This window comes from Paragemmobacter kunshanensis (assembly GCF_011059185.1).
Classification (GTDB): Bacteria; Pseudomonadota; Alphaproteobacteria; order Rhodobacterales; family Rhodobacteraceae; genus Paragemmobacter; species Paragemmobacter kunshanensis.
Window position 1 is genome coordinate 1 of sequence record NZ_JAALFE010000016.1, and the last position, 54,748, is coordinate 54,748.

A 54,748-nucleotide genomic window follows, 5' to 3' on the forward strand; every position below is an offset into this window, starting at 1 on the left:
CTACGCCGAATTGGCCAGACGGGGCAGGCACAACGGCTCGAGCGCGAGACCGTCCTGCGTGATCTTGGCTATCTCAGGCAAGCTGCAGCATTGCCACACGCGCATGTGATTTGCGGAGAGGGTGGAACATTCATCCATCTTGGTTGGACCACCGTGTCGACCTTCGCGCCCATCGAGCGCTTTCCCTTGGCCGCTCTTGCGGTCGCACGTGGCACGCCGTTCATCGATATCCGACCCGTCACCGATGTCATCGCCTTCGCGAACCTGCCGCGGGTGGCGCGGGACGGATCGGTCGACCCTGACTCTTCGGGTCCCGGCAAGTCCGTGTCGCTGACCACCTACATCGACATGATCGAAGCCCTCGGTGCCAGGGTCGCCAACGATCCGCGCCCCTGTCGGTCAACCTAGTCACCACTCCCTCTCACCAAAACTCGAAAGGAGGCCAGCCATGGCCCGATCCCGCACGCCCAAATTCGATGCCTCCGAGGTCATCACAAACGAAATCATCCGTATCATCGAGCGCGGCGTCCTGCCGTGGCGCAAGCCCTGGACTGCAGGTGGCAGTTCTCGCCCCCTGCGCGTGGGCGGCGAACCCTACCAGGGAGTGAACAACTTTCTGCTAACGATGCGGACCGTGATGGCGGGCCACAGCTCTCCCTTCTGGATGACGTTGCTGCAAGCCAATGCCTTGGATGCAAAGGTTCGCAAGGGCGAAAAGTCCTCTGTCGTCGTTTACTACGGTCAAAGCCGGAGAGATGCCGGCGATGATCATGATCACAGCGACGGGGATGATCACTCCGAGGAAGCCCGTATCTTCCGCTTCCAGAAATCCTACCGCGTGTTCAATGCCTGCCAGATCGAGGGCTTGCCCGACAGCTTCTTCCCTGACCCGGAGCCCGTGCCCGAGCACCCGCCGTCCGAGCCTATCCCGCACATGCAGGCGTTTTTCGACGCCATCGACATCACGACGGTCTTCACGGGCACGGAGGCGTATTATTTGCCCCCCGTGGACAAGGTCTACATGCCATCCATCACGCGGTTCCAGGACCCGCGCAATTTCTACGGGGTCTGGGCCCATGAGCTCGCCCATGCCACGAAAGCCCCCCATCGACTGAACCGTGATTTCGGGTTCTCGAAGTTTGGCAACACGTCCTATGCGCGCGAGGAGATCGTCGCGGAATTGACCTCGGTGTTCCTGGGTCAGACGCTCGGCTTCACCGCGCATACGCTCGAGATGAATGCCGCCTATCTCCACAACTGGTTGCGCGTTCTTCGGTCGGACAAGGGCGCGATCTTCAAGCACGCCGCTGACGCGCAGCGCGCCTGTGATTATCTGATCGCCAGATCGGAGGTGGGCAGGGCAGGTCGCAGTGCCGAGGCCGCCTGACCGCACGGAGAACGGAGACACCCATGTCACGTAAGGAACCCAAAACGCTGCGGGTGGCCTGCTTCAACGACGGCCGCCGCAAGATCATCACCTTCAAGCGCGGTGCCTATTGGTGGAGCGCTGCCGAGGGCGCTTATCCGCTCTCGGCAGCGCTCGAGAGCATCAAGGAACAGGGTGGCTGGGTCGAAACCATCCCTAACCCGAATTACAGACCCAAGGGGCTGTTCGGGTAGGGCACCTTCTGCTTCGGCCCTTCCGCCAAGCAGAAAAGAAAAAGCAGGCTTTGGGAAGGGTGTTTCAACTTCTCAAAGGAGAGCCCTATGACCATCACTGCACAGCCCCAGACAGAATGCCCGGATCCGACCGTGATCGCGGCGCAGAACGACGCGTTTCGCAAGCTCGCATGCCTTGGAGTGCCGCCCGCGCAACCCATCCAGGGCCGCATGCATGTCACCCGCTCGCTTATGGAGGCCGGCGATGGCTTCATGGCCGAGGCGGTCAAGGCAACGGGTGAGTTTGCCACGTTCGAGCCTGAGAATGATCCCGAGGGCTGGCACGATTTCGGGGCGGTCGAGATCCGGGGAGAGACCGTGTTCTGGAAGATCGATCTCTATGAAGCAGACTCGGACTTCCGCTATTGGGCTGAGACCCCGGACAATCCTGCCACCACCATGCGCGTGCTGACCATCATGCTGGCGCGCGACTGGTAGGGCAGGGGACTCCTCACCCTGACATCTGAGACGATGAAGGCCCGCTGACCCCTCAAAGGGAAAGTGGGCCTTTTGTCGTGGTGATCCCTGAAGCCGGGGATTGGTCACGCGCGTGAGCGCGCGGGCCACACCTCACCCTCCTGGAAGGATATCCCATGACCATAAGCTTTGCTCCCCTTACCGTCGCTATCGGCGATCTGGTCCCGCATCCCGCCAATGTGCGCAGCAACGCGCCGGAAACCTATGACCCCGAAAACATCGCGCATCTGAAGGCCAGCATCGCCGTTCTGGGCCTCTTGCAGCCGATCCTGGTCCAGAAGTTCGGCGGCAAATACGCCGTGCTGGCCGGTGGCCGGCGGCATGCCGCGCTGAAGGAGCTGGTCGCTGACAAGGCCATCAAGGGCTTCACGGCGAAGACCAAGTTCATTGCATGGCGGTTTCAGGCTGTGACGAAGGTCTGTCTCGATAGCGAGACGCGTCGGCCTGTCGGCGACACGCAGCGCAGCGATGTGTGTTGCTCCGTGCATGATTGCTCGACCGAGACCTTCGTGGCTCATCCGGTTTGTGATCAGCCGCTGATAGAAGTCGTCCGTCTCCCCAACATAAAGAGGCTGCAGCAGGCCAAAGGCGCCGCTGCGAATAACCACATACACGCCAGAGGCACGGACAAAGACCGTGCCATGTAAAGGGTAGAGTTCGAAAGTGTATTGACGGCCGTTGAGGCCGTACAAGGTGACTGCAGCAGACATGCTCAATTTTTCCTTCTGAGCAGAGGTCGCCCTTGATGTCTCTTCTTGACCTCATCCGACAGGTGTTGTGAGATGATGGAGCACTGGGAGAAATCAGGACAACCGAGTTTCAACCAAGGTCCGAGGTTGGTTTGCAAGCCCTTCCTCGGACCACTTCATGTTGTGGCCGAATGGCTCACATCGTCAAACTGTCGTAAGCCGCACCTCGGTTCAACGCCATTTTTGGGGTGGCGCGGGCGATTTTTCGCTTGACGGTTTTCCTGCAACAGGGCGCAAGTGTTTGGAACTCAGGGATAAACCCTGGGATGGAGTTGTGGAAGTCCTCTGGGTTGCCAGCGTTTTCGGTGGGTTACGGATCGGCGTTCACGGTTGTCCAATCCCATGACCGCTGATTCGTACATTTCGGTTCTTCGGCGCACCGCGGACGAAAAAAATGCTGGCCGTCAGCCAAGCTGCCGGTGCAGAACGCATGTAGAACATCAGCTTCGAATCGTTCAAGCATGCCCCACTGGCCACAGACCATCCCGCCCGACCTCCGCCGTCGCCTGGAGAACATCATGGGCTATCGCCAGTTCGGCCCGCAGGATCTGTGGGGCGAGATCCGCGAGTGGCTGGAGCTGCATGGCATCGAGGTGCCGGCAGCGCTGCCGGAGGATGAGCGCCGTTAATCGCCCACCAGTGCATGTCTCGCGGCCACGGCCAAGAACGATGACCGGTTCATCCCGCGTGCCTTTGCGGTCTGGTCGATCGCGCGCAGCAGCTCGCGCTCCATGGTGATGTTGACCCGCTCCACCACTGAACCTGCGGCGATATAAGGGACGTGCATTAGAGATGCACCCGAAGCCAGCGCGGCAGCGACGTCTGCGCGCTTCCTGACCATGTCGAGCGGCGCGGGGTCGACGTCCGGCATATCCTCGAACCAAAGATCCAAGGCTTCGGCTGCCGCCGCTGGAATGCCGTCCCAGCTGTCGGCCGCGGCGAAGCATCCCGGAAGATCCGGGAAGGTCAGGCCGAAGGCGCTGTCACCATCCTGGTGCACAATGGCGGTGAAGTATTTCATGTCGAGTTCCGTTTGATTGGATGCCCGAAGGGGCGATGGACTGGATTGGTTGAACTGACTGACTGGGCTGTGGGCGGGGCTATAGCAGCCCCGCCTGTTCGTAGATGCTTCTGACTGTCCCCATCGGCAGGTCTTTCTTCGGGTGGGGTAGGATGACAGTCCTGTCGCCCTTCCGAAGCTTGAGGTGTGATCCTTTCTTGGAGATCTCCTCGAAACCTGCGTCTTTGAGTATCTTCAGGAGCTTCCGGGAATTCGTTTCAAGCTCCATCGCCCCTCCTTTCATGTGTATCCTTATACACATCACTTGAAGGCGCGTCAACTGAAAGTGTGTATCATTATACTCATTTAGATGCGCCAAACGGTTTACAGTCACCTCGCAACCCATTGAAATCATTCACCCTGAGAATTGCCCCGTTTACAGGGACAGGCCAGCAAAATCAAAGGTCAGGCTCTGCCTCATAATCGCAGGGTCGGGGGTTCGAGTCCCCCCCTCGCCACCACCGTCCCCCCCCAAGTGACCGGAACCGCCTGATCCGGACCGCGCTTTCCGTGGCAGGGGCCTGCCCTGCCTGCAGCGGCGGGTGGACATCCCGCGCCGCGCGATATCTTGTCTGCCGGACAATGCCGCAAGGAGATACGACATGACCACGCCGATGCTTTCCCTGAACGATGGGCGCAGCCTGCCGCAGATCGGCTTTGGCCTGTGGCAGGTGCCGGCGGATCAGACCGCGCGGGTGGTGGTCGATGGGGTGGCGGCGGGCTATCGGCTGATCGACGGGGCGGCGATCTATGGCAATGAAGAGGGTCTGGGCGAAGGCCTGCGCCGGATGGGCCTGCCGCGCGAGAAGGTCTTTGTCACCACCAAGGTCTGGAATGACAGGCAGGGCACCGACGAGACGCGCCGCGCGGTTGCGGAAAGCCTGGCCCGGATCGGGGTGGCGCAGGTCGATCTGATGCTGATCCACTGGCCCTGCCCGGCAGAGGGCAGGTTCCTTGACACCTGGAAGACGCTGATCGCGCTGCGGGATGAGGGGAAGGTCGCCTCGATCGGGGTGTCGAATTTCCGCGTGCCGGATCTGGAGCGGATCATCGGCGAAACCGGCGTCGTGCCGGTGCTGAACCAGATCGAACTGCATCCCCGCCTGCAGCAGGCCGAACTGCGCGCCTTCCATGCGCGCCACGGCATCGTCACGCAAAGCTGGACGCCGCTGGGGCAGGGGCGTTCCTTCGACGCGGGCCCGGTGCAGGCGGCGGCGGCCCGGCTGGGCCGCAGCCCGGCGCAGGTGATCCTGCGCTGGCATCTTGAACTGGGCTGCGCGGTGATCCCGCGCTCCACCCGGGCGGCGGGGCTGGCCGAGAATCTGGATATCCTCGATTTCTCGCTGACCGAGGCCGAGATGGCCGCCTTCGCCACGCTGGAGACGGGCGAAAGGACGGGGCCGGATCCGGCCAGCTTCAGCTGATCTTCGGGGGCTTCGGCCAGTATTGCCGCGCGGCGGCCAGCGCGAATTGCGCGGCCAGCCCGCCGGCAAGGATCAGGCTGTCGGCGAGGATATCCTCGCCCGTCACATGCTTTACCCCCTGCAGCCCGATGCAAAGCACCGATCCCAGCGCGAAGACGGGCAGCGCCTGACGCCCCAGCAGTTCGAAGGGCGCGGCGAGGGGATGGGCGCAGGCCCGCCGCACCGCCGGGAAGGAGGACAGGAAATAGGCCAGCGCCAGGATATGCAGCAGGCGCGGGCCGGTGACATAGGTCTTGTCGAAGGCCGTCAGGTTCCAGGGCAGGTTGAAGGTTTCGCGCAGCAGCCACAGGCTGTTGCCCGTCAGTTTCGACACGGCGGGGATCTGCACCGACAGCGCCGCATAAAGCAGGAAGAGCCCGGTCGCCACCTGCAGCCAGCGCCGCACCGGCACAAGGCGGCGCCCCTCTTTCAGCGCGACGCCGGTGACAAGGCCGGTGACGAAGATCACCTGCCAGGTCAGCGGGTTGAAGAACCACACCCCCGAGGTGGGATAGTTCGGCGGCCCCAGCCGCCAGATCCCCGCCACCAGCCAGAGCGCGACCGACCCCGCCAGCAGCCAGAGCGGCCAGCGCCAGGCGAGGAACAGCAGGATCGGCGCAAAGGCCAGCAGCACAAGGTAAAGCGGCAGGATGTTCACATAGCCGAACTGATGGGTCAGGATCACCAGCCCGATCAGCGTGCGCAAGGGATCCAGCCAGACCCATTTCATCTGGTTCTCGAACAGCGATTCCGCATTGCCCAGCCACAGCGCCACGGCCGCCGCCGCCGCCAATGCGGCGAAGGTGGCCAGGATATGAACCAGATACAGCGTCCAGACCCGCCGCCACACACGGGCGAGCCCGGTCCAGAGCCGCATCGACGCCTCGCGGAAATCGGCGGAATAGGCGAGGCCCGCCGCAATGCCCGACATCAGCACAAAGCCCTCGGCGGCATCCGAAAAGCCGAAATTCCGGCTGGTCGCCCCTTCATAGATGTTGCCCGGAACATGGTTGATGAAGATCATCACGAGGCAGAGGCCACGGAACACGTCAAGCCGCGGGTCGCGGGTTTTCAGGGGGGCAGCCGGGGCTGGGCTTGGGGCGGGCATGGGTCACCGATTGGCCGGGAGGTCCGGGCTGGGGGCTGGGCTGGCGCGGCTATTGCCTGCTTGGCGTCGCTTGCGCAAGGCCCGCCCGGGGCTGGCGGCGCGGAGGCGGCAGAAGGCCGCCCGCGCCGCAGGTCAGGCGGCGGCGTCGAAGGGGGCTGTCTCGCCCTCCCACCGCCGCAGGACGGCATCGTGCAGCCCCATGACGGGGGCGGGGCTGGCCTCGGTCGGGGTCAGGAACAGCCCGCCCCGGCTGGGCCGCGAGGACAGCGCGATGATCACCGGGGCCAGCACCATGGGCAGCGCCACCGGCATCAGCCAGGGCACAAGCTGCGGCGACAGCCATTGCGCGAAGGCCAGCACGGTGCCGCCACTGGTGACGATCCAGTGCGAGGCCGCCCAGGCATCGCGAAAGGACAGCGTGCCGTCGCCACGCGTCTGCGCGGGCCAGCCGCCATCGGCCCCGCGCAGCACCTGCAGCACCGAGCGGGTCTGGAACATCAGGAAAATCGGCGCGGTGATCGAGGAGAAGACAAGCTCTGCCATGGTTGATTGCAGTGCCCGGAAGCCGCCGCCAAAGCCGCGCGCGCGGCCGCGCAGGGCGGCATCGGCCAGGATCAGCAGTTTCGGCAGGAACAAAAGCCCGCCGATCCCGATGGCAAGGCCAAGCGCCTTGGAAACCTGGCTGACCGGGATCACCGGGAAGGGCCAGTATTCGATGGGGAAATAGTCGATCGGCGGGGCAAAGAGCGGGGCCGCGATCGAGGCGGCAAGGAAAGCCAGCCAGAAGACGGGCGAGATATAGGCAAGGATGCCCTGCAGAAAGACGAAGCGGCTCCAGCCTTTCAGGCCGGGGGCGAGGATCAGGCGCGCATGCTGCAGGTTGCCCTGGCACCAGCGGCGGTCGCGCTTGGCATGGTCGATGATGTTCTCGGGGGCTTCCTCATAGCTGCCCTGCAGATCGTCATCCACCCGCACCGTCCAGCCCGCGCGGGCCAGAAGCGCGGCTTCGACATAGTCATGGCTCAGGATATGGCCGCCAAAGGGCGGCGGGCCGGACAGTTCCGGCAGGCCGCAGCTTTCGGCAAAGGCGCGGACGCGGGTGATGGCGTTATGGCCCCAGAAGGGGCCGGTGCGCCCCTGCATCATGGCAAGGCCCCGCGCGAAGACGGGGGAATAGAAGCCGCCCGCGAATTGCATGATCCGGCCAAAGCGCGACCGGGCGCGGATCACCTTGGGCAGGGTCTGCAGCAGGCCCAGCTCCGGCGCGGCCTCCATCCGGCGGACCATTTCCACCATGGTCGCGCCTTCCATCAGGCTGTCGGCGTCCAGGATGATGGCATAGGTATAGGCCGCCCCTGCGCGCTTGATGAAATCCTCGATATTGCCGGCCTTGCGGCCTTTGTTGTTCGTGCGGCGGCGATAGAAGATGCGCCCCTCGCCATGTGTGTCGGCCAGCAGGCGCAGGAACCAGATGCGTTCGCGCGCCGCCACCTCGTCATTGCGGGTGTCGGACAGGATGGCGAAATGGAAGCGGTCGCCAAAGCCCGTGGCGCGCAGCGAGGCATCCATCGCGGCGATCCGGGCGAAGGTGGCGACCGGGTCTTCGTTATAGACCGGCACCAGCACCGCCGTCATGGCGCGGATGGGCCCCGGATCGCGCGGCACGGCGGGGGGCTTCGTGGTCAGCCCGGCAAGCGCGGTGAAGGCCCCCCAGGCCAGCCAGAAGGTCGAGGCGAAGATCAGCCCCGCGCGCAGCGGATCAAAGGCATCGAACCCGTCCGACGCGCCGAATTGCAGGAAGACGACAAAGGCCAGCGCCGCCGCAAGAAGGGCCGCCGCAAGGGCGAGGGTGCGCGTCACATACACCCGGTTGCCAGGGGCGAAGGGGCCCCCCATGGCATCAGTGCCCGGCTTTCCGCAGCCGCGCGGCACGGGGGCGCAGCAGCGCCAGAAGCCCGCCCTGCCCGGGCGCGGATTCAAGCTGCTGCAGGGGCATGGCCAGCGGCGCATCGGGCAATCTGCCCAGATCCTCGGCCAGGCGGTCGAGATCGAATTGGTCCGGCTGCGCGAGATCCATCATTTCGCGTTGATCCACTGATAGAGCCAGGTTTCCGTCAGTCTGCGGTCAAACCCGGCGAGATGCGCCGAAAGTTCGACCACGGCTTCGTCTTCGGCCGAAATGTCGATCACCAGCCGCCAGATATCGGTGCCTGCGATCTTTTCCAGCACGGACCCCGTCAACTCGCCATTGGCGATGGTGACCACGGGTTCGATTTCGGTTTCGCCATCCAGCGGGCCGATCAGCCCACCCCGGAAATCCACGACGAACTTGCGCGTGCCCTGCTGCGCCTCGACCCCGGCAAAGCCGCCATGTCCCGAACGGGTCTCGAACACATAGGCCAGCGGTTCGTCCGTGTCATGCGCAAGGTCGCCCCAATGCAGCCGATAGGCGAATTCCCGAGCATCGCCCGCCTTCACCGGCGCCTCTGGCACCCAATAGGCGACGATATTGTCGTTCGCCTCAAGATCCGAGGGGATCTCGACCAGGCGCACATTGCCCCGGCCCCAGTCGCCCAGCGGCTCCACATCCAGCGAGGGGCGGCGCTCATAGCGCGCGCCGGTATCCTGATAGCTGTCGAAGGCCCGGTCGCGCTGGTGCAGGCCGAAGCGGCGCGGCGCGGTTTCGGTGAAATAGCTGCCGGTCAGGCGCGGCGGGTTGTTCAGCGGCCGCCAGATGATATCGCCATCGGCGCGCAGGATGCGCAGGCCGTCGCTGTCATGCACATTGGGGCGGTAGTCATCGAATTCGGCGCGGTTCTTTTCCGAAAACAGGAACATCGAGGTCAGCGGGGCCACGCCCAGCTCGGCCACGTCCTGCCGGAAGAACAGGCGCGCGGTCACATCCATCAGCGTCTCGCTGCCCGGGGTGATGACAAAGCGGTAGGCCCCCGTCACGCTGGCGCTTTCCAGCGTGGCATGCACGGTGATGCTGTCGCCGCCCGCCGGATCGCGTTCCATGTAGAAGCGCGAGAAGCGGGGGAATTCCTCGCCCTGGGCGGTGGCGGTGTTCAGCGCAAGGCCGCGCGCCGAAAGGCCATAGGCCGATCCGCGCCCCAGCGCCCGGAAATATGATGCGCCGACGAAGGCCACCAGTTCATCCCATTTGTCGGGGCGGTTCAGCGGATGGTTCAGCCGGAACCCCGCCACGCCCGGCAATTCGGCATGTTCGGGCACGCGGGTGGCCAGATCGTTCAGATATTCGAAATCGTCGGTGGAAAAGAGCATCTCCGTCGCCGTGCCGCCGGCCACTTCGAACAGGCGGACGGGTTCGGGGAACAGCCAGCCCATATGGAACGCGGCCAGGCGGAAACGGGTCTTTTCGCCGGTCCAGCGGGCGCTGTCGTCGCGAAAGCGGATCAGGCGGTAATCGTCATAGTTCAGCTCGCCCAGAAAGCCTTCGGGGGCGGGGGCGGTGACATGCGGTTGCTGGGCCAGCAGGCGCATCTCTTCGGTCAGGATGTCGAACGAGAATTGCTGCGCCGCCGCAACCGGCTGGGCCGGGGTTTCGGGGGCGGTGACCGTTTCCTGGGCAAAGCCGGCAACCGGCAGGGCCAGCAGCGAAACCGGCAGGACCGCGCCCGCCACGGAGAGAAGTTCCCGGCGCGACAGCCTGGATGTCTTGGGGCCTGCGATCGTCATAGAGGTATAGAACCCAACGGTTTTTTCCCGCGCCATGCTCGGCGCGACTCAGCGCGGCATATAGGGGCGAGTGAAGGACAACTGCAAGGCGCGTTCAACCGGCTGTGAAGCGGGAAGCGTTAATTTGCCGAAGCGTGGCGCGCGAGTTGCACAAATTTTGGGATCAGGCCCATGCTGCGCCTGCGAAATGATGCGCAACCGGATCCCGGCGCCCCCCCCGCCGCTGCGGTTGCGCCATCCCGCCGCCCGGCCCTGCCGCGCCCTGCGGCACCCATGCCACAGAGCGGCCGCGATCCGTCGGGAAAGGGATGTCAGGCATTCTTTTGAATGCATTTCCTGAGATCAGTGGTCGGGGTATTGGAAACGACAGGCTTTTCAGCAAGACAGGCAGGCAACCGGGCCAGATGCTGGGCGGAAGGACACAGAAACGTAACGGCCCGGAAGGGCTGTTTGCCGCGCTGGCCGAGCCGCGCCTGGCCTTTTTCGAACAGTCCCTGACCCAGGCCCCGCTGCGCGGGGTGATCGTCTTCGTGCTGGCCATGCTGGGGCTGAGCGTCTTTCTGGTGCTGGCCGAGATACGGGCCGTCGACAATGGATCGACGGTCGATCTTCTGCCCAGCGAGACGGTCTTTCCCATCCTGATGGGCATGGCGGTCTTTCCGCTGCGGATGATCCTTGTGCCGCTGGGCACCTATGCGCTGTGCTTTGCACTGGCCTTCCTGCTGCGCTGGTGGCTGGAGCCCGCCTATCTGCCCGAAGGGGTGCCGGTGCCGGGCTTCCTGCTGGCGGCGATGGCGCTGAATGCGGTGCCTGCGGTGCTGGCGGGGCTGGCCGGGCGGCTGGCCATCGCGCTTTGCGCGCATCGCCTGCGCTATCGCGACGCGGCGCTGTCGCTGACCATGACGCTGGCCTATCTGCTCTTGGGTGGGGGCATGGTCATCGCGGTGACGGCGCTGCTTTACGATCCGGCCTGGATCCCCGGCGCGACCGGCGGGCTTGACGCGGCGGGGGCGGGCCTGTTCCGCGTGGCGCGCATCGCGCTTTGCGGCGCGGTGCTGACGCTGGTGATGCTGGACCGGCCCAACCGGCGCAACCTGACCGTGGCCTTCGCCGTGCTGCCCGCCTTTCTGCTGCTGGGGGTGCTGCGCCACAATGATATCTGGCTGCATCCGACGCTGGATGTGGAACTTCTGGCGCTGGCGGTGGTGCTGCTGGCCCCGGTCTATGCCGCGATCCTGACCAATGTGATCGGCGTGATCGCCTATGTCGCCATCACCGGCGAATTCCTGGTGCAGTTCCCCATCTCCTCGCCCGAGGTGCTGCGCCTGGAACTGGTGTCGATCCTGCTGCTGGCGCTGCTTTACCTGCTGCTGCTGCAGCGCCATCAGGCCACCATGCGCGCCCGCGAGACGCGGCAGACCATCTCGCGCCTGATGCGGGTGCAGTCGCTGGCCAATATCGGCTATTTCGTGCTGGATACCCAGACCGGCGAGGTGCGGGTCGATGACGTGGCGGCGGGCATCCTGGGCACCGCGCCGCGCTTTGCGATCGCGACGATCCTGCAGCGCGTCCCCCCCGCCGACCGCGCCGGGATCGAGGTGGCGCTGGCCGAACGGATGCTGACGACGCGGACGCTGTCCTTCCTTCTGGGCGAAGGCCCCGACTGGCAGGAAGAGGGCGCGCGAAAATACCTGACGGTGCATGCCTGGTACGAATCGCGCGCCGGGGGGCGGGTTCTGGCCTATGGCGCCGTGATCGACCTGACGGCAGATCACGCAAGGGAAGAGGCGCTGGGCCAGGCCCTGTCGCGCCTGTCCGATCAGCAGGACCGGCAGACGCGGATGTTCTCGATCGTGTCGCATGAGTTGCGGACGCCGGCCTCGGTCATCTCGATGCTGATCGAGGAACTGGAGGGCGGCGCGAAATGGGCCGAGATGGGCCCCCGCCTGCGCGCGGTCAGCGAACAGTTGCTGTCGGTTCTGGCCGACATGCGCCAGGCCGTCCGCCCGCAGGAAAACCTGCCCGTTACCCTGACCTCGTTCCTGCCCAAGGATCTGGCGGAAACGGTGCGCAACACCTTCCTTCTGATGGCCGAGGCGAAGGGGATCGAGATCGACCTGAACCTTTCCCCCGAGGCGGCGCTGCCGCGCCGGTCGGATCGGGTGCGGCTGATGCAGGCGCTGTCGAACCTGGTGAAGAATGCCATCCTGCATTCCGGCTGCCAGCGGATCACCCTGTCCTATGCCGAAGAGGACGGGGCGGAACAGCGCTTTGGCCTGTGGCAGATCGCCGATGACGGGCAGGGCGTGCCGCCCGCGCTGCGGGCCGATCTCTTCAGCCCCTTCCGCCGGGGCGAGGGGCCGCGCAGCACGCAGGTGGATGGGTCGGGCCTTGGGCTTTATGTCACCAAATCCTCGATCGAACTGCTGGGCGGCACGGTGGGCCATCAGCCGGGGCCTGCGGGCGGATCGGTCTTCCTGCTGCGCCTGCCGATGCTGGCGGCCGAACCCGTGGCCCTGCCCGGACCTGCGGCGGAACCCGCCGCCGCCCGCCCGGCCCGCGACTGGCGCAGCCATCGCGTGCTTCTGGTCGAGGACAGCGACCTGATCGGCGAATTGCTGGTGGCCCGGCTGAAACGCGTCTTCGGCGCGGTGGATTGGGCGCGCACCGGCATCGAGGCGCTGGCGCGATACGAGGCCGAGCGCCCCGATGTCGTGCTGACCGATCTCTTCATGCCCGAAATGGGCGGGGATGACCTGACCGCCGCGCTGCGCGCCAAGGGGGCGGATTGCCCGATCATCGGCATGACGGCCGCCGCCATCGGCGATGAACGCACCCGCTTCGAAGAGGCGGGCACCGATCGCGTGCTGACGAAACCCGTCTCGACCGGCCAATTCCTCGATGTGCTGGACGAGCTGGACCGCCAGCGCGACCGCCCCGCCGCCGAATGATCAGCCGCGCCTTGCGGCTTCGGCCTCTGCCTCGTGGCGCAGGATCTGCATCAACTCGGCCAGGCCCTTGCGGCTGCGTTCGTCCATCAGGCGGCCCTCGGCATCAAAGGCGCTGCGGGACTGGGCGATCAGCACTTCGGGGCCGGTGATCAGCCGGGGCCGGAACGGCGTCAGGCACAGCCGCAGCGAATATTGCGACCTTTCTCCCCCGGCGCGGCCATCGGCGGCCGACAGGATCGCCACCGGCTTCTCGCGCCAGGCCGCCCCCGGCACGCGCGACACCCAGTCGAGCGCGTTCTTCAGCACGCCGGGCAGGGCCTTGTTGTATTCCGGGGTGGAAATCACGATGGCATCGGCGGCCCTGATCTGGCCATGCAGCGCCAGAACACCGGGGGGGAAGCCCTCGGCGATCTCCAGATCCTCGTCGAACAGCGGCAGGCGCAGATCGGCCTCGGTCTGCACTGCCTCGCCAAAGGCACGGCGCGCCTCGGCCAAGAGCAGGCGGTTGGTGGAAGCCTGGCGCAGCGCGCCGGGAATGCCGAGAAGGGTAAGCATGTCGATGGGGCCTTTCCACGCGGTCTGGCAGGCAACCTAAGCGGGCGGGGGGCGAGTGCAAGGGGGCAGGGGCGCAGGCCCGGCCCGGTCAGCCTTCGGATGTGCGGTCATGGCGGGGCAGGCCGTCATGGATATCGGCCCAGGCCACCGCTTCGGCCATATGGACATGCGCCTCGGGGTGGAAGGCGGCAGGATCGTCCAGCGTGCCCGCATGCAGGTGGATCTCGCCCGGAAACCGGTCGGCCCGATAGGCCAGCGGCGTGCCGCAGGCGGGGCAGAAGACCCGCTCCACCCCCGGCGAGGAGCGGTAGATCGCAGGCTTGCCCGAAAGCCAGGCAAAGGCCGCCTCGCTCACCCCAAGGAACGAGGCGAAGGCCGATCCCGTCGCGCGGCGGCAACTGTCGCAATGGCAATGCATCTGCCACAGGGCCGGTTCGCCCGCGCGATAGGTGATGCTGCCGCAAAGGCAGCGGCCGGTGATCGCTGTCTGCATTCCGCCAGCCTAGCCCGGCGCAGGCGGGCGGGAAAGGGGCGGCTTTTGTCCACAGAAGATTTGGCCAGAAATCACTTTACAGGGTTCCCCTTCTGTAACACCATATTTAGTATGGGTGCAGAGAGGCAGACGCAGTGATTTGCCTGATGCGCAGCTTCTAGTGGATGACCAATCTGCAGAAGCTTCATGGTGGGGCAGGGCATGTCGCTTGTAGAAGATTTCCTTTCCTCGGACGACCAGCACCCGATCGACATCGTCGAAACCCTGGCCGAATGGCATGACTGGGAATTCGACCGCGTCACCGATGACCAGATCGCCATGGCGGTCGAAGGGCAGTGGCGCACCTACAGCCTGACGCTGGCCTGGTCGGCGCAGGACGAAACGCTCCGCCTGATCTGCACATTCGAGATGGAGCCGCCAGAAGGCCGCATCGGCGCGCTTTACGATGTGCTGAACCGCTGCAACGACATGGTCTGGACCGGCGCCTTCACCTGGTGGGAAGAGCAGAAGCTGATGGTCTGGCGCTATGGCCTCTTGCTGTCGGGCGGGCAATATGTGACCGCCGATCAGATCGACCGCCTGATCGCGGCGGCGGTTGCGGCGGCGGAACGCTTCTATCCGGCCTTCCAGCTTGTCTCTTGGGGGGGCAAGGCCCCGGCCGAGGCGATGAATGTCGCCATTGCCGAGGCTTACGGTCGCGCCTAACCTGCCCCCCGGTTGAAGCGGGGAGAGATGATGGCGCTGGAACGCGTGGCTCGGGACGGGCTGGTTCTTCTGGGATGTGGCAAGATGGGAACGGCCCTGCTGACGGGCTGGCTGGGCGCGGGCGTGCCTGCGCGGTCGGTCTGGGTGATCGAGCCGAACCCTTCGGATTGGCTGAAGGCATCCTCTGTGCATCTGAACGAAGGGGTTCCCCCTGCGCCCGCCGTGGCCCTGCTGGCCGTGAAGCCGCAGATGATGGGCGCGGCATTGCCTGCCCTGCAGGCGCTGGGCAACGGGGCGACGCTTTTCGTCTCCATCGCGGCGGGCACCACCATCGCCGCCTTCGAGGCGGCCCTGGGTGACCGCACCCCCATCGTGCGCACCATGCCCAACACGCCCGCCATGGTGAACCGGGGTATCACCGCGCTCTGCCGCAATGGCCATGTGGGCGATGAGGGCATGGCGCTGGCCGTCGCCCTGATGGCGGCGGTGGGCGAGACGGTGATCCTGGACGGCGAGCATCAGATTGATGCCGTGACGGCGGTGTCGGGGTCGGGCCCCGCCTATGTCTTCCACCTGATCGAGGCGCTGGCAGCAGCGGGCGAGGCCGAGGGGCTGTCGCCCGAGGTGGCGATGCAACTGGCCCGTGCCACGGTCTGCGGCGCGGGGGAACTGGCGCATCGCTCGGCAGAGAGCGCGGCGCAGCTGCGCGTCAACGTCACCTCGCCCGGCGGCACGACGGCGGCGGCGCTGGCCGTGCTGATGCCGGAACTGCCGGGGCTGATGGCGCGCGCGGTGAAGGCCGCGGCGGATCGCGGGCGGGAGCTGGGCAAGTGACGATCACCTATGACGACTTCCAGAAGGTCGATATCCGCGTGGGCCGCGTGGTGCGGGCCGAACCCTATCCCGAGGCGCGCAAGCCCGCGATCAAGCTCTGGGTCGATTTCGGGCCGGAGATTGGCGAGAAACGCTCTTCCGCCCAGCTGACGCGGAACTATACCCCAGAGGGGCTGCTGGGCCGTCTGGTGATGGGGGTGGTGAATTTCCCGCCCCGCCAGATCGGCAAGGTCATGTCCGAGGTGCTGGTGCTGGGCGTTCCGGATGCCGAGGGGGAGGTTGTCCTTCTGGCCCCGGATCAGGATGTGCCGCTTGGGGGGAGGATGTTCTGATGAAGCTTCTGATCACGCGCCGGATGCCCGCGCGGGTGCTGGCCGCCGCAGAGGCGCGCTTCGACGTCACCTCGCGCGAGGAAGAGGCGCGGGTGCTGACAGCCGATGAACTGCGCGCTGCGCTGCGCGACTATGACGTGGTCATGCCCACGCTGGGGGATCGTTTCCAGGCGGATGTCTTTGCCGATGTGCCTGCGCCCCGCTGCCGCCTGCTTGCCAATTTCGGGGTGGGCTACAACCATATCGACGTCGAGGCCGCCCGGGCCGCAGGCGTGGCCGTCAGCAACACGCCCGGCGCGGTGACGGATGCCACGGCGGATATCGCGCTGTCGCTGATCCTGATGACGGCGCGGCGGCTGGGCGAGGGGGAGCGTATCCTGCGCGCCGGCCAATGGGTCGGCTGGGGGCCGACGCAGATGCTGGGCACCCATGTCAGCGGCAAATCGGTGGGGATCATCGGCATGGGCCGCATCGGCAAGGCCATCGCCCGGCGCTGTCAGGCGGGCTTCGGGATGGAGGTGGTGTTCCACAACCGATCCCCGGTGGCGGATGCAGGCGTTCCCGCGCGGCAGGTGGCGATGGCTGAAGCGATGGCACAGGATTTCGTCGTCGTCGCCGTGCCGGGTGGCAAGGCCACCCATCACCTGATCGATGCGGCGGCCTTTGCCGCGATGAAACCCTCGGGCATCTTCATCAACATCGCGCGCGGCGATGTGGTGGACGAGGCCGCGCTGATCGCGGCCCTGTCCGGGGGCCGCATCGCGGGGGCGGGGCTCGATGTCTATGAATTCGAACCGCAGGTTCCGCCCGCGCTGATGGCGATGGAGAATGTCACGCTCCTGCCCCATCTGGGGACGGCGGCGCTGGAGGTGCGCGAGAACATGGGGATGATGGCGGTCGGGAACCTGATCGCCCATCTGGAGGGGCGCGACCTTCCCAACCGGGTGAACTGATGGTGGGGGGCGATTTCTGCACACAGAAATCGCAACGGAAAATGCACACATTTTCCGGCGCGGAATTTGTGTGCAAATTCCGCCTGCGCGGGGGGCAGCCGTGATCCTGTCGCGCGGGCGGGGCTACCTCTTCCTTCATATCCCCAAGACCGGGGGCACGGCGCTGACGCTGGCGCTGGAGGCGCGGGCCATGAAGGACGACATCCTGATCGGCGACACGCCCAAGGCCCGCGCGCGGCGGGGGCGGCTGAAGGGGCTGCCCGCGAAGGGGCGGCTCTGGAAACATTCCACCCTGGCCGATCTCGACGGGCTGCTTTCGCCGGATGATCTTGATGCCCTTTTCATCCTGACCCTCGTGCGCAACCCATGGGACCGGATGGTCAGCTATTACCACTGGCTGCGCGGGCAATCCTTTGCCCATCCCGCCGTGGCCCTGGCCAAGGCGCAGGGCTTCAGCGCCTTTCTCAACCATCCCGACACGCAGGCCGCCTTTGCCGCCTGGCCCTATGGGGCCCATGTCACCGATGCGCGGGGGCAGGAGCGCGCCACCCTTTTCGCCCGGCTGGAACATCTGGACAAGGACCTGATCCCCTTCGAGACGCATCTGGGCTTTCGACTGACGCCCCTGCCGCGCGCCAATGACAGCGCCCGCGCCCGCGACTGGCGGCCCTATTACAGCGATGCCGATGCCGCCCTGCTGGGCAGGCTCTGCGCCCGCGATGTCGCGCGCTTCGGCTATGGCTTCGATCCGGGCTGACCGTTCGCGATTTCGACACAATCCATCAAGCGAATGCCCGGCTTTTGCCCTTTCGGCGACAAAGCCCCCCGTCATCCTGCCCCGGTATCATTGCTTGCGAGAGGGCAGGTCCGTGGGTTCATCTGTTGCGCATCATGACGGGGCGGGGGTTCCGGCCATCCTGGTGGATGGGCTGGCCGCCACGCAGAAACTCGCCACGTCCGATGGCTGGGTCGAGGTCGGCGATCTGGAGCCGGGCGATCCGGTGCTGACCTTCGAACAGGGCGAAATGCCGGTGGCCCGGGTCACGCGATCGGCGCAGGTGGCCTGGGTGCCGCCCGCCTTCTGGCCGGTGCTGCTGCCCGAAGGGGCCATGGCCAATCCCCATCCGGTGGAACTTCTGCCCGCGCAGATGGTGATGCTGGAAAGCGAACTGGCCGAAGACCTGTATGGAGAGCCCTTTGTCATGGTGCCCGCCCTTTCCCTTCTGGGCTGGAACGGCATCGCCCGCCGCGCCCCGCGCGAGGTGGAAATCGTGCATCTGCAATTCGAGGGCCCGCAGGTCGTCTTTGCCGGGCCGAGCCTGCTTCTGGGCTGCGCGGGGCTGGGCGCGCGGGCGGCCAATCTGTTCCGCTGCGACGGGATGATGACGCTGGGCCTGAAAGAGGCCCGCCATCTGGTGGCGGGCCTGATCGCCGAAGGCGAACGGGCGTCGGCCCATCTGGCCCGTCAGGCCGCCTTTTCGCCCGAGGCCCGCCCGTAGAAGGACGTCCCCTGCGCGGCCATGTCGCGCAGCAGGGCAGGCGCGGCAAAGCGCGGCCCCTGCGTGGCGACAAGGCTGTCGCAGATCTCCACCGCCCGGGCCGCCCCGATGATATCCAGCCAGCCGAAGGGCCCGCCCGACCAGGGCGCAAAGCCCCAGCCCAGGATCGCGCCGACATCGCCTTCGCGGATATCGGTCAGCACGCCCTCTTCCAGCGCGCGCACCGCCTCCAGCACCTGGGCCATCAGCAGGCGATGCTGCACCGTGGTCAGATCAGGCTGGCTGTCGGCCACGGGGTAATCCGTGGCCAACCCCTCCCACAGCCCCTCGCGCTTGCCGCTTGCATCATAGGCATAGAAGCCGGCATTGGCCTTCTTGCCCATGCGCCCCTGATCGGCCATCCGGAACAGCACCGCATCCACCGCGCCATCGGGATAGGCATCGCCCATGGCGGCGCGCGTGGCCTTGGCGATCTTCACGCCCAGATCAATCGAGGTTTCATCGACCAGTTGCAGCGGCCCCAGCGGCATGCCCACCAGTTTCGCGGCATTCTCCACCAGCGCAGGCTCCACCCCTTCGGCGACCATGCGGATGCCTTCGTTGATATAGGGGATGATGCAGCGATTGGCGTAGAAGAAGCGCGCATCGTTCACCACGATGGGCGTCTTGCGGATCTGGCGCACATAATCCAGCGCCTTGGCCACCGCCACATCGCCGGTTTCCTTGCCGCGGATGATCTCCACCAGCATCATCTTGTCCACCGGCGAGAAGAAATGGATGCCGATGAAATTGGCCGGGCGGGAGCTGGCCTTGGCAAGGCCAGAGATCGGCAGGGTCGAGGTGTTGGTGGCAAAGACGCAACCCTCGCCCACCGCCGCCTCGACGCGGGCCGTCACCTCGGCCTTCACCTTCGGGTCTTCGAACACGGCTTCCACGATCAGGTCGCAGCCCTGAAGCGCGGCGTAATCGGTGGTGGCATGGATGCGGGCCAGCACTTCGGCCTTTTTCTCGGGCGTCACCTTGCGGCGCTGGATGCCCTTGTCGAGCAAGCCTTCGGAATAAGCCTTGCCCTTGTCGGCGGCCTCTTGCGCGGCGTCGATCAGCACCACCTCGATCCCGGCATTGGCGCTGACATAGGCGATCCCCGCCCCCATCATGCCCGCGCCGATCACGCCCAGCTTGCGCACGGTCTGATCATCGACCTTGGGCCGGTTCGCGCCCTTTTCCAGCGCCTCCTTGTTGATGAACAAGGACCGGATCATCGCGGTCGATGACGGGTTCATCAGCACCGATGTGAAATGCCGCGCCTCGATCTTCAATGCGGTATCGAAGGGGACCAGCGCCCCTTCATAGACCGCGGCCAGGAGGGCCCGCGCGGCGGGATAGACGCCCATGGTCTTGCCCATCACCATGGCATTGGCGCCGACAAAGGTCATGAACCCCGCCGGATGATAGGGCGCACCGCCGGGCATCTTGTAGCCCTTGTCATCCCAGGGCTTCACCAGATCGGCATCCTTGGCCGACAGCACCCATTCCTTCGCGCGGGAGAGCAGGTCTTCGGGGGCCACCACCTCATCCACCAGCCCTGCGGCCTTGGCGGATTTCGGGTCGGAGAGCTTGCCTTCCAGCAGGAAGGGCGCGGCCATCATCGCGCCCATCTTGCGCACAAGGCGGGTGGTGCCGCCTGCACCGGGGAAAATGCCGACCATGATTTCGGGCAGGCCGATCTTGGCCTTGGGATTGTCGGCGGCGATGATCCGGTGGCAGGAGAGGGGGAGTTCATAGCCGATCCCCAGCGCCGTGCCGGGCAGGGCGGCGACGATGGGCTTGCCGCCCTTCTTCGTCTTGGGGTCCATGCCCGCGCGTTCGATCTTGCGCAGGACGTGGTGCATCTGCATGACGCCGTCAAAGATCGCCTGCGCGCCGCCCGCCCGCATCCGGGCGATGACGTTCAGATCCATCCCGCCCGCGAAATCCTTCTTGCCCGAGGTAAGGATGACGCCTTTGACGGCGGCGTCGGCGAGTGCCCTGTCGATCAGGCTGTCGAGAAGGGCGAAGGCTTCGGTCGACATCACGTTCATCGACTTTGCCTTCACATCCCAGGTGATGGTGGCAACGCCGTCCGCGTCCAGGGCATAGGTGAAATCGGTCATGGGGTCTCTCCGTAAGAGGTGCCGTCGCGGTGCAGGTAGCGGCGCGCCGCGCCGTCCTTTTCCGTGATCAGGTCATGGTCTGTGTAATGGATGCGGTCTGTCTGGCGGCGCGTGCCGATGACGAGATAGCGGGCGGGGGCATCGCTGCGGTTGTCGAGGCGGTGGCCCACGGGATGGCCTGCGGGCCAGCAGGCCACATCGCCCGCGCGCAGGGGGGTTTCGGTCTCTTCGACCAGCACCACCTCGCCCGACAGCATGAGGATCATCTCATCCTCGGCCTCGTGCCAGTGGCGATGGCCGGAACGGGATCCGGGCGGCAATTCCTCGATGAAGGCACCGAACTGGGTGATCCCGCCGGGATCGGACAGAAGCCGCGCCCGATAGGGGCCGGGCCCGGGGCCCAGGATGGGATGGGTCGGGTTCTCTTCGAACCAGTCGGGCAGGGCAAGCCTCGGCATCAGCGCACCCCCTCCCCGACCCTCCCCCGCCCGCGGGGGAGGGAGAAGGGATAGCAGGATGCCGGGGATACCCCCTCCCCCGCCTGCGGGGGAGGGTCGGGGAGGGGGTCTTGCCTCATGCCCCGTCCTCCGGCCTGTAGGGCGTGCCGTCCCTGCGGGTGAAGGTCGCGCTGCCGTCTTCCACCACCACCTTCAGATCCACATCCGAATAGGTCGCCACTTCGCGCGGGGCCTTCGTCCCCACGACAAGGAACCGCGCCGGGGCGCCGCTGCGGTTGATGAAATGATGCCCGTCCGGCACATTGGCCGGAAAGGCCGCGCAATCGCCCGCGCGCATCACCTCTTCCCCCGCATCCGTCACCATCACGCATTCGCCCTCTGTCACCATGACGAATTCATCCTCCGCCATGTGCCAATGCCGGAGCGAGGACATCGCCCCCGGCTCCAGCGTCACGAGGTTCACCCCGAACTGCGTCAGCCCCCCCGCCTGGCCCAGCCGCAGCGAGGATCGCCCCGCCATCCTCTCGGCATAGGGCGCGGGATAGATCGACCCGGTCCGGACCGGGAGAGAGGCAAGGTCCAGCTTCGGCATCACACCCTCTCGATGATGGTGGCCGCCCCCATGCCCGACGCGATGCAGAGCGTGGCAAGGCCCGTGCCCTTGCCCGTGCGCTCCAGCTCGTCCAGCAGCGTGCCGATGATGATCGCCCCCGTCGCGCCAAGGGGATGGCCCATGGCGATGGAGCCGCCATTGGGGTTCACCTTCGCGGGGTCCACCTCGAAGGCCTGCAGGAAGCGCAGCACGACCGAGGCGAAGGCCTCGTTCACCTCGAACAGGTCGATGTCGGAAATCGACATGCCGCTGTCCTTCAGGATCTTTTCCGTCACCGGCACCGGGCCGGTCAGCATGATGGTGGGATCGGTGCCGATCTTTGCCGTGGCCCGGATCCGCGCGCGGGGCTTCAGCCCATGCGCGCGCCCGAATTCCGCATTGCCGATCAGGATCGCCGCCGCGCCATCCACGATGCCAGAGGAGTTGCCGGCGTGATGGATATGCTCGATCCGTTCCAGATGCGGGTATTTCATCAGCGCCAGCTTGTCGAAGCCGGGCATGGATTCGCCCATCTCCTTGAAGCTGGGTTTCAGCGCGCCCAGGGTCTGCATGTCGGTCCCCGGTCGCATGTATTCGTCATGGGCAAGGATCGTGAGGCCGTTCTGATCCCTCACCGGGACGACGGAATTGGCAAAGCGGCCTGCGGCCCAGGCTTCCGCCGCGCGGCGCTGCGATTCCACCGCCAGCGCGTCCGCCTGATCGCGGGTAAAGCCGTATTCGGTGGCGATGATGTCCGCGCTGATCCCCTGCGGCACGAAATAGGTCTTCATCGCCAGCGATGGATCAACGGCAATCGCCGCGCCATCGCTGCCCATCGCCACACGGCCCATCATCTCTACCCCACCCGCGATATAGGCGGCCCCCGCGCCGCCCTTCACCTGGTTGGCGGCAAGGTTCACCGCCTCCATCCCGCTTGCGCAGAAGCGGTTGATCGCAAGGCCGGGTATGGATTGGTCAAGGCCAGAGGCCAGCACGGCAGAGCGGGCAAGGCAGCCCCCCTGTTCGCCCACCTGCGTGACATTGCCCCAGATGACATCTTCCACCGCATGGCCCGTCAGGCCGTTCCTCTCTGCCAGCGCATCGAGGATGCGGGCGGAAAGGGTGACCGAGGTCACCTCATGCAGCGCGCCGTCGGGGCGGCCCTTGCCGCGGGGGGAACGGATGGCATCATAGATATAGGCGTCGGTCATCGTCGTCTCCTTCATGCCCGATCCGAGGGATTGCCAGGCATCATGTCATAGGGGTGCTTCCAGCCGGGCAGGGCGGCGATGCCTGCAAGCCAGCGGTCGATCCGGGGCCAGTCCGCGCGGGAAAAGCCGAAGGGCTCGGGGTAGTAGAGATAGGAACAACAGGACAGGTCCGCGATGGTGGGGCCATCGCCCACGATCCAGTCGCGCCCTTCCAGATGGGCCTCCAGCACCCCATAGGCCGCCTTCAGCCGCCCCTGCAGGAAGGGGATCACGCCTTCGGGCCGCTTTTCGGCGGGCAGGAAATTCGACAGGAACCGGCAGGTTCCCACCTGCGTCGACAGCTTGTGATTGTCCCAGAACAGCCAGCGCAGCACCTCGCGCCGTTCCGCCGCCGAACGCCCGCCAAGCTGGCCGGTCTTGGAAGAGATGTAGTCAAGGATCACGCCGGATTGGGTAAGGGTCGTGTCACCCTCCACCAGCACCGGCACCTCGCCCATCGGGTTGATCGCGCGGAAGGCCGGCCCCCGCGTCTCGCCCCCGAAGAAATCCACGAAGACCGGCTCCCATTCCGTCCCGGTCAGGGTCAGCGACAGCGCGCATTTGTAGGCGTTCCCGCTTTCGCCGAAACAATAGAGCTTCATTCCCATCCGTTCCTCCCAGCCCCACCACCCGGGGGCTTCACCCCCGGACCCCGAGGGTATTTGGACCAAGACGAAGCAACGTTTCCTTCATCTTTGCCCGTCATCCTTGCCGCGCGGTACAGGCTGGGGAGCCGATGACCGCCCGGGACGAAGCGCCGCATCCTGCCCCGAGGATAGCCAAGCCGTAGGCACAGGATGCGGCGTGCGGTCCTGTCTTCGTCTCGGCCCAAATACCCTCTTCCTCCCTCTCTGCCCGCGCTACCGCTTCCTGTCGTCCAGTTCCGAATTGAACAGGCGCAGGCGATGGGTAAGGTTCTCCCTGTCCATCACGCTGTCGAAATTCTCGAACAGGAAGGACAGCGCCTCGCCCTCGTCCAGCCCGGCCTCCTGCGCGAATCGCTTCAGCTTGCGATAGCCGTCCTCGGTCATGGCGACCGGGAAGCGGCGGGTCAGGCGAAAGCGTTTTGGCATCAGGGCCTCCTGTGGTCGGTTGTCTCGGGGGCGGAATTTTCGCAGAAAATTCGTAGCCCCCGAACCTTAGAACGCCTCCGCCCGCAGCGCCATCACCGGCTCCGCCCCGCTTTCGATCCGCGCCAGATGCATCGCGCAGGCGGGCAGCTGGCGGGCCATGTAATAGCGGCCCGTGGCGATCTTGGCCTCGTAGAAATCGCGGTCCGCCGCGCCCGCATCCAGCGCGGCATGGGCGGCCTTGGCCATCTTCGCCCACATCAGCCCAAGGCAGACATGCCCCATCAGATGCATGAAATCATAGCTGCCCGACAGCGCGGCATTGGGGTTCTTCATGCCGTTCTGCATGAAATACATCCCCGCCCCCTGCAGCGCCTTCGATGCCCCTTTCAGCGGATCGAGGAACCCGGCCTTCAGCCGCTCATCCCCTTCATTCTCCTTCAGGAAGCCTTTCACCAGATCGAAGAAAGCCATCACATGCTTGCCGCCATCCGCCGCCAGCTTGCGCGCCACCAGATCCAGCGCCTGGATCCCGTTGGCGCCTTCGTAGATCATGGCGATCCTGGCATCGCGGGCGAATTGGGACATCCCCCATTCCTCGATATAGCCATGCCCGCCATAAACCTGCTGCGCCGCCACGGCCACGTCAAAGCCCTTGTCGGTCTGGAACCCCTTGATCACCGGGGTCAGCAGGGAAATCAGCCCCTCGGCCCCCGCATCGCCGTTGCGATGCGCCCGGTCAATCAGCGAGGCACCCCAGAAGGTGAAGGCCCGCGCGCCTTCGACGAAACTCTTCTGATCCATCAGGTTGCGGCGGATATCGGGATGCACGATCAGCGGATCGGCGGGGCCTTCGGGGTTCTTCACCCCCGTCACGTCGCGGCCCTGAAGCCGGTCCTTGGCATAGGCCAGCGCGTTCTGATAGGCGGCCTCGGCCACGGCATAGCCCTGCACACCCACGCCGATCCGCGCCTCGTTCATCATGGTGAACATGGCGCGCATGCCCTTGTGCAGATCGCCCAGCAGCCAGCCGGTCGCGCCGTCATAGTTCATCACGCAGGTGGCATTGCCATGGATGCCCATCTTCTCTTCGATCTTGCCGACCGACAGCGCGTTGCGCTGCCCCAGAGACCCGTCGGCATTCACCAGAAACTTCGGCACGATGAAGAGAGAGATGCCCTTCGTCCCCTCGCCACCCCCCGGCGCCTTGGCCAGAACGAGGTGGATGATGTTCTCGGCCATGTCATGTTCGCCCGCCGAGATGAAGATCTTCTGCCCGGTGATGCGATAGCTGCCATCCGCCTGCGGTTCGGCCCTGGTGCGCATCAGGCCCAGATCGGTGCCGCAATGCGGCTCGGTCAGGTTCATGGTGCCGGTCCACTGGCAGGAGACCATCTTGGGCAGATAGGTCGCCTTCTGCTCCTCCGTGCCATGGGCATGGATCGCCGAATAGGCGCCATGCGTCAGGCCCTGATACATGTTCAGCGCCATATTGGCCGCGACGAAGATCTCGCCCACCGCCGTGCCCATCACATAGGGCAGGCCCTGCCCGCCATAATCCGGGTCGCAATCCAGCGCGGTCCAGCCGCCTTCCTTCAGCTTCTCGAAGGCGTCCTTGAAGCCGCTCGGCGTGCGCACCACGCCATTCTCCAGCCGGCAGCCTTCGCGATCGCCCACGGCGTTCAGCGGGGCCAGCACGTCAGAGGCGAGCTTGCCCGCCTCTTCCAGAACGGCGGCGGTAAAGCCCGCATCCAGATCGGCATAGCCGGGAATGTCGGATGCGGTGATGTTCAGCACGTCATGCAGCACGAACTGCATGTCCTTCACGGGGGCGGCATAGCTGGGCATCGTCTTTCTCTCCTCCTATTCGGCGGCCTTGCGGAAGGCGGCAAGCACGCCCTCACCCCAGGCCATCTGTTCCTTCAGATCCGCGATCGCCTCATCCAGTTCGGCGCGCTGCCGCTCCATCTGCGCCAGCCGTTCGGCCGCCACCTCATAGGTGCGGCGCAATTGCGCCTCCTGCTGGCGACCCTCGCGGTCATACATGTCGAGAAGCTGGCGGATATCCTCCAGCGAGAAGCCGAACCGCTTGCCGCGCAGGATCAGCTTCAGCCGCGCGCGGTCGCGATAGGTGTAGAACCGCGCCGTGCCGCGCCGGATCGGCGACAGAAGTTCCTTGGCCTCATAGAACCGCAGCGTGCGCGGCGTCACCTCGAAGGTGTCGCACATGTCGCGGATCGTCAGCAGATCTTCCTTGGTGGTCATCGGGGCAACTCGTCTGGCAGCTTGCATCAGGTCACAGCATGACTCTGACGCCTTTCCCGAAGCTTACCAGACAAGTTGACGTGAACGTAAACGTAACGTGGCGTCACGGCGCGGGTGACGTGAAGTTCGCTTGCGGGATCACGCCTCGGGCAGTTTCGACAACTCCTCGACCGCCGTTTCGCGCAGGGCGCGCAGGTCGGCGATGGAAAGCTGCAACTCCTCGACCTGGCCATTCAGCGCGGCAAGCTGGCGGTCGGCCATCTGCAGCCAGGCCTCAAGCTGGCTGCGCGTGCCCTTCTGGCGATAGATCAGCAGCCATTGGCGGATCTCTTCCAGCGAAAAGCCGAAGCGCCGCCCGCGCAGGATCAGTGTCATCCGCGCCACCTCGCGCGGGCCATAGAACCGGGCGCGGCCTTCCTTTTCGGGCTGCAAGAGTTCGATATATTCGTAATAGCGCAGCGTTCGCGGCGTCACGTCGAACTTCGCGCACATCTCCTTGAAGCTGAGGCGGGTTTCGGACATCGGCACTCTCCTGACGGGGGCAGCATAGGCGCGCGGCAGGCAGCGCGCAATCGGCGCATGACGGCGGGGCAGGGGTTGCACATCACGGCGGCCGCGCGATTAATGGGTGCGAAAGGGATTTGGCAATGACCGACGTTACGGCACAGGATGTCACGGCACTGGCGCGGCGCTTCATCGAGGCGATCCCCCATTCCCGCGCTCTGGGGATGCATCTTGAATCGCTGGGTGCGGGGCGGGTGGTGATGACCATGCCCTATGACCTGCGCTTTGTCGGCGATCCGGCGACGGGCGTGCTGCATGGGGGCGCGGTCTCGGCCTTGATGGATACGGCCAGCGGGGCGGCGGTGATGTGCCATCCGGCCGCGCCCGCCTCGACCGCGACGCTGGACCTGCGGATCGACTATTTCCGCGCCGCCACCCCGGGCCAGACGATCACCGCCCGCGCCGAATGCTATCACGTGACCCGCTCTGTCGCCTTTGTCCGCGTCACGGCGACGGATGAGGATGAAAGCCGCCCCGTGGCGGCGGCGACGGGGGCCTTCACGCTTGACCGGCCCAAGGGGGCGAAATGACCCGTGCGAAACCCGAACCCGTCCAGGTGGTCAAGCAGCGCCGCGACGCCGCGCTGCGGGCGCTACTGTCGGGCGTGCCCTATATCCAGTATCTCGGCATCCAGTTCGACCGGCGCGGCGATGAGCTGACGGCGATCCTGCCCTTTGACGAAAAGCTGATCGGCAATCCGGCCCTGCCCGCCCTGCATGGCGGGGTGACGGCGGCCTTTCTGGAAGTGGCGGCGATCATCGAATTGTCATGGTCGATCCTGTGGGAAGAGATGGAGGCCGGCAAGATCGACCCCGCCGCCATCGCGGGCATGCCCCTGCGCCTGCCCAAGACCATTGATTTCACGGTGGATTACCTGCGCACGGGCCTGCCCCGCGATGCCTATGCCCGCGCCCGCGTCAACCGCTCGGGCCGCCGCTATGCCTCTGTCCATGTCGAGGCATGGCAGGACAACCGCGCCCGGCTTTTCGCGCAAGGCACGGGGCATTTCCTGATGCCCCCCGCCCCCGGCGAACCGGCCGAGTGATCCGCGCGGCCCACGCTCAGGCAATCGGCTCCAGCCCCAGCCGCCCGGCCTGCAACCGCGCATCCGCCGCGAACTGCCGCAGGAAAAGCTGCGCCACCGGGCTGGGAATGCGCCCGATGCGCCAGTGGATGCTGACCCGGCGCATGCAGGCCGGATCGGCCAGCGCGCGCGCCGTCAGGCTGGCGGGCAGGTTCACCGTGGCCAGCGCGGGCAGCAGCGTCACCCCCATCCCCGCCTGCACCATCGCCAGCAGCGAGGCGACATTGCGCACCGAAAACCGCGCCCCCAGCGCCAGCCGCTGAAACCCGGGCGAGGCAAGGCCGCGCGCGGCTTCGTTCAGGATCAGCGCCTCGCCCTCCAGATCGGCCCAGTCGGGCATCCGGGCCTGCGTCGCAAGGCGGCTGTCGCTGCGGCAGACAAGGCGAAAGGGATCGCGGAAGATCGGATCGCTGGCCAGCCCCGGCAGATCGGGCGGCAGCCCGGCAATGCCCAGATCCACCTGCCCCGTCTCCAGCAGATGCCGCACATCCGTGCTGTCGGTATCCACCAGATCAATGTCCAGATCGGGCCGCGTGGCGATGAAATCCTGCAGAAAGCCCGGCAGCAGCATCGTCGCCACCGACGGGACCGAGGCGATGCGCAACCGCCCGCTGCGCGCCTTCGACTGCGCCTCGATCCGCTCCATCGCGCGGTCATAGTCGCGCAGCAGGATCACCGACTGGTCGTAAAGGAACCGCCCCATATCCGTCAGGCTGGATTTGCGGTCGGTCTCGAACAGGGGGCAGCCCAGCCGCTCTTCGATCTGTTTCAGCGTCATCGACAGCGCCGAAGGCGTGCGGAACAGCCGGTCCGAGGCATCCTTGATATTGCCGTGATCGGCCACCTCGACAAAGGCGCGCAGGGCTTCGAGTCGCAGCATGGTTCAGTCCCGTTGAAGTTCACGCAAGAAGTACTGTGTTGAACTGAAGCCCGCAATCGTGACCCTGCCCCTGATCGCGAAAAGAGGGGACGGGCCGATGCGGATGACACTGGATGAGGTAGAGGCGCTGGCGCTGGCCCGCCTGCGCGCGGCGGGGGCATCCGACATGCAGGCGGGGCCGGTGGCGCGGTCGATCCGCGCGGCAGAACGCGATGGCGTGCGGTCGCATGGGCTGATGTATCTGCCGGTCTATGCCGATCATCTGACCTGCGGCAAGGTGGACGGGCAGGCCCGTCCCGCCCTGTCGCAGCCCCGCGCCGGGGCGGTGGTGGTGGATGCGGCCCATGGCTTTGCCCATCCGGCCATCGACGCGGGCCTGCCCGCCCTGATCGCCGCCGCCCGCACCTGCGGGATCGCGGCGCTGACGCTGCGCCGGTCCTACAATTGCGGCATCCTTGGCCATCACGCCGAAGCCATCGCCGGGGCGGGGCTGATCGGGCTTTGCTTCACCCATGCGCCCGCCTCCATCGCGCCCCCGGGGGGGCGGGTGCCGGTGATCGGCACCAACCCCCTTGCGCTGGCCCTTCCCGATGGCGCGGGCGGCGCGCGTTTCGTGCTGGATCAATCGGCCAGCGTCGTGGCGAAATCCGAGGTGATGCTGCGCGCCCGCCGGGGCGAGGCGATCCCCGAGGGCTGGGCGCTGGATGACCAGGGCCGCCCGACCACCGATCCCGAGGCCGCGCTGAAAGGCTCCATGCTGCCCGCGGGCGGGGCCAAGGGCTTTGGCGCGGGGCTATTGGTCGAGGTGCTGGCCTCCGCCCTGTCGGGCGCGGTGGCCAGCCGCGACGCCAGCCCCTTTTCCGGCCCCGCGGGCGGGCCGCCCGGCACCGGGCAATGCTTCATCGCCATCGACCCGGCGGCCTTTGCCCCGGGCTTTGCCGAACGCATCGCGGCCCTTGCCGGGGCCATCGAAGGCCAGCCCGGCGCGCGCCTGCCCGGCAGCCGCCGCATCGCCGCACGGGCAAGGATCGAGGCAGAGGGAACCCTGATCGACGACGATCTGGCCCGGCGCCTGGGCCTCGCGACGGGCAGTTAAGAAAAACTGAAATCAATCTCATCCGTTATCGTTTGATTGAAGCGACGCCCGGCCCGAGACTGCTGTCCAGAACGGGCCGGGGCCGAACCCCGCCCCCTGTCAGGAGAGGTTCACGATGACACAGACCCCCCGCCTTCCCACCCCCCGCCTTGCCGCACTTGCCGCCCTTGCCCTTGCGGGCATGGCGCAGGCCCAGCCCGCCGCCGCGCAGGATTGCGGCAGCGCCGGCACCATCACCGTGGCCGAGATGACCTGGCTTTCCGCCGCCACCTTGGCCCATGTCGCGCAAAAGATCATGGAAGCAGGCTATGGCTGCGACGCGCAGCTTGTGCCGGGCGATACCGTGCCCACGGCCACCTCGATGCTGACCCGCTCCACCCCCACCGTCGCGCCGGAGCTTTGGGTGTCCACCGTGCAGGCCCAATGGGACGAGATGCAGGCCAAGGGCAATGTCTACAAGGCCTCTGACATCTTCGCCGGTGGCGGGCAGGACGGGCTCTGGGTGCCGGATTACGTGCTGGAACAGAACCCGCAGCTGAAATCCATCGAGGATCTGGCCGCCAACTGGCAGATCTTCGAAGATAACCAGAACCCCGGCAAGGGCAGGCTTTACAACGGCCCCCCCGGCTGGGCGAGCGAGGTAATCATCACCAACTATTACAAGGCTCTGAAGCTTGAGGATTCGTTCGAGCTGTTCTCGCCGGGATCGGGCGAAAACCTCAAGGCCTCCATCGCGCGGGCCGTGGCGCAGGGCGCGCCTTGGGTCGGCTATTACTGGGGGCCGTCGGATGTGGTGGGCAAGTTCAAGCTGGTCCGCCTCGGCATGCCCGAAAGCGACCGGGAAAAGTTCACCTGCCTGACCGATGCCAATTGCGCCGATCCGCAGGTCACCGGCTGGGCCGCGGGCGAGGTGGCGGTCGCCGTCGTGTCGGACCTGAAGGATCAGGCCCCCGCCGTGGCCGATTTCCTGTCGAAGATGCAGGTCCCGAATGACGAGATCAGCACCGTGCTGGCCTGGGGCGATGACAACGGCGCCACCCCCGAAGAGGTGGCCGTGCATTTCCTGAAGGAATACGATGCGATCTGGGGTGCCTGGGTGCCCGCCGAAGTGGCCGAGAAGGTGAAATCCTCGCTTTGATGATGATCGCCGGTCGCCCCCCGATGCCGGGGGGCGGCCTGCCTGACAAGGACCATTCCCATGACATCCGGCTTCCCCGAACTGTGGGACACGCGCGCCTTCGGCCGCGCGCTGGACGCAGGTTTCAACAGCATCGTCGCCAATTGGGGCGAAACGCTGGAGCTTCTGTTCATGCCCGTGCTGCGCGGCATCACGGGGCTGGAGCGGGGGCTGCAAACCCTGCCCTGGTGGGTGGTGGTGGCGCTGTTCTGCGCGGCCACATGGGGGGCTGCCCGCCGCTGGCCGCCGGTCGCCGCAGTGGCGCTGCTGCTGGTGCTGCTGGGCCTTCTGGGTGTCTGGAACGAGGCGATGGCCACGGTCGCGCTGATGCTGGCCGCGACGGTGCTGTCGGTCCTGATCGGCATGCCGCTGGGCATCGCCATGTCGCGCTCCGACAGGCTGCGCGGCGGGATGCTGCCGGTCCTCGACATCATGCAGACCATGCCGATCTTCGTCTACCTGATCCCCTTCGTCATGCTCTTCGGCCCCGGCAAGATCCCGGCGCTGCTCGCCACCATCGTCTTCGCCATCCCGCCGGTGATCCGGCTGACAGACCTTGGCATCCGCCAGGTCGATCCCGAAATCGTCGAAGCCTCGCGCGCCTTCGGCGCCTCGCCGCGCCAGCAACTCTGGTCGGTGCAGGTGCCGCTGGCCATGCCCACCATCATGGCGGGCATCAACCAGACCACGATGATGGCCCTGTCCATGGTGGTGATCGCCTCGATGATCGGGGCGGGCGGCCTTGGCTATCAGGTGCTGCAGGGCATCCAGCGGCTGGAAGTGTCGCGCGGCCTGATCGCGGGGCTGGGCATCGTGCTGCTGGCGATCATCTTCGATCGCATCGCGCAAAGCTATGGCCGCCGCGTCCAGGCCAACCTGCACCGCGAGGGGAAATGATGCGCCCGGTGAAGATCCATGTCGAAGCCGTGTCCAAGGTCTTTGGCCGCGATCCCAGGGGCGCGCTGGCCAAGGTCCATGCAGGCATGGACAAGACCCGCCTTAAGGACGAGACGGACCATGTCCTTGGCCTGCATGACATCACGCTGGATATCCGGGCGGGCGAAACCTTCGTCATCATGGGCCTGTCGGGATCGGGCAAAAGCACCCTGATCCGCCATTTCAACCGCCTGATCGAACCGACGGGGGGGCGCATCCTGTTCGATGGCGAGGATATCCTCGGCTTCGATGCCGCGCGGCTGCAGGCCTTCCGCCGCCGCAAGGTGGCGATGGTGTTCCAGCGCTTTGCCCTGCTGCCGCACCGCACGGTGATCGAGAATGTGGCCTATGGCCTTGCCCTCGATGGCGTGGCGCGGCTTGAGGCGCATCGCCGCGCGGGCGAACAGATCGCGCTGGTGGGGCTGGCCGGGTTCGAGAACAGCTATCCCGCCCAGCTTTCGGGCGGCATGCAGCAGCGCGTCGGGCTGGCCCGGGCCTTGGCCACCGATGCCGAGGTGCTGCTGATGGATGAGGCCTTCTCGGCCCTCGACCCGCTGATCCGGCATGACATGCAGTTGCAGCTGAAGGAACTTCAGGCGCGGCTGGGCAAGACCATCGTCTTCATCACCCATGATCTCGACGAGGCGCTGCTTCTGGGCGACCATATCGCCATCCTGAAGGATGGCACCCTGCGGCAGGTGGGAACCGGGGCGGAAATCCTGGCCGCCCCCGCCGATGACTATGTCGCGCGCTTCGTGCGCGATGTGAACCGCAGCCGCATCCTGCTCTGCGGGGCCTTTGCCGATGCGGGGCTGATCCCGCCGCCCGATGCCCCGGTGATCGAGGCCGGGGCCACGCTGGAATCCGCCTTCGCCGCCTTTGCGCAGGGCGCGCAGGCCGTGGCGGTGCGGGATGAGGCAGGGCAGATCGCGGGCGGCCTGACCGCCCGGCAGGTGATGCAGGCGCTGGCACGGCAATGAGGACGGCTATGGACATCGAGACACGCAACTACATCGCAGGCGCATGGTGCGCGGGCGAGGGCACGGTTGCCAACATCAACCCCTCGGACCTGACCGATGTGATCGGTCATTTCGCCCAAGGCTCGGTTGCAGATGTGGATCGCGCCGTGGCCGCCGCCCGCGCGGCGCAGCCGCACTGGGCAGCGGCCGGCATCCAGCGCCGCCATGATGCCCTGATGCAGATCGGCACCGAACTCATGGCCCGCGCGGCCGAGATCGGCGCGCTTCTCTCGCGTGAGGAAGGCAAGCCGCTGGCCGAAGGCAAGGGCGAGGTCTATCGCGCGGGCCAGTTCTTCACCTGGTTCGCGGCCGAGGCGCTGCGCTGCCAGGGCGATCAGGCCGAAAGCGTCCGTCCGGGGGTGGAAATCGAGGTGCGGCGCGAAGCGCTGGGCGTCGTGGCCATCGTCACGCCCTGGAATTTCCCGGTGGCGACACCCGCCTGGAAGATCGCCCCCGCGCTGGCCTATGGCAATGCGGTGGTGTGGAAACCGGCGAACCTGACCCCGGCCTCTGCGGTGGCGCTGGCGCAGGTCATCGCGCGGGCGGGGCTGCCTGCGGGCACCTTCAACATGGTGATGGGCGCGGGCCGCGCCCTGGGCGATGCGCTGGTCGGCCATCCCGACGTGGCCGCCGTCACCTTTACCGGATCGGTCGAGGTGGGCCAGTCCATCGCCGCCCGCGTCCTGACAAACCGCGCGAAACTGCAGATGGAGATGGGGTCGAAGAACCCCATGCTCATCATGGATGATTGCGACATGGACCTTGCCGTGGCCCATGCCTGCAACGCGGCCTTCGGCGGGACGGGGCAGAAATGCACCGCCGCCTCGCGCCTGATCGTGCATCGCAAGGTGCTGGAGGAATTCACCACCCGCCTCGTCGCTGCTGCCGAAGCCCTGCGCGTGGGCCACGCGCTGGAAGAGGGCACCCAGATCGGCCCCGTGGTCAGCGAAGGCCAGCTTTCCGCCAATCTCGACTGGGTCGCGAAAGGCCGGGCCGAGGGCGCCACCCTCCTGACCGGGGGCCAACGCCTCGACCGCCCCACGCAGGGCCATTTCATGGCCCCCGCCATCCTTGCCGACACCACCAACGCCATGGGCGTCAACCGGGCCGAGATGTTCGCCCCCATCACCTGCATCATCCCCGCAGACAGCTATGCCGAGGCGCTCTCCCTCGCCAATGACACCCCCTTCGGCCTGACGGCGGGGATCATGACCCGCAGCCTCGCCCGTGCCGCACATTTCCGTGCCAACATGCGCGCGGGCTGTGTCATGGTGAACCTGCCCACGGCGGGAACGGATTACCACGTCCCCTTCGGCGGGCGCGGCCTGTCCTCCTTCGGCCCGCGCGAGCAGGGCCGCTACGCGGCCGAGTTCTTTACAACGGTCAAGACCGCCTACATGGCGGCAGGGGTCCCGGAATGAGTTACCTGATCGACGGGCTGCAATATTCCAACTGGTCGGAAGAGATCTTTCGCCAGTTGCGCGCGGGCGGGGTGGATGCCGTCCATGTGACGCTGGTCTATCACGAGAATTTCCGCGAGACGGTGGCGAATATCGAACGCTGGAACCGCTGGTTCGAACGCTGGCCCGACCTGATCTTCCAGGGCTTCACTGCCGCCGACATCGCCCATGCCCGCGCCACCGGGCGCACCGCCATCTTCTTCGGATCGCAGAACCCCTCCTGCATCGAGGATGACATCGGCCTTGTCGAAGTCCTCCATCGCCTTGGCCTGCGCTTCATGCAACTGACCTACAACAACCAGTCCCTCCTCGCGACCGGCTGCTATGAGGCCGAAGATACCGGCCTTACCCGCATGGGCCGCGAAGTGGTGGCCGAGATGAACCGCATCGGCATGGTCGTGGACATGAGCCATTCGGGCGAACGCTCCACCCTTGCGGCGCTGGACCATTCCACCCGCCCCATCGCCATCACCCATGCCAACCCCGCCCTTTGGCACCCCGCGCGGCGCAACAAATCCGATGCCGTGATCGGCGCGCTGGCGCAGACGGGGGGGATGCTGGGCTTCTCGCTTTACCCCCATCACCTGAAGGATGGCAGCGCCTGCTCCCTCGCGGAATTCTGCAGCATGATCGCCCGCACGGCGGAACGCTTCGGCACCCATTTCCTGGGCATCGGCACCGACCTTTGCCAGAACCAGCCCGACAGCGTGGTGGAATGGATGCGCACCGGGCGCTGGACCAAGGCCGTTGATTACGGCGAAGGCAGCAAGGATGCGCCGGGCTTTCCCGCCATGCCCGCATGGTTCCGCGACAATCGCGATTTCGGCACGATCGCCGATGGCCTGCGCGCCACCGGATTCTCGGGAACCGAGGTCGCCGCGATCATGGGCGGCAACTGGGCGCGCTTCTTCGCCGCCTCCTTCGGGGCAGCCGGGCAGGGGGCCGAGGCGCAGGGCAAGAGGGCGGCGGAATGACCATCGCGGAACGGGCAGACCCGGCACAGGACATCGCCCCGCGCGATCCCGATAGGGTGATGCGCCTGTCGCGCATGGGATCGGCCCATCCGATGCGCCTGTCCTTCCTGCGCGTGCTGCTGCGGCGGATGCAGGCCGAAGGCTGGCGCTTTGACCGCCCCCTGTGGGAGATGGACGCGCGCGGCACCGGCCGCGCCGTCTATCGCGCGCGCGGCCCGGAACGCAGCTATTGCCTTGTGGCCTTCGCCCATGACCTGCCCGACGAGATGCGCTCTGACCGCGTCATCGCCACCGCCTGGGATGCGACCTTCGCCCTTGTCGATGGCGAACCCGACGCCGCCGATCTGGATCGCCTCGCCGCCAATGTCCCCCTGCAGGAAGCCGGGCGCATCAGCGCGAAGGAACTTTCCCTCAGCCGCGCCAACCGCTCTGTCCGGCTGTTCTCCCATGTGGTGGACCGGCTGGCGCAGGGCCAGCAACCCGACCGGGCCGAGATCGACGCCGTGGGCTATCTGATGCGCACCACCGCCGTCTATGGCTCGGGCAAGTTCGGCGCGGCGGATCGCGATTGCATCGCGGCCCGCCCCGAACTCAAGGCCCCCTTCCAGGCCGAGATGCTCTCGGTCTGGCTGACCCGCGCCTTCACCGTGGATATCGCCGAACATCTGGCGCAGGTGCGGGGCGGGGCGCGCGCGGTCCGGATGGACCGCGCCCTGCGCCGCCGCCTGGGGGTGGGCAATTCCACCGGGCTGGGGATGGCGCCCTTCCTCGTGCGCCATCCCCGCCTCCTGAACAACTGGATGACGGTCCGCGAAACCGCGCTGGCCCGCGTCCGCGCGCTCCCCTCGGCCGATGGGGCCGCCCGCGCCGCCTTCCGTCAGGCGCTGGCAGGGGCGCAGGAAAACGCCACGCTCTGGCACAGCGACCATCCCGCGCAGATCCGCAAGCTGGACATGCTGCGCCATGATCTCGACATCCTCGCCACCCATGTGGACCATGTCTGGACCCCCGCCGCGCCGCGCCCCTGGGATGCGCTCTGGCGCTGGGGCGAAGGGGTGCTGTCGGAAGAGGGGCAGGAATGCCTGCTTTCCCTGCTTCTCGAACCGCATGGCGCGGTGGTGGATGATCTGGCCGATGGCCTCGACGCGGATGAGGAGACGGGCTTTCCCCTTGACGGCAGCCTGCCCCTTGCCACCCTGCGCGCCATCCTCGCCCGCGATTACGGCTGGGTCCGCGCCTTCGATTTCGCCGATCCGGCCCGCTCTGCCCGCTTCTGGTATGTGTCCGAGGAAAAGCTGGAACCCCGCCTTGGCAACCGCCACGAAGAGGCAGGCCAGGAAAGGGAGCAACCCCTTGGCATCGCCCGCGCCATCGCCGCGCTGGCCGCTGCCCTTGCCGCCTTTCCCGAAGGGGCCACATTGGCGGCCTTCCTGCTGCGCCACCCCGAACACCGCCACACGGCGCGCCGCCTGCTGATGCTGCGCGGCCTGCCCTATGCCGAGATCCGCGACAACCTGCTGGATGCCGCCATGCTGCCCATCGACATCCTGCGCTGCAAGCTGGCCTTCTTCGGGGCCACCCGCTTTGATCCGCGCTCGGACCGCTGGGTGCGGATCAGCCTGTTCCAGGGCCAGCCCTACCCAGACGAGTTGGGCGCATGACCACCGCCCCCATCGACATGGCGATGTCCGAACTGCGCGCGCTGGTGACCAAGGCCGCGCGCGGCGCGGGGCTGGGCTGGGGCCATGCCGAAGAGGCAGGCTGGGCCGCCGAATGGCTGGCCCGCCGGGGCCTGCCTGCCGCCGATTGGGCGACGCTCTGGCTGGCCCATTTCGTCGCGGGGGGGCAGGGGCCCGTCACCATCGGGGCGGCGCTTGCCGACAGGTTTGCTTCCGCCGATGGTCCATTGCCAAGGGAACTGCTGCCCGACGATCTGCCCGCGCCGGGCTATCTGCTGCCCTTCCTGAATCTGATCGCCCGCGAACGGGGGCCTGTCGCCCTTTGTGCGGACGGGATCGCCGTTGCAACGGTCGATCCCGATGGCGGGGTGGCCTTCGGGCCGGGCTGGGCGCAGGCCAGCGCGGGCTGGTCCATCGCCCCCGCCACAGAGATACCCACCACGGTCGCCACCACGACCTCCCGCGCCCTCGTCTCGGCTTCAGTGATCGACTGCCTCGACGGGCTGGCCCTGCGCACCACCGTCCCGCCCTCCGATGCCTCGCGCCGCAATGCGGGCGCGGCCAGTTCCGATAACGACTGACCCCCCTTCCCCCCGCCGCGCCGATCCGCCATGGTCGGGCGGCCATGTCCACGATCACCCATCGCCGCCTGCTCGGGATCGCCGCGCCCATCGTCCTGTCCAATGCGACAGTGCCGCTTCTGGGGGCGGTGGATACCGGCGTGGTGGGCCAGATGGGGCAGGCCGCCCCCATCGGGGCCGTGGGCGTGGGATCGGTGATCCTGATCTCGCTCTACTGGATCTTCGGCTTCCTGCGCATGGGCACCTCGGGCCTTGCCGCCCAGGCCCATGGCGCGGCCGACCTGCCCGAACGCGGGGCGATCCTGCTGCGCGCCCTGCTGATCGGCGCGGCGGCGGGGCTGGCCTTCATCCTGCTGCAGGGCCCGCTCTTTCACGTGGCCTTCCTGATCGCCCCCGCCGGGGACGAGGTGGAGGCCCTTTCGCGCGACTATCTGGCGATCCGCATCTGGGGCGCCCCCGCCACCATCGCCGCCTATGCGCTGACGGGCTGGCTCATCGCGGTGGAACGCACGCGCGGCGTGCTGCTGCTGCAGCTCTGGATCAACGGGGTGAATGTGGCGCTGGACCTGTGGTTCGTCCTTGGCCTTGGCTGGGGCGTCTCCGGCGTCGCCGCCGCCACCCTGATCGCGGAATGGACGGGGCTTGCCCTCGGGCTCTGGCTCTGCCGCGACGGGGTGCTGCCGGTCTGGCGCGCGGCCTGGGCGCGGCTGCCCGACCGCGCCGCGCTGCGCGTCATGCTGGCGGTCAACCGCGATATCATGATCCGCTCGGTCCTGCTGCAACTCAGCTTCACCGCCTTTGTCTTCTTCGGCGCAAGGCTGGGCGATGTGACGCTGGCCGCCAATCAGGTGCTGCTGCAGTTCCTCTCCATCACCGCCTATGCGCTGGATGGCTTCGCCTTCGCCGCCGAAACCCTTGTGGGGCAGGCGGTGGGGGCAAAGGCGCGCGCCGACCTGCGCCGCGCCGCGCGGCTGTCGATGCAATGGGGCGTGGCCGGGGCGGCGCTGCTGGCTTTGGCCTTCGCGCTGGCAGGCCCCGCCCTGATCGACCTGATGACCACCGCCCCCGATGTCCGGGCCGAGGCGCGCGCCTATCTGCCCTGGCTTGTCGCGGCCCCCCTGATCGGCGTCTTTTCCTGGATCTATGACGGCATCTTCATCGGCGCCACCCTGACCGCCGAGATGCGGCGCACCATGATCCAGTCGGTCGCGATCTATGCGCTGGCGCTGGCCCTGCTGATGCCTGCCCTCGGCAATCACGGGCTCTGGGCCGCGCTGATGGTGCTGAACGCCGCGCGCGGCCTGACCATGGCCCGCGCCGCCCCCCGGGCCGAGGCGCGCATCGCCGCCTGACGCAGCCCCCTAGCGCCGCAATATCCCGAACCCGACCGAGGCCGCCCACCCCGCCCCCGCCGCCATCACCAGCGACAACAGGCCGTATAGCCAGGGCTGGCTGCGGGCCAGGCTGAACAGGAACCGCTCCAGCCCCTCCTTGCGCACGCCCACCACGCGATCCTGCGCATCCACCACCCGCCCGCCCCGCGTCAGGAAGATGCGCACCCGGTATTCGCCCTCGGTCAGGTTCGAGGGCAGCACGACATCGGCCCGGAACAGCGTCTGTTCGGTGAATTCCACCGCCCCCTGCAACACGCGGTACCGGCTTTCCCCGATGCGGATGCGCTGCATCGCCTCGATGAATTCGGTGGGGCTTCCGCTTTCATTCGCGGCACCGATGGCGCGGATCACCCGGGGCAGGGTGATGCGGTGGCGCAGATCCTCGGTCTCGGACAGGATCTGCCGCAGGGGGCCGGTCGTCACCACGGCATAGAAACTGGGGGCCGCGTCGATATGCACCGCTTCGGTATTGATCCAGATGCCCGCGCGGCGGTCCTTCTTGCGGATGGTGACCGGCGTCGCCGGCCCCTCGACGGTGATGATCACCTCCATCGCCCCCTCGGGGAGCGGCGCGTTGCGCTTGACCGCGCCATAGACCAGGATCTCCGACCCGTCGAAATCGGCGGTGATCGAGACGCGGTTCTGGCTCAGCCCCGCCACGATGCTTTCCGCCGCCGGGGCGGGGCTGCCCGCAGCCCCCATCGCCAGCGCGACGATCCCCAGCCCCTGCCGCAGGCCCGCCCCGCTCATGGCAGCACCCCGGGCATCACGGAATAAAGCTCGGACGGGCGGATCAGCAGGTCCAGCGCGATCTTCACCGAAACCGCCAGCACCAGAAGCGCCAGCAGGATGCGCAGCTGCTCTGCCTTCAGCCGGACCCCGATGCTCGTGCCGATCTGCGCGCCCACCACCCCGCCCAGGATCAGCAGCAGCGCCAGCAGGATATCGACCGTCTGGTTGGTCACCGCATGCATCAGCGTGGTAAAGGCCGTGACGAAGATGATCTGGAACAGCGATGTTCCCACCACCACCTTGGTGGGCATGCCCAGAAGATAGATCATCGCAGGCACCATGACGAACCCGCCACCCACCCCCATGATCGCCGCCAGAAACCCCACCAGCGCCCCCACCCCCAAGGGCGGCAGCACGCTGATGTAAAGGCCCGAGGCGCGGAATTTCATCTTGAAGGGCAGGCCATGCACCCAGGTATGCACATGCGCCCGCCGCACCGGCCCGCCGCGCTGCGACCGGAACCAGGCCCGCAGGCTTTCCTGCAGCATCATCGCCCCGATCAGGCCCAGGAACAGCACATAGGACAGCTGCACGAACAGATCGACCTGCCCCAGCCGCGTCATCCACTGGAACACCCAGATCCCCGCCGCCGATCCGACAAGCCCCCCCGCCAGCAGCACAAGGCCCATGCGGAAATCCACCGCCTTCCGCCTGAGCTGCGCCAGCACGCCGGAAATGGACGAGGCCACCACCTGATTGGCCCCGGTGGCCACCGCCACGGCGGGCGGCACCCCGATGAAGAACAGCAAGGGCGTGATCAGGAACCCGCCGCCCACGCCGAACATGCCCGACAGAAAGCCCACGATGCCGCCCAACCCCAGAAGGAGGAAGGCATTGACCGATACCTCGGCAATCGGAAGGTAAAGCTGCATGGGCAAGGCCGGGCAAGAAGCGGCAGTCAGACCAAAGGGTTGCGCCCCTTTGGCCGCGATGTCAAACCACTCGGCCCGTCATCGGAGATGGCGCAGGAAATGTCTCAGCACCCGTTCCAGTTTTGCCGCACCCAGCGGGGCCATGGCCTTGGTATGCTCATGGCTGATCTTTTCGTCCGACAGGCCCGCCGCCATGTTGGTAATGGTGGAAATCGCCGCCACCCGCAGCCCCATGAACCGCGCAAGGATCACCTCCGGCACGGTGGACATCCCCACCGCATCGCCGCCCAGGATGCGGATCGCGCGGATCTCGGCCGGCGTCTCGAAGGACGGGCCGGAATACCAGGCGTAAACCCCTTCCGGCAGGGCCACGCCCTCGGCCTCGGCGCTTGCCCGCAGGGCGGCGCGCAGGGCCGGGTCATGGGCATCGCCCATCGGCACGAAGCGCGCATCGGTGGGTTCGCCGATCAGCGGGTTCAGGCCCGAGAAATTGATGTGATCCGACAGAAGCATCAGATCGCCGGGCCGGATATCGGCGCGCAGGCTGCCCGCCGCATTGGTGGCGATCACTGCCTCGCCCCCCAGCGCGCGCAAGAGTTCCAGCGCGGGCCGCATCGCCGCCGGATTGCCCTTTTCATAGTAATGCTCGCGCGCGCCGAACACCGCGACGCGCACACCCTCAAGCTCTCCGATCACCAGGTTCGGATTATGCCCCGACACGCCCGCATGCGGAAATCCCGGCAACTCGCCATAGGGGATCGCCACCCCCTCCACCGCCCCCGCCAGATGGCCAAGGCCAGACCCAAGGATCAGCCCCAGCCGGACGGGCGCATCCCCCGCCCGCGCCCGGACCAGCGTTGCCAGTTCCTCACCGCTCCTTGACATAGGGCTCTCCCCCCGCGCGCGGCGGAATGGCCTTGCCGACAAAGCCCGCCAGCACCAGCACGGTCAGCACATAGGGCAGCGCGTCAAGGAAGGGCACCGGCACCTTCACCTGCACCACCGCCTCCACCACGTCGGGACGCAGCGCCAGCGCCTGAAAGAAGCCGAACAGCAGGCAGGCCCAAAGCGCCGCCACCGGCCGCCACTTGGCGAATATCAGCGCGGCCAGCGCGATATAGCCCCGCCCCGCCGTCATCTCGCGGCCGAACCCGGCCTGCAGCGCGGTCGCCATATAGGCCCCCGCCAACCCGCAGAGGATGCCGGTGATCGCCACGGCGGCAAAGCGCAGGCCCACCACGGAAATCCCCGCCGTATCCACCGCCGCCGGGTTCTCGCCCACCGCCCGCAGCCGCAGCCCGAACCGCGTGCGATACAGCACCCACCAGGTCAGCGGCACCATCAGCAGCGCCACGTAAACCAGCAGCGGATGGCCCGAGATCACCTCGGCATAAAGCGGCCCCAGCACCGGCACGCCGCGCAGTTCCTCGGCCAGCGGCAGGGTGATCGCCTCGAACCGTGCATCCCCCGCAAGCGGCGGCGTCCGCCCGCCCTGCCCGAACAGGCGCTGCGCGATCAGCACCGTGATGCCCGAGGCCACGAAGTTCAGCGCCACCCCCGAAATCAGCTGGTTCCCCCGGAAGGTGATCGACGCCACCCCATGGATCCCCGCCAGCACCAGCGAAGCCGCCATCCCCGCGAACATCCCCACCCAGACCGACCCCGTCAGGAACGCGACCGAGGCCGAGGCCATCGCCGCCATCAGCATCTTGCCTTCCAGCCCGATGTCGAAGATCCCCGCCCGTTCGGAATAAAGCCCCGCCAGACAGGCAAACAGCAGCGGCGTGGCCAGCCGCAGGGTGGTATCCAGAAGTTGCAGAAGCGTTGCGTAATCCATCACGCGGCCCCCTTCACGGCCCGGCCCGCCCGGAACAGGTTGAAGATCCAGGTCAGCAGCATCCGCACCATCACATCCAGCGCCCCGGTGAACAGGATCACCAGGCCCTGCACCACCGTCCGCATCTCGATGGGGATCTTGGTCCACAGGCCCAGCTCGGCGCCCCCCTGGAACAGAAAGCCGAACAGCAGCGCCGCCAGCACCACCCCCACCGGATGGTTGCGCCCCATCAGCGCCACCGCAATCCCGATGAACCCCGCGCCGGATGCCGAATTCTGCAGCAGCCTTTCCGCCTCGCCCATCACGTTGTTGATGGCCATCATGCCCGCCAGCCCGCCGGAAATCAGCATCGCCACCATGATGATCGCGAAGGGGCTGATCCCCGCATAGCGCGCCGCCGCCTCGGATTTGCCGAAGGCGCGGATCGCATAGCCCAGCCGCGTGCGCCACAGCAGAAGCCAGACCACCACCGCCATGCCCAGCGCGATGAACAAGGTCACATTCGCCGGCACGTTCGAGGTGAAGATCAGGTTGAAGCCGGGGATCTCGTTCAGCGTCGGAAGCTGCGCCGCCTCGGGGAAGCGGGCGGTCGCCGGGTCCATCTGCCCGTCGGGGCGCAGCACATCCACCAGAAGGAAGATCAGCACCGCCGCCGCGATATAGTTGAACATGATCGTCGTGATCACGATATGGCTGCCCCGCCGCGCCTGCAGATAGGCCGGGATCGCGGCCCAGGCCGCGCCGAACAGCGCCGCCGCCGTCGCCGCGCCCAAGAGCGCCAGCGTCCAGTGCGGCCAGGGGATGAACAGGCAGGCCAGCGCCACGCCAAGCCCGCCCAGTTGGGCCTGCCCCTCGCCCCCGATATTGAAGAGGCTGGCATGAAAGGCCACGGTCACGGCAAGGCCCGTGAACATGAAGCTGCTGGCATAATACAGCGTATAGCCCCAGCCATAGGCATTCATCACCGATCCCTGCACCATCACGGTCAGGGCCTCCCACGGGTCCTGCCCGATGGCCAGGATCACCAGCGCCGCGATGATCGCGGCCAGCAGCAGCGAGATCAGCGGGACAAGGGCCACATCGGCCCATTTCGGCAAGCGTTCCATCAGGCGGCCTCCCCCTTGCCGGTCATCCCGGCCATCATCAGGCCCAATTCCCGCTCATCCGTCGTTTCCGGGTCGCGCAGGCCCATGATCTGGCCGTCGAACATCACGGCGATCCGGTCCGAAAGGCTGCGGATCTCGTCCAGTTCCACGCTGACCAGCAGGATCGCCTTGCCCTGATCCCGCAGGGCCACGATCTGCTTGTGGATGAATTCGATCGCCCCGATATCCACCCCCCGCGTGGGCTGGCCCACCAGCAGCAGGTCGGGGTTCCGCTCGATCTCGCGCGCCACCACGATCTTCTGCTGGTTCCCGCCCGAGAAATTCTTCGCCGCCAGCGTCGGGATCGGCGGGCGCACGTCAAAGGTGGCCATCTTCCGCTCCGTATCCGCCCGCAGCGCATCATTATCCATGAAAAGCGCGTTCTTCTGATATTCCGGCGCGTCGTGATAGCCGAAGGCGACATTCTCCCAGGCCGTGAAATCCATGATCAGGCCCAGCGCCTGCCGGTCCTCGGGCACATGCGCGATGCCCGCCGCACGGCGGGCGCGCCCATCCGCGCCCTTGCCCGACAGGGGCAATTCCACCCCGTTCATCGTGATCCGCCCGGTCGCCCGCGCGATGCCGCCCAGCGCCTCCAGCAGTTCCGACTGGCCGTTCCCCGCCACCCCGGCAATCCCCAGGATCTCGCCCGCGCGGATCTCCAGATTGATGCCCTTCAGCCGCTCTACCCCATGTTCGTCGCGCACCCGCAGGTCTTCGATCTTCAGCACCACCTTGCCCGGCAGGGCAGGGGCCTTTTCCACCTCCAGAAGGACTTTCCGCCCCACCATCAGTTCGGCCAGTTCCTCGGGGCTGGTCTCGGCGGTCCTGACCGTGCCCACCATCGTGCCGCGCCGCATCACGCTGACATTGTCGGTGGTCTCCATGATCTCGCGCAGCTTGTGGGTGATCAGGATGATCGTCTTGCCCTGATCGCGCAGCCCTTTCAGGATGCGGAACAGATGGTCCGCCTCGGCCGGGGTCAGCACGCCCGTCGGCTCGTCCAGGATCAGGATATCGGCCTGCCGATACAGCGCCTTCAGGATCTCCACCCGCTGCTGATGGCCCACCGACAGATCCTCGATCACCGCATCGGGATCGACATCCAGTTCGTATTCCCGGCTCAACTCGCCCAGCACGCGGCGCGCCCTGGAAAGCGAGCCCGCCAGCAGCGCCCCCTCTTCCGCGCCCAGAACCACATTCTCCAGCACGGTGAAATTCTGCACCAGCTTGAAATGCTGGAACACCATCCCGATGCCTGCGCGGATGGCGCTCTGGCTGTCGGGGATGGCGGTCGGCTTGCCATTGATGAAGATCTCGCCCGAATCGGCGCGGTAGAACCCATAGAGGATGGACATCAGCGTGGATTTCCCCGCGCCATTCTCGCCGATGATCCCGTGGATCGTGCCCCGGGGCACGGCGATATGGATGTCCCTGTTGGCCTGCACCGGACCGAAGGATTTCGAGATTCCCTTCAGTTCGATGGCGTAACGCGGATCCGCCATTTGGTTCCCCCTGTTCCCGGTCCCGTCTTTTCGCGGGTTCGGCCAACACCTGTCAAATATGCCGCGCCAAGGGCTTGGCGCGGCATGTCTGTCACATGATCGTCAGGCGATCAGAACGTCGCCGCCGGGCAGGTATTGTCGGACATGTAGTCATGCACGACGATCTCGCCCGACTTGATCTTCTCGGCCGCCGCATCCACGGCCGCCTGCATCTCGGCAGTCACGAGCGAGGCGTTGTTCTCGTCCATCGCATAGCCCACGCCGTCATTCGCCAGACCCATCACATTGATGCCCGGGGTCAGGGCTTCGCCTTCCTTGAACGCTTCATAGACCGCGTTATCCACGCGCTTGAGCATCGAGGTCAGCACCGAACCGGGGTGCATGTAGTTCTGGTTGCTGTCCACGCCGATCGACAGGATGCCTTCGTCGGCGGCAGCCTGCAGCACGCCCACGCCCGTGCCGCCCGCGGCGGCATAGATCACGTCCGCGCCCTGGGCCTTCTGGCCCTTGGCCAGTTCCGCGCCCTTGACCGGATCGTTCCAAGCGGCGGGGGTGGTGCCGGTCATGTTCAGAACCACGGTCGCATCGGGGTTCACGGCCTTCACGCCCTGCGCATAGCCGCAGCCGAACTTGCGGATCAGCGGAATGTCCATCCCGCCGATGAATCCGACGGTGCCGGTCTTCGACGCCAGACCCGCCATCATCCCCACAAGGTAAGACCCTTCATGTTCGTTGAACACGACGGATTTCACGTTGGGCTGTTCCACCACCATGTCGACGATCGCGAACTTGGTGTCGGGGAAATCCGGCGCGACCTTGGCCAGCACGTCACCAAAGGCAAAGCCCGTCATCACGACCGGGTTCGATCCGGCCTCGGCCAGACGGCGCAGCGCCTGCTCGCGCTGGGCCTCGTCCTGCATCTCCAGCTCCTTGTAGGTGCCGCCGGTTTCCTGCGCCCAGCGCTCGGCCCCGTTGAAGGCCGCCTCGTTGAAGGATTTGTCGAACTTGCCGCCAAGGTCGAAGATGATGGCGGGTTCCGCCGCCACGGCGCCGGCCGTCAGCGCCAGCGTGGCCGCCGCGCCGAGGAAGTGTTTCATCAGGGTCATGGGTCGCTCTCCCGGTTTTCGTTATGGGTCTTTTCTTCCCGCCCCCGTCTTTCGGATGGGGGCGCATCGCCGCCAATTTAGGGCGGATTCCCGATGGACGGTCAACACCTTCTTGTGTGGCCCCGGGGGGCGGTTTGACCTTGTGATCAAATTTCTTGCGCCTGACGCAAGGGAAACCGGCCGCTAAAGCGCGCGCTGCATCACCAGCGCATCCAGCCCGCTGCCATCGGGCCTGCGGTAATAGCCCCGCCGCCGCCCGGATTCGGCAAATCCCGCCCGCGCATAAAGCGCCTGCGCCGCCGCATTGTCGGCCGCCACTTCCAGAAAGGCTGTCTCCGCCCCCCTCAGCCGCGCCTGATACAGGAACCGCGCCACCAGCTTGCGCCCCAGCCCGCGCCGCCGCGATTCCGGCGCGACGGCCAGGGTCAGCACCTCGGCCTCGCCCGCCACGGCCCGGCCCAGCAGAAAGCCCGCATCCCCCTCGACCAGCACAAAGACCAGGGGATCGGCCAGAAACCCCGCAAAGGCCGCCGCATCCCAGGGCGGCGGCGCCGTGAAACAGCGCCCATGCAGCAGGGCCAGCGATTCGGGCGTCACGGCAGAATCACCGGCGGCGGATCGGCGGGCGGCGCGGCATCCGGCCCGCGCAGGTAAAAGGGGGCAGGGCGCGGCTGCGGGCGGTCCAGCCGCCCCGCCGCGATCAGCGCCATGGCATGGGTCAGGGGCAGCGGCTGCACCAGCAGCCGCCCCCCCGTCACCGCCGCCGCCGCCTCTGCCGCAGACCCCACGACATCCGGCGCACAGCCCTCCACGCCAAGCGACGCCACCGCGCTCAGCCGCGCCTCGCCCGGGTCGGGGTCGAATTCCTGCACATAGACCTCGCCCCGCCGCGCATCCTCCACCACCGTCAGCGGGCGCGGCAGGCCATGGGCCAGCGCCTCAAGCCGCGTCACGCCGATGGCAGGCACCCCCAGCGACAGCGCCAGCCCCCGCGCTGCCGCCACCGCGATCCGCACGCCGGTAAAGTTTCCGGGCCCCGTCCCCACGGCCAGCGCCGTCAGATCGCCCCAGCCCATCCCTGCTTGCGCCATCACCTCCTGGCACAGGGGAAGCAGCCGCTCCGCCTGCCCCTTCTCCATCGGCTCCCAGGCCTCGGCCACCACCTGCCCGCCCGACAGCAAAGCGGCCGCGCAATGCGCGGCCGATGTGTCGAAGGCAAGGATGACAGGATCAGGCCGCAACGGGCCGAACCTCCAGCACCTCGGGGATGTAATGCCGCAACAGGTTCTCGATCCCCATCTTCAGCGTCAGCGTGCTGGACGGGCAGCCCGCGCAGGCGCCTTGCATGTGCAGATAGACCACGCCCCGGTCGAACCCGTGAAAGGTGATGTCGCCGCCATCCTGCGCCACGGCCGGCCGCACGCGGGTATCCAAGAGTTCCTTGATCTGGCGCACGATATCGCCATCCTCGCCGCTATGTTCGGCATGGCCGCCCGCCGCGCCCTCACCCTCGATCACCGCCGCGCCGGATTGGTAATGTTCCATGATCGCGCCCAGGATCGCGGGCTTCACATGATCCCATTCCACGCCTTCGGCCTTGGTCACCGTCACGAAATCCGTGCCGAAGAACACGCCCGCAACCCCGCCCGTGGCAAAGATGCGCCGCGCCAGCGGCGATTTCTGCGCCGCTTCGGCATTGGGGAAATCGGCGGTGCCCAGCTCCAGCACGGTCTGGCCGGGCAGGAATTTCAGCGTCGCGGGGTTCGGCGTGGATTCGGTCTGGATGAACATCTGGCCACCTCCGGGGGGCTTGTCCGACAATTCCCCTCGGATATGCGCCCTCACCCCGGCGCTGTCAAGTTTGGAACCGTTCTAAATGCGCACCGCCCCCCGGATCGCGCGGCCTCACGGCTCCCAATAGCCATACATCTGCGCCAGCACGGCACGGCAGCGCAGCGGATCGGTCGCCCGCCGCATCAGCAGGCGCAAGGGCGCGGGCAGCAGGATGGATCGCGGCCTTTGCCGGAAGGGGCGGGATGGAAAGGGCGGCACAGGATGCATGGCGATGCTCCGTGTTCAATCCTCCCCGCCCGCAGTCTGGCAGGGAATGCCCCACCTGTCACCGATTCTTGCTGCAGCGCAGCATCAGGTGATGCTTTCCAGACGTTCCTTCGACATGTCGCCCGGCACGATGGTGATGGGAATGGGCAGGTTGCCCGAATTCCGGCTCATCTGCGTGACCAGCGGACCCGGTCCCGATTTCTCGGTCCCCGCGCCCAGGACCAGAACGCCGATCTCCGGGTCTTCCTTCACTTGCGCCAAAATCTCGTTCACCGGATCGCCCTCGCGGATCACCAGTTCCGGATTGATCCCCTGCCGGTCGCGCATCCATTTGGCGAAAACCTCGAAATGCGCCTCGATCCGCTCGCGCGCCTCGGCCCGCATCAGATCGGCCACGCCCATCCAGTGCTGGAATTCCTCGGGCGGGATGATCGACAGGATCGTGACACCGCCCCCGGTATGCGCCGCCCTGAGCGCGGCAAAGCGCATCGCATTCAGGCATTCGCGCGTGTCGTCCAGAACGACAAGGAACTTCCGCATCTTCTTCTCCCACAGCGCGCCGATCATGCCGACCGCGCCACGCCCGCGCAACAGCGGTTTTTGACGCGGGAAACCGCGACGGAGTTTGACGCAAACTCCGGCACCCCCAAGGGGTGCCACGGAAATTGCGTCAATTTCCGCCGCGAAATCTGCGTCAGATTTCGCCCCCGTCACAGGGCCTGCGACGCCGCCCAGTCCATATACAGCCCCCGCATCCGTTCCGTCACCGCGCGGCTACGATACTCCGTTCCGTCAAAGGCCCTCACCGATGTCACCTTCCCGAAATTCCCCGACAGAAACAGCTCATCCGCCGCATGGGCATCCTCGAAGGTCAGCACCGTTTCCACCACCTCGATCCCCGCCGCCCGCGCATTCGCGATATGCCGCGCCCGCGTGATGCCTGCCAGGAACGTCCCGTTCGGGATCGGCGTGAACAGCGCCCCGTCCTTCACCAGAAACACATTCGCCGTCGCACTTTCGGCCAGATTGCCCATCGCATCCGCCACCAGGGCGTTCCCGAACCCCTTGGCCTTCGCCTCGACCAGCATCCGCGCGTTGTTGGGATACAGGCACCCGGCCTTGGCATTGCAGACATTGTCCTCCAGCACCGGCCGGCGGAACCGCGTCCGCGTCACCGTCGTCTGAAAGCTCGCGGGCGGCATCGCCACCTGCTCCAGGGAAATCGCGAAACCGCTCTTCCCCTCCGCAGGCGCCACCCCCAGATCCGACCCGTCGATCGCCCAATACATCGGGCGGATATAGACGGCGGCCCCCGGCGCATAGGCGCGCAAGCCTTCGCGGATCACCGCCTCCATCTCGCCCGGCTCCATCGTCGGCGTGATCATCAGCGCCCGCGCACTGTCATTCACCCGCGCGCAATGCAGCGCCAGATCAGGCACCACCCCGTCGAACATCCGCGCCCCATCGAATACCGATGACCCCTGCCATATCCCGTGATCCGCGGCCTTCATCACCGCGATGTCACCCTCGTGCCAGCGCCCCTCGAACCAGGTGCGGATATTCGTGCCGATGGTCATGCCTGCCTCCTTGCGTCCGGGCCGCAATTAATCACCCCGGCGCGGCAGATGCCAGCCCGTCACGCCCCGTGATCAGGCGGCGTCCAGCAGCCCGCGCCCGCGCAACAGCGCCTCCACCCCCGGCATCCGGCCCCGGAAACGGGTATACAGCACCTCCGCCTCCTCCGACCCGCCCGCGCTCAGGATATGCCTCTCCAGCTTCGCCGCCGTCTCGGGGTCGAACGGATCCCCCGCCTCCTCGAAGGCGGCAAAGGCATCGGCATCCATCACTTCCGACCACATGTAGGAATAATAGCCCGCCGAATAGCCGTCCCCCGAAAACACATGCGCGAAATGCGGCGTCGCATGGCGCATCCGTATCGCGCGCGGCATCCCCAGCCCCTCCAGCACCTCGTCCTGCATCCCCATCGGATCGGCAGGCGCCGCCCCCTCATGGAAGGCCAGATCGACAAGGGCCGAGGCCACGAATTCCACCGTCGCAAACCCCTGATCGTATGTCCCCGCCGCCAAGAGCCGCGCCCGCATCTCGGCAGGCATCGGCGCGCCCGTCTCCCAATGCCGCGCATATTCCTCCAGCACCGCCGGAACCTCCAGCCAATGCTCATACAACTGACTCGGCAATTCCACGAAATCCCGCGCGACGGATGTCCCCGAAATGAACCCATGCGTCACATCCGACAGCATCTGATGCAGCGCATGGCCAAACTCGTGGAACAGCGTCCGCGCATCATCCCATGACAGCAGCGCAGGCTCCCCCTTGGCGAAGTTGCACACATTCACCACGATGGGCCGCTGATCCCCGCCCAGCTTCCGCTGCGACCGCATGGCCGAACACCACGCCCCCGACCGCTTGGATGACCGCGCGAAGTAATCGCCCAGGAACACCGCCAGATGGGCGCCGCCCCGCGTTACCTCCCACCCCCGCACATCCGGGTGATAGAACGGCCCCGCAATCTCGCGGAACTCCAACCCGAACAGGCGGCTGGCACAGCCGAACATCGCCCCCAGCATCGCCTCCAGCCCCAGATAGGGCTTCAGCGCCGCCTCATCCAGGTCATGCTCCGCCATGCGCCGCTTCTCGGAATAGTACCGCCAATCCCAGGGCTCCAGCGGCCCCGCGATCCCATCCGCCCGCAGCATCCCCTCCAGAACGCCCGCATCCGCCAAGGCCTTCCGCTTCGCAGGCTCCCAGACCCGCATCAGCAGATCGCGCACGGCATCCGGCGTCTTCGCCATCTCGGGCTCCAGCTTGAACGCCGCAAAACTCCCGTATCCCAGCAGCTTCGCCCGCTCCTCCCGCAGAGCCAATATCTCCGCCGCGATCCCCCGATTGTCCGTCTCCCCGCCATTCGCCCCGCGCGCAACCCATGCCTCATAGGCCACCCGCCGCAACGCCCGCCGTGGCGAAAACTGCAAGAACGGCACGATCAGCGACCGGCTCAGCGTCACCACCGGCCCGTTCTGCCCCCGCTCGCGCCCCGCCGCCCGCGCCGCAGCGACGACGAAATCCGGCAGCCCCTCCAGATCCTCCTCCGCCAGCACCATGAACCAGGCGCGCTCATCCGCCAGCAGGTTCTGCGAAAACTGCGTCCCCAGCACCGCCAGCCGCGCCTTCACCTCCGTCAACCGCTCCGCCGCCGCCCCCTCCAGCTCCGCGCCGCTCCGCACGAACATCCGCCGATACAGCGTCAGCACCCGCATCTGCTCCGCATCCAGCCCCAACCCGTCCCGCCGCGCCCAAAGATCCTCGATCCGCGCGAACAGCCGCTTGTTATTGGTGATCTCCGACGCAAAGGCGCTCATCTTCGGCGCCAGTTCCCGCATCAAGGCCTCGCGCGCCTCGGTGCTGTCCGCCCCGGCAAGGTTGTAAAAGACGCCCGACACCCGGTCCAACACCCCCTCCGCCAGTTCCAGCGCGGCAATCGTATTGGCATAACTCGGCGCCTCCGCCTGATCCGCAATCGCCGCCACCGCCGCCCGCGCCTCCGCCAGCCCCGCGTCAAAGGCAGGCCCGAAATCCGCGTCCCGTATCTCGGCAAAAGGCGGCAGTCCGAAAGGCGCGGTCCAGGGAGCAAGCAGCGGATTGGTCATGTCACAAATCTCCTTTGGCCCGAAAAGCTAGGCAGCCCCCGGCGAAAGGTCCACCCCCAAAGCCTTGCCGCTTCATCTTGGCAAAAATACCCAAAACACGCCGCCACCCCGCGCACCGCCCACGCAGCGCGCCAAACTCCCTCCCCCGCCTGCGGGGGAGGGCAGGGGAGGGGGCACTTGCCAAAGGGCGCCGCCGCTACCGCTCTTCCCGCGCCTTCAGGCGCTTCTCCAGCCGCCGCATCAGCAGGCTCAGCCCGATCGTCATGGTCAGATAGATCAGCGCCGCCACGTTATAGGTCTCGAAATACTTGAAATTCCCCGCCGCCGTGACCTTCGCCAACTGCGCCACATCCCCCACCCCCAGCACGGAGACCAGCGAGCTATCCTTCACCATCGCCACGAAATCATTGCCCAAGGGCGGCAGGATCATCCGAAACGCCTGCGGGAAGGTGATATGCCGGAACCGCTGCCATCCATTCAGGCCCAAAGCCTGCGCCGCCTCGATCTGCCCCCGGTCCACCGCCTGCAACCCGGCGCGAAAGATCTCGGCCAGAAAGGCCGCATAGGCCAGCACCAGCGCCAGCACCGCCCGCCACAGCAGCGGGAAATCCCGCGTCCGGATCTCGCCCAGCCCCAAAGGCTCCGCCACCGCGTTCCATCCTGCCACCACCAGCGGCGACAGCACGAAGGCCACATACAGCAGCAGCACGATGATGGGCACGCCGCGCATCACCTCGATATAGAACCGGCAGATCTGCCGCAGCACCAGGAAGCGTGACAGGCACCCCACAGCCAGCGCCAGCCCCAGCAGGCAGGCCCCCAGATAGGCCACCACCGACACCATCACCGTGATCACGATGCCCTTGGACAGGGTATCCAGCACCCGCGCATAATCCGGATTCGCCAGCACCTCATAGAACAGCCACAATCCCAGCCCGGCGACCAGCACCAGCCACCAGGGGAAATCCTGCTCCGGCTTCGCGTTCGGTGTCATGCGAAAGGCCCCGGCATCGCAACCGGGGCCCTCCTGTCAAAACCGCAAGGGATCATTCGCCCATCTTGTAGTCAAGGAACCACTTGGTGTTCAGCGCATCCAGCGTGCCATCCGCCTTCATGCTGGCAATCGCCGCATTCATCGGTGCCACAAGATCCGATCCCTTGGGGAAGATGAAGCCGAAATCCTCGCTCGCCAGCGGCTCGCCGATGATCTTCAACCCGCCATTCGACGCCGCCACATAGCCATTCGCCGCCGTCGAATCCGACAGCGTCAGGTCCACATCGCCCGCCTTCAACGCCTCCAGCCCCGCGCCGAAGGTCTCGAACTTCACGACGCGCGGGTTTTCCTCATTGCCGTCCAGGATATTGTAGATCGCGGCATAAAAGGGCGAGGTGCCGGGCTGCGCCGAAACCAGCAATTCCGGGTCCGCCGCGAAAGAGGCCGCATCCGTGAACCGCGCCTCATCCCCGCGCACGATCATCAGCATCTCGGACCGCATGTAGGGATCGGAGAAATCGACCGCCTCCTTGCGCTCGTCCTTGATGGTGATGCCGGTCATGCCCAGGTCGAACTGCCCTTCCGACACGGCCGGGATCATCGCATCCCAGCTGATATTCTCATAGGTCACGGTGATGTTCAGCCGCTTCGCGATCTCGGCCATGGCATCATATTCCCAGCCGATGGCCTTGCCGTCCTTGTCCAGGAATTGCAGCGGCGGATAGGCGTTCTCGGTCACCACCACCACCTCGCGGCCGCCCAGATCGGGCACGTCCTGCGCAAGGGCGGCGGTCGTGGTCAGGCCAAGGGCAAGCGTCAGGCCCGAGGCAAGCGCATTAAGCTTCATGGAAAGGTCTCCCCGTGGGTTCACAAATCTCGCAGCAGACTATGCGGCGCGCCCCGCCGCCTGTCCAGAGAGGCGGCTTCGCTTTTGCCCCCCGCCTCTCTCTCGCGCGCGCGCAAGCGCGCGCCTTGGGCCTGACCCGGGGCCTCCCCCAACCCCGGAACGCCCACCCGGAACGCCCTTCTCGAATCGCCGCCTTCCCGCCGCCCCATCATGGTTAACGCCCCCTCACCCCGCCGCGCGTCTGCACCGGCTGCTGCACTGCGCGTCTGCACTGCGCCGCTGCACCGCCCTTTCCGCCAGATGCCAGCCGTAAACCCAGCGTTCTCAGGCACTTGCGCCGCAGACCGGGCAATCCGCCCGCCGCTTCACCGCGATCACCCGCGTCTCGGCATAAAGCGCGTCATGGATCATCAGACGGCCCTGCAACGTCTCGCCCGCCCCGGTGATCTGCTTCACCGCCTCCATCGCCATGATCGACCCGATCACCCCGGGCAGGGGCGCGGCCACCCCCGCCTCGGCGCAGGTCGGCACCATCCCCGGCGCGGGCCGCACCGGGAAGACGCATTCATAGCAGGGCGCACCGCTGGCCGGATGGAACAGCGACACCTGCCCCTCCCATTGCGTGATCGCCCCTGAAATCAAGGGCTTGCCCGCCTCCACCGCCGCCCGGTTCACCATGTAGCGCGTGTCGAAATTGTCCGTCCCGTCCAGGATCAGGTCATAATCCGCAAACAGCGCCCGCGCCGCCGCCT

59 protein-coding genes and 1 pseudogene (1 of these 60 cut by a window edge) are annotated in these 54,748 nt (G+C 66.6%); 26 read left to right on the top strand and 34 right to left on the bottom strand.

The window, feature by feature from the left end; genetic code table 11:
- From G5V65_RS15315 to G5V65_RS15340, 6 genes and pseudogenes are all read left to right on the top strand, one after another.
- Positions 1–408 (top strand): hypothetical protein (locus G5V65_RS15315; protein WP_165051752.1); only part of this gene is annotated, 408 nt, incomplete at its 5' end.
- A gap of 40 nt (positions 409–448) precedes the next feature.
- On the top strand, positions 449–1,387 hold the full coding sequence (locus G5V65_RS15320) for an ArdC family protein (protein WP_165051754.1): 939 nt from the start codon (positions 449–451) through the stop codon (positions 1,385–1,387).
- A 23-nt stretch (positions 1,388–1,410) separates the two neighbouring features.
- A complete protein-coding gene (locus G5V65_RS15325) occupies positions 1,411–1,620 on the top strand; it encodes a DUF6330 family protein (RefSeq protein ID WP_165051756.1) in 210 nt (69 codons plus the stop codon).
- 87 nt (positions 1,621–1,707) lie between these two features.
- Positions 1,708–2,097, top strand: a complete 390-nt coding sequence (locus G5V65_RS15330; RefSeq protein ID WP_165051759.1) for a DUF3768 domain-containing protein — start codon at positions 1,708–1,710, stop codon at positions 2,095–2,097.
- 155 nt (positions 2,098–2,252) lie between these two features.
- Positions 2,253–2,519 (top strand): annotated as a pseudogene (locus tag G5V65_RS22845) (ParB/RepB/Spo0J family partition protein); the annotation flags it as partial.
- 827 nt (positions 2,520–3,346) lie between these two features.
- Entirely contained in the window at positions 3,347–3,514 is a 168-nt protein-coding gene (locus tag G5V65_RS15340) for a hypothetical protein (protein WP_165051761.1), read from the top strand.
- Here G5V65_RS15340 and G5V65_RS15345 read toward each other — a convergent pair.
- The gene (locus G5V65_RS15345; RefSeq protein ID WP_165051763.1) at positions 3,511–3,906 is read right to left on the bottom strand and encodes a type II toxin-antitoxin system HicB family antitoxin; all 396 of its coding nucleotides are present in this window, start codon (positions 3,904–3,906) and stop codon (positions 3,511–3,513) included. The two genes, G5V65_RS15340 and G5V65_RS15345, sit on opposite strands and share 4 nt — an antisense overlap.
- Before the next feature lie 79 nt (positions 3,907–3,985).
- Positions 3,986–4,174, bottom strand: coding sequence for a type II toxin-antitoxin system HicA family toxin (locus G5V65_RS15350; RefSeq protein WP_165051765.1), 189 nt, complete (start codon positions 4,172–4,174; stop codon positions 3,986–3,988).
- Between the two features lie 373 nt (positions 4,175–4,547).
- Between G5V65_RS15350 and G5V65_RS15355 the strand changes: the two genes are divergently transcribed.
- On the top strand, positions 4,548–5,369 hold the full coding sequence (locus G5V65_RS15355; protein ID WP_165051767.1) for an aldo/keto reductase: 822 nt from the start codon (positions 4,548–4,550) through the stop codon (positions 5,367–5,369).
- On the opposite strand, the gene G5V65_RS15360 is transcribed toward G5V65_RS15355, so the two are convergent.
- Positions 5,362–6,516: an OpgC family protein gene (locus tag G5V65_RS15360; protein WP_165051768.1), complete on the bottom strand. Its 1,155-nt coding sequence runs from the start codon at positions 6,514–6,516 to the stop codon at positions 5,362–5,364. The two genes, G5V65_RS15355 and G5V65_RS15360, sit on opposite strands and share 8 nt — an antisense overlap.
- A gap of 132 nt (positions 6,517–6,648) precedes the next feature.
- On the bottom strand, positions 6,649–8,412 hold the full coding sequence (mdoH, locus tag G5V65_RS15365; RefSeq protein WP_165051770.1) for a glucans biosynthesis glucosyltransferase MdoH: 1,764 nt from the start codon (positions 8,410–8,412) through the stop codon (positions 6,649–6,651).
- Between mdoH and G5V65_RS15370 the strand changes: the two genes are divergently transcribed.
- Positions 8,411–8,614: a hypothetical protein gene (locus tag G5V65_RS15370; RefSeq protein ID WP_165051772.1), complete on the top strand. Its 204-nt coding sequence runs from the start codon at positions 8,411–8,413 to the stop codon at positions 8,612–8,614. The two genes, mdoH and G5V65_RS15370, sit on opposite strands and share 2 nt — an antisense overlap.
- Here the strand turns inward: G5V65_RS15370 and G5V65_RS15375 are convergent.
- Positions 8,593–10,215, bottom strand: coding sequence for a glucan biosynthesis protein (locus tag G5V65_RS15375; RefSeq protein ID WP_165051774.1), 1,623 nt, complete (start codon positions 10,213–10,215; stop codon positions 8,593–8,595). The genes G5V65_RS15370 and G5V65_RS15375 overlap by 22 nt on opposite strands.
- Positions 10,216–10,619: 404 nt before the next feature.
- Between G5V65_RS15375 and G5V65_RS15380 the strand changes: the two genes are divergently transcribed.
- Positions 10,620–13,166 carry a hybrid sensor histidine kinase/response regulator gene (locus G5V65_RS15380; RefSeq protein ID WP_165051776.1) on the top strand — a complete coding sequence of 849 codons (2,547 nt, stop codon included), beginning with the start codon at positions 10,620–10,622 and terminating at the stop codon, positions 13,164–13,166.
- Here G5V65_RS15380 and G5V65_RS15385 read toward each other — a convergent pair whose 3' ends face one another.
- Both G5V65_RS15385 and G5V65_RS15390 read right to left on the bottom strand, forming a co-directional pair.
- Positions 13,167–13,721, bottom strand: coding sequence for an NADPH-dependent FMN reductase (locus tag G5V65_RS15385; RefSeq protein ID WP_165051778.1), 555 nt, complete (start codon positions 13,719–13,721; stop codon positions 13,167–13,169).
- A gap of 88 nt (positions 13,722–13,809) precedes the next feature.
- Complete coding sequence (locus G5V65_RS15390) at positions 13,810–14,214, bottom strand: GFA family protein (RefSeq protein ID WP_165051780.1); 405 nt, start codon at positions 14,212–14,214, stop codon at positions 13,810–13,812.
- Positions 14,215–14,415: 201 nt separating this feature from the next.
- Here G5V65_RS15390 and G5V65_RS15395 point away from each other — a divergent pair, with 201 nt between their 5' ends.
- The 6 genes from G5V65_RS15395 to G5V65_RS15420 all read left to right on the top strand — a co-directional run bounded on the left by G5V65_RS15395 (position 14,416) and on the right by G5V65_RS15420 (position 18,537).
- A complete protein-coding gene (locus G5V65_RS15395) occupies positions 14,416–14,919 on the top strand; it encodes a type III secretion system chaperone family protein (protein ID WP_165051783.1) in 504 nt (167 codons plus the stop codon).
- 30 nt (positions 14,920–14,949) lie between these two features.
- The gene (gene proC / locus G5V65_RS15400) at positions 14,950–15,753 is read left to right on the top strand and encodes a pyrroline-5-carboxylate reductase (protein WP_165051785.1); all 804 of its coding nucleotides are present in this window, start codon (positions 14,950–14,952) and stop codon (positions 15,751–15,753) included.
- Positions 15,750–16,085 (top strand): tRNA-binding protein, encoded by a 336-nt coding sequence (locus G5V65_RS15405; protein WP_343162855.1) that lies wholly within the window; start codon positions 15,750–15,752, stop codon positions 16,083–16,085. The genes proC and G5V65_RS15405 overlap by 4 nt, the downstream gene beginning before the upstream one ends.
- Entirely contained in the window at positions 16,085–17,038 is a 954-nt protein-coding gene (locus G5V65_RS15410) for a 2-hydroxyacid dehydrogenase (RefSeq protein WP_165051787.1), read from the top strand. Before G5V65_RS15405 ends, G5V65_RS15410 begins: the two co-directional genes overlap by 1 nt.
- Before the next feature lie 100 nt (positions 17,039–17,138).
- Positions 17,139–17,795, top strand: a complete 657-nt coding sequence (locus tag G5V65_RS15415) for a sulfotransferase family 2 domain-containing protein (protein ID WP_165051957.1) — start codon at positions 17,139–17,141, stop codon at positions 17,793–17,795.
- 112 nt (positions 17,796–17,907) lie between these two features.
- Positions 17,908–18,537: a Hint domain-containing protein gene (locus G5V65_RS15420; protein ID WP_165051791.1), complete on the top strand. Its 630-nt coding sequence runs from the start codon at positions 17,908–17,910 to the stop codon at positions 18,535–18,537.
- On the opposite strand, the gene G5V65_RS15425 is transcribed toward G5V65_RS15420, so the two are convergent.
- The 9 genes from G5V65_RS15425 to G5V65_RS15465 form a co-directional block, all read right to left on the bottom strand.
- A complete protein-coding gene (locus tag G5V65_RS15425; protein ID WP_165051793.1) occupies positions 18,504–20,690 on the bottom strand; it encodes a 3-hydroxyacyl-CoA dehydrogenase NAD-binding domain-containing protein in 2,187 nt (728 codons plus the stop codon). The genes G5V65_RS15420 and G5V65_RS15425 overlap by 34 nt on opposite strands.
- Positions 20,687–21,148 (bottom strand): cupin domain-containing protein, encoded by a 462-nt coding sequence (locus G5V65_RS15430; protein ID WP_165051795.1) that lies wholly within the window; start codon positions 21,146–21,148, stop codon positions 20,687–20,689. Before G5V65_RS15430 ends, G5V65_RS15425 begins: the two co-directional genes overlap by 4 nt.
- 115 nt (positions 21,149–21,263) lie before the next feature.
- The gene (locus G5V65_RS15435) at positions 21,264–21,740 is read right to left on the bottom strand and encodes a cupin domain-containing protein (protein ID WP_165051797.1); all 477 of its coding nucleotides are present in this window, start codon (positions 21,738–21,740) and stop codon (positions 21,264–21,266) included.
- Entirely contained in the window at positions 21,740–22,951 is a 1,212-nt protein-coding gene (locus tag G5V65_RS15440) for an acetyl-CoA C-acetyltransferase (RefSeq protein ID WP_165051800.1), read from the bottom strand. Before G5V65_RS15440 ends, G5V65_RS15435 begins: the two co-directional genes overlap by 1 nt.
- Positions 22,952–22,962: 11 nt before the next feature.
- On the bottom strand, positions 22,963–23,598 hold the full coding sequence (locus tag G5V65_RS15445; RefSeq protein ID WP_165051802.1) for a glutathione S-transferase family protein: 636 nt from the start codon (positions 23,596–23,598) through the stop codon (positions 22,963–22,965).
- A gap of 252 nt (positions 23,599–23,850) precedes the next feature.
- Complete coding sequence (locus G5V65_RS15450) at positions 23,851–24,063, bottom strand: hypothetical protein (protein WP_165051804.1); 213 nt, start codon at positions 24,061–24,063, stop codon at positions 23,851–23,853.
- A 66-nt stretch (positions 24,064–24,129) separates the two neighbouring features.
- Positions 24,130–25,908, bottom strand: coding sequence for an acyl-CoA dehydrogenase C-terminal domain-containing protein (locus G5V65_RS15455; RefSeq protein WP_165051806.1), 1,779 nt, complete (start codon positions 25,906–25,908; stop codon positions 24,130–24,132).
- A 15-nt stretch (positions 25,909–25,923) separates the two neighbouring features.
- Positions 25,924–26,325 carry a MerR family transcriptional regulator gene (locus G5V65_RS15460; protein ID WP_165051808.1) on the bottom strand — a complete coding sequence of 134 codons (402 nt, stop codon included), beginning with the start codon at positions 26,323–26,325 and terminating at the stop codon, positions 25,924–25,926.
- Between the two features lie 138 nt (positions 26,326–26,463).
- Complete coding sequence (locus G5V65_RS15465) at positions 26,464–26,847, bottom strand: MerR family transcriptional regulator (RefSeq protein WP_165051811.1); 384 nt, start codon at positions 26,845–26,847, stop codon at positions 26,464–26,466.
- A 125-nt stretch (positions 26,848–26,972) separates the two neighbouring features.
- Here G5V65_RS15465 and G5V65_RS15470 point away from each other — a divergent pair, with 125 nt between their 5' ends.
- Together G5V65_RS15470 and G5V65_RS15475 are read left to right on the top strand one after the other, a co-directional pair.
- A complete protein-coding gene (locus G5V65_RS15470) occupies positions 26,973–27,419 on the top strand; it encodes a PaaI family thioesterase (protein WP_165051813.1) in 447 nt (148 codons plus the stop codon).
- Positions 27,416–27,934, top strand: coding sequence for a PaaI family thioesterase (locus G5V65_RS15475; protein ID WP_165051815.1), 519 nt, complete (start codon positions 27,416–27,418; stop codon positions 27,932–27,934). The genes G5V65_RS15470 and G5V65_RS15475 overlap by 4 nt, the downstream gene beginning before the upstream one ends.
- Positions 27,935–27,950: 16 nt before the next feature.
- On the opposite strand, the gene G5V65_RS15480 is transcribed toward G5V65_RS15475, so the two are convergent.
- Positions 27,951–28,853, bottom strand: coding sequence for a LysR family transcriptional regulator (locus tag G5V65_RS15480; RefSeq protein WP_165051817.1), 903 nt, complete (start codon positions 28,851–28,853; stop codon positions 27,951–27,953).
- Between the two features lie 97 nt (positions 28,854–28,950).
- Between G5V65_RS15480 and G5V65_RS15485 the strand changes: the two genes are divergently transcribed.
- From G5V65_RS15485 to G5V65_RS15525, 9 genes are all read left to right on the top strand, one after another.
- On the top strand, positions 28,951–29,949 hold the full coding sequence (locus G5V65_RS15485; protein WP_165051820.1) for an Ldh family oxidoreductase: 999 nt from the start codon (positions 28,951–28,953) through the stop codon (positions 29,947–29,949).
- A 115-nt stretch (positions 29,950–30,064) separates the two neighbouring features.
- On the top strand, positions 30,065–31,087 hold the full coding sequence (locus tag G5V65_RS15490) for a glycine betaine ABC transporter substrate-binding protein (RefSeq protein WP_165051822.1): 1,023 nt from the start codon (positions 30,065–30,067) through the stop codon (positions 31,085–31,087).
- A gap of 60 nt (positions 31,088–31,147) precedes the next feature.
- Positions 31,148–32,023, top strand: a complete 876-nt coding sequence (locus G5V65_RS15495; protein WP_165051824.1) for an ABC transporter permease — start codon at positions 31,148–31,150, stop codon at positions 32,021–32,023.
- Positions 32,020–33,042, top strand: coding sequence for a quaternary amine ABC transporter ATP-binding protein (locus G5V65_RS15500; protein WP_206526821.1), 1,023 nt, complete (start codon positions 32,020–32,022; stop codon positions 33,040–33,042). The genes G5V65_RS15495 and G5V65_RS15500 overlap by 4 nt, the downstream gene beginning before the upstream one ends.
- An 8-nt stretch (positions 33,043–33,050) precedes the next feature.
- Positions 33,051–34,502 carry an aldehyde dehydrogenase family protein gene (locus G5V65_RS15505; RefSeq protein WP_165051828.1) on the top strand — a complete coding sequence of 484 codons (1,452 nt, stop codon included), beginning with the start codon at positions 33,051–33,053 and terminating at the stop codon, positions 34,500–34,502.
- Positions 34,499–35,515 carry a membrane dipeptidase gene (locus G5V65_RS15510; protein WP_165051831.1) on the top strand — a complete coding sequence of 339 codons (1,017 nt, stop codon included), beginning with the start codon at positions 34,499–34,501 and terminating at the stop codon, positions 35,513–35,515. The genes G5V65_RS15505 and G5V65_RS15510 overlap by 4 nt, the downstream gene beginning before the upstream one ends.
- Positions 35,512–37,176, top strand: a complete 1,665-nt coding sequence (locus G5V65_RS15515) for a hypothetical protein (protein WP_165051833.1) — start codon at positions 35,512–35,514, stop codon at positions 37,174–37,176. The genes G5V65_RS15510 and G5V65_RS15515 overlap by 4 nt, the downstream gene beginning before the upstream one ends.
- A complete protein-coding gene (locus tag G5V65_RS15520) occupies positions 37,173–37,775 on the top strand; it encodes a DUF3726 domain-containing protein (RefSeq protein WP_165051835.1) in 603 nt (200 codons plus the stop codon). Before G5V65_RS15515 ends, G5V65_RS15520 begins: the two co-directional genes overlap by 4 nt.
- Positions 37,776–37,819: 44 nt before the next feature.
- Positions 37,820–39,127: an MATE family efflux transporter gene (locus G5V65_RS15525; protein WP_165051837.1), complete on the top strand. Its 1,308-nt coding sequence runs from the start codon at positions 37,820–37,822 to the stop codon at positions 39,125–39,127.
- Positions 39,128–39,136: 9 nt separating this feature from the next.
- On the opposite strand, the gene G5V65_RS15530 is transcribed toward G5V65_RS15525, so the two are convergent.
- From G5V65_RS15530 to G5V65_RS15610, 17 genes are all read right to left on the bottom strand, one after another.
- Positions 39,137–39,919: a TIGR02186 family protein gene (locus G5V65_RS15530; RefSeq protein WP_165051839.1), complete on the bottom strand. Its 783-nt coding sequence runs from the start codon at positions 39,917–39,919 to the stop codon at positions 39,137–39,139.
- Positions 39,916–40,833: a sulfite exporter TauE/SafE family protein gene (locus G5V65_RS15535; RefSeq protein ID WP_165051840.1), complete on the bottom strand. Its 918-nt coding sequence runs from the start codon at positions 40,831–40,833 to the stop codon at positions 39,916–39,918. The genes G5V65_RS15530 and G5V65_RS15535 overlap by 4 nt, the downstream gene beginning before the upstream one ends.
- A 78-nt stretch (positions 40,834–40,911) precedes the next feature.
- Complete coding sequence (locus tag G5V65_RS15540) at positions 40,912–41,718, bottom strand: purine-nucleoside phosphorylase (protein ID WP_165051841.1); 807 nt, start codon at positions 41,716–41,718, stop codon at positions 40,912–40,914.
- Entirely contained in the window at positions 41,702–42,670 is a 969-nt protein-coding gene (locus G5V65_RS15545; RefSeq protein ID WP_165051842.1) for an ABC transporter permease, read from the bottom strand. The genes G5V65_RS15540 and G5V65_RS15545 overlap by 17 nt, the downstream gene beginning before the upstream one ends.
- Positions 42,670–43,776: an ABC transporter permease gene (locus tag G5V65_RS15550; protein ID WP_165051843.1), complete on the bottom strand. Its 1,107-nt coding sequence runs from the start codon at positions 43,774–43,776 to the stop codon at positions 42,670–42,672. Before G5V65_RS15550 ends, G5V65_RS15545 begins: the two co-directional genes overlap by 1 nt.
- The gene (locus G5V65_RS15555; protein ID WP_165051845.1) at positions 43,776–45,320 is read right to left on the bottom strand and encodes an ABC transporter ATP-binding protein; all 1,545 of its coding nucleotides are present in this window, start codon (positions 45,318–45,320) and stop codon (positions 43,776–43,778) included. The genes G5V65_RS15550 and G5V65_RS15555 overlap by 1 nt, the downstream gene beginning before the upstream one ends.
- A 110-nt stretch (positions 45,321–45,430) precedes the next feature.
- On the bottom strand, positions 45,431–46,426 hold the full coding sequence (locus tag G5V65_RS15560; protein ID WP_165051846.1) for a BMP family lipoprotein: 996 nt from the start codon (positions 46,424–46,426) through the stop codon (positions 45,431–45,433).
- A 183-nt stretch (positions 46,427–46,609) separates the two neighbouring features.
- Positions 46,610–47,023, bottom strand: a complete 414-nt coding sequence (gene rimI / locus G5V65_RS15565; protein ID WP_165051847.1) for a ribosomal protein S18-alanine N-acetyltransferase — start codon at positions 47,021–47,023, stop codon at positions 46,610–46,612.
- Positions 47,020–47,667, bottom strand: a complete 648-nt coding sequence (tsaB, locus tag G5V65_RS15570; protein WP_165051849.1) for a tRNA (adenosine(37)-N6)-threonylcarbamoyltransferase complex dimerization subunit type 1 TsaB — start codon at positions 47,665–47,667, stop codon at positions 47,020–47,022. Before tsaB ends, rimI begins: the two co-directional genes overlap by 4 nt.
- Positions 47,657–48,217, bottom strand: a complete 561-nt coding sequence (locus G5V65_RS15575; protein ID WP_165051850.1) for a NifU family protein — start codon at positions 48,215–48,217, stop codon at positions 47,657–47,659. The genes tsaB and G5V65_RS15575 overlap by 11 nt, the downstream gene beginning before the upstream one ends.
- Before the next feature lie 114 nt (positions 48,218–48,331).
- Positions 48,332–48,487: a hypothetical protein gene (locus G5V65_RS15580; protein WP_165051851.1), complete on the bottom strand. Its 156-nt coding sequence runs from the start codon at positions 48,485–48,487 to the stop codon at positions 48,332–48,334.
- Between the two features lie 84 nt (positions 48,488–48,571).
- On the bottom strand, positions 48,572–49,027 hold the full coding sequence (locus G5V65_RS15585) for a universal stress protein (protein WP_165051960.1): 456 nt from the start codon (positions 49,025–49,027) through the stop codon (positions 48,572–48,574).
- Positions 49,028–49,197: 170 nt separating this feature from the next.
- The gene (locus G5V65_RS15590; protein WP_165051852.1) at positions 49,198–50,064 is read right to left on the bottom strand and encodes a branched-chain amino acid aminotransferase; all 867 of its coding nucleotides are present in this window, start codon (positions 50,062–50,064) and stop codon (positions 49,198–49,200) included.
- Between the two features lie 72 nt (positions 50,065–50,136).
- Complete coding sequence (locus G5V65_RS15595) at positions 50,137–52,155, bottom strand: M3 family metallopeptidase (RefSeq protein WP_165051853.1); 2,019 nt, start codon at positions 52,153–52,155, stop codon at positions 50,137–50,139.
- Between the two features lie 196 nt (positions 52,156–52,351).
- On the bottom strand, positions 52,352–53,149 hold the full coding sequence (locus G5V65_RS15600) for an amino acid ABC transporter permease (protein WP_165051855.1): 798 nt from the start codon (positions 53,147–53,149) through the stop codon (positions 52,352–52,354).
- Positions 53,150–53,201: 52 nt separating this feature from the next.
- Positions 53,202–53,996: a transporter substrate-binding domain-containing protein gene (locus G5V65_RS15605; protein WP_165051856.1), complete on the bottom strand. Its 795-nt coding sequence runs from the start codon at positions 53,994–53,996 to the stop codon at positions 53,202–53,204.
- Positions 53,997–54,320: 324 nt separating this feature from the next.
- Positions 54,321–54,748 carry the end of a HesA/MoeB/ThiF family protein gene (locus G5V65_RS15610; RefSeq protein WP_165051857.1) on the bottom strand. 607 nt of this gene lie beyond the right edge of the window, so the window shows 428 of its 1,035 coding nt (coding positions 608–1,035); the start codon falls outside the window, past its right edge — the gene reads right to left on this strand; its stop codon occupies positions 54,321–54,323.

What these genes read in the sequence shown, in the direction of transcription:
- G5V65_RS15320 (WP_165051754.1), top strand. Translation starts at nt 449, where the DNA reads ATGGCCCGATCCCGCACGCCCAAATTCGATGCCTCCGAGGTCATCACA.
- G5V65_RS15325 (WP_165051756.1), top strand. Translation starts at nt 1,411, where the DNA reads ATGTCACGTAAGGAACCCAAAACGCTGCGGGTGGCCTGCTTCAACGAC.
- G5V65_RS15330 (WP_165051759.1), top strand. Translation starts at nt 1,708, where the DNA reads ATGACCATCACTGCACAGCCCCAGACAGAATGCCCGGATCCGACCGTG.
- G5V65_RS15340 (WP_165051761.1), top strand. Translation starts at nt 3,347, where the DNA reads ATGCCCCACTGGCCACAGACCATCCCGCCCGACCTCCGCCGTCGCCTG.
- G5V65_RS15345 (WP_165051763.1), bottom strand. Translation starts at nt 3,906, where the DNA reads ATGAAATACTTCACCGCCATTGTGCACCAGGATGGTGACAGCGCCTTC.
- G5V65_RS15350 (WP_165051765.1), bottom strand. Translation starts at nt 4,174, where the DNA reads ATGGAGCTTGAAACGAATTCCCGGAAGCTCCTGAAGATACTCAAAGAC.
- G5V65_RS15355 (WP_165051767.1), top strand. Translation starts at nt 4,548, where the DNA reads ATGACCACGCCGATGCTTTCCCTGAACGATGGGCGCAGCCTGCCGCAG.
- G5V65_RS15360 (WP_165051768.1), bottom strand. Translation starts at nt 6,516, where the DNA reads ATGCCCGCCCCAAGCCCAGCCCCGGCTGCCCCCCTGAAAACCCGCGAC.
- G5V65_RS15370 (WP_165051772.1), top strand. Translation starts at nt 8,411, where the DNA reads ATGGCATCAGTGCCCGGCTTTCCGCAGCCGCGCGGCACGGGGGCGCAG.
- mdoH (WP_165051770.1), bottom strand. Translation starts at nt 8,412, where the DNA reads ATGGGGGGCCCCTTCGCCCCTGGCAACCGGGTGTATGTGACGCGCACC.
- G5V65_RS15375 (WP_165051774.1), bottom strand. Translation starts at nt 10,215, where the DNA reads ATGACGATCGCAGGCCCCAAGACATCCAGGCTGTCGCGCCGGGAACTT.
- G5V65_RS15380 (WP_165051776.1), top strand. Translation starts at nt 10,620, where the DNA reads ATGCTGGGCGGAAGGACACAGAAACGTAACGGCCCGGAAGGGCTGTTT.
- G5V65_RS15385 (WP_165051778.1), bottom strand. Translation starts at nt 13,721, where the DNA reads ATGCTTACCCTTCTCGGCATTCCCGGCGCGCTGCGCCAGGCTTCCACC.
- G5V65_RS15390 (WP_165051780.1), bottom strand. Translation starts at nt 14,214, where the DNA reads ATGCAGACAGCGATCACCGGCCGCTGCCTTTGCGGCAGCATCACCTAT.
- G5V65_RS15395 (WP_165051783.1), top strand. Translation starts at nt 14,416, where the DNA reads ATGTCGCTTGTAGAAGATTTCCTTTCCTCGGACGACCAGCACCCGATC.
- proC (WP_165051785.1), top strand. Translation starts at nt 14,950, where the DNA reads ATGGCGCTGGAACGCGTGGCTCGGGACGGGCTGGTTCTTCTGGGATGT.
- G5V65_RS15410 (WP_165051787.1), top strand. Translation starts at nt 16,085, where the DNA reads ATGAAGCTTCTGATCACGCGCCGGATGCCCGCGCGGGTGCTGGCCGCC.
- G5V65_RS15425 (WP_165051793.1), bottom strand. Translation starts at nt 20,690, where the DNA reads ATGACCGATTTCACCTATGCCCTGGACGCGGACGGCGTTGCCACCATC.
- G5V65_RS15430 (WP_165051795.1), bottom strand. Translation starts at nt 21,148, where the DNA reads ATGCCGAGGCTTGCCCTGCCCGACTGGTTCGAAGAGAACCCGACCCAT.
- G5V65_RS15435 (WP_165051797.1), bottom strand. Translation starts at nt 21,740, where the DNA reads ATGCCGAAGCTGGACCTTGCCTCTCTCCCGGTCCGGACCGGGTCGATC.
- G5V65_RS15440 (WP_165051800.1), bottom strand. Translation starts at nt 22,951, where the DNA reads ATGACCGACGCCTATATCTATGATGCCATCCGTTCCCCCCGCGGCAAG.
- G5V65_RS15445 (WP_165051802.1), bottom strand. Translation starts at nt 23,598, where the DNA reads ATGGGAATGAAGCTCTATTGTTTCGGCGAAAGCGGGAACGCCTACAAA.
- G5V65_RS15450 (WP_165051804.1), bottom strand. Translation starts at nt 24,063, where the DNA reads ATGCCAAAACGCTTTCGCCTGACCCGCCGCTTCCCGGTCGCCATGACC.
- G5V65_RS15455 (WP_165051806.1), bottom strand. Translation starts at nt 25,908, where the DNA reads ATGCCCAGCTATGCCGCCCCCGTGAAGGACATGCAGTTCGTGCTGCAT.
- G5V65_RS15460 (WP_165051808.1), bottom strand. Translation starts at nt 26,325, where the DNA reads ATGACCACCAAGGAAGATCTGCTGACGATCCGCGACATGTGCGACACC.
- G5V65_RS15465 (WP_165051811.1), bottom strand. Translation starts at nt 26,847, where the DNA reads ATGTCCGAAACCCGCCTCAGCTTCAAGGAGATGTGCGCGAAGTTCGAC.
- G5V65_RS15470 (WP_165051813.1), top strand. Translation starts at nt 26,973, where the DNA reads ATGACCGACGTTACGGCACAGGATGTCACGGCACTGGCGCGGCGCTTC.
- G5V65_RS15475 (WP_165051815.1), top strand. Translation starts at nt 27,416, where the DNA reads ATGACCCGTGCGAAACCCGAACCCGTCCAGGTGGTCAAGCAGCGCCGC.
- G5V65_RS15480 (WP_165051817.1), bottom strand. Translation starts at nt 28,853, where the DNA reads ATGCTGCGACTCGAAGCCCTGCGCGCCTTTGTCGAGGTGGCCGATCAC.
- G5V65_RS15485 (WP_165051820.1), top strand. Translation starts at nt 28,951, where the DNA reads ATGCGGATGACACTGGATGAGGTAGAGGCGCTGGCGCTGGCCCGCCTG.
- G5V65_RS15490 (WP_165051822.1), top strand. Translation starts at nt 30,065, where the DNA reads ATGACACAGACCCCCCGCCTTCCCACCCCCCGCCTTGCCGCACTTGCC.
- G5V65_RS15495 (WP_165051824.1), top strand. Translation starts at nt 31,148, where the DNA reads ATGACATCCGGCTTCCCCGAACTGTGGGACACGCGCGCCTTCGGCCGC.
- G5V65_RS15500 (WP_206526821.1), top strand. Translation starts at nt 32,020, where the DNA reads ATGATGCGCCCGGTGAAGATCCATGTCGAAGCCGTGTCCAAGGTCTTT.
- G5V65_RS15505 (WP_165051828.1), top strand. Translation starts at nt 33,051, where the DNA reads ATGGACATCGAGACACGCAACTACATCGCAGGCGCATGGTGCGCGGGC.
- G5V65_RS15510 (WP_165051831.1), top strand. Translation starts at nt 34,499, where the DNA reads ATGAGTTACCTGATCGACGGGCTGCAATATTCCAACTGGTCGGAAGAG.
- G5V65_RS15515 (WP_165051833.1), top strand. Translation starts at nt 35,512, where the DNA reads ATGACCATCGCGGAACGGGCAGACCCGGCACAGGACATCGCCCCGCGC.
- G5V65_RS15520 (WP_165051835.1), top strand. Translation starts at nt 37,173, where the DNA reads ATGACCACCGCCCCCATCGACATGGCGATGTCCGAACTGCGCGCGCTG.
- G5V65_RS15525 (WP_165051837.1), top strand. Translation starts at nt 37,820, where the DNA reads ATGTCCACGATCACCCATCGCCGCCTGCTCGGGATCGCCGCGCCCATC.
- G5V65_RS15530 (WP_165051839.1), bottom strand. Translation starts at nt 39,919, where the DNA reads ATGAGCGGGGCGGGCCTGCGGCAGGGGCTGGGGATCGTCGCGCTGGCG.
- G5V65_RS15535 (WP_165051840.1), bottom strand. Translation starts at nt 40,833, where the DNA reads ATGCAGCTTTACCTTCCGATTGCCGAGGTATCGGTCAATGCCTTCCTC.
- G5V65_RS15540 (WP_165051841.1), bottom strand. Translation starts at nt 41,718, where the DNA reads ATGTCAAGGAGCGGTGAGGAACTGGCAACGCTGGTCCGGGCGCGGGCG.
- G5V65_RS15545 (WP_165051842.1), bottom strand. Translation starts at nt 42,670, where the DNA reads ATGGATTACGCAACGCTTCTGCAACTTCTGGATACCACCCTGCGGCTG.
- G5V65_RS15550 (WP_165051843.1), bottom strand. Translation starts at nt 43,776, where the DNA reads ATGGAACGCTTGCCGAAATGGGCCGATGTGGCCCTTGTCCCGCTGATC.
- G5V65_RS15555 (WP_165051845.1), bottom strand. Translation starts at nt 45,320, where the DNA reads ATGGCGGATCCGCGTTACGCCATCGAACTGAAGGGAATCTCGAAATCC.
- G5V65_RS15560 (WP_165051846.1), bottom strand. Translation starts at nt 46,426, where the DNA reads ATGACCCTGATGAAACACTTCCTCGGCGCGGCGGCCACGCTGGCGCTG.
- G5V65_RS15575 (WP_165051850.1), bottom strand. Translation starts at nt 48,217, where the DNA reads ATGTTCATCCAGACCGAATCCACGCCGAACCCCGCGACGCTGAAATTC.
- G5V65_RS15580 (WP_165051851.1), bottom strand. Translation starts at nt 48,487, where the DNA reads ATGCATCCTGTGCCGCCCTTTCCATCCCGCCCCTTCCGGCAAAGGCCG.
- G5V65_RS15585 (WP_165051960.1), bottom strand. Translation starts at nt 49,027, where the DNA reads ATGCGGAAGTTCCTTGTCGTTCTGGACGACACGCGCGAATGCCTGAAT.
- G5V65_RS15590 (WP_165051852.1), bottom strand. Translation starts at nt 50,064, where the DNA reads ATGACCATCGGCACGAATATCCGCACCTGGTTCGAGGGGCGCTGGCAC.
- G5V65_RS15595 (WP_165051853.1), bottom strand. Translation starts at nt 52,155, where the DNA reads ATGACCAATCCGCTGCTTGCTCCCTGGACCGCGCCTTTCGGACTGCCG.
- G5V65_RS15600 (WP_165051855.1), bottom strand. Translation starts at nt 53,149, where the DNA reads ATGACACCGAACGCGAAGCCGGAGCAGGATTTCCCCTGGTGGCTGGTG.
- G5V65_RS15605 (WP_165051856.1), bottom strand. Translation starts at nt 53,996, where the DNA reads ATGAAGCTTAATGCGCTTGCCTCGGGCCTGACGCTTGCCCTTGGCCTG.